Below are 55,390 nucleotides of genomic sequence, written 5' to 3'. Positions count from 1 at the left end.
CGATGTCGTCGATCGTGAAGTCGAGGCGCGCGGCCAGGCCCGCCGTCGTCGTACGCAGCACGGAGGCGTAGGCGCTGTCGGCGGGGAGACGCAGCTCGACGTCGGCCCGGCCGTTGGTGATGCCGCCCTGAGCGGTGCCCGTCTCAGACATGTGTTCGTCCTTCGTTGGTGCGGGTCAGGTCGACCGACCCTACTGCGATGGTTGCGAGCAACGGCCGAGGCCGGCCACCGGTGTGTACCCGGTGACCGGCCTCGACAAACGCTGGTCTAGTGCTCGAGAACGTCAGGCCTTCTTGGTCTCCCAGAAGATCTCGTCGATCTCGTCGATCTTGGCGAGCAGCTCGTCGGCCTTGCCGGCGTCGAGCTCACCCTTGGTGCCCGAGGCGCCGGCGAGCTTGGTCGCCTCGTTGACCAGGGTGTGGAGCTGGGGGTACTTCTCGAAGTGCGGGGGCTTGAAGTAGTCGGTCCACAGCACCCACAGGTGGTGCTTGACCAGCTCGGAGCGCTGCTCCTTGATCAGGATGGCCCGCGTCCGGAAGTCGGGGTCGTCGTTGTCGGCCACCTTGGCGATGATCGCCTTGATCGACTCCGCCTCGATCCGTGCCTGGGCCGGGTCGTAGACACCGCAGGGGAGGTCGCAGTGGGCCGAGACCTCAACAGTGGGGGCGAACAGTCGCGCAAACATGCGTGTCCTCTCGTCGTCGTGTGAGCTTCTCGCTGGGACACTACTCCGCATGCGGGAGGGTGGACGAGGCGCGTTCTGGGGGTGGGCACTCGTGCGCGGTGAGTCCATGGAGCCGGCGCTGTCGGCGGGCGACCGGCTGCTGGTCTCCTACCGCCGCCGACCCGCACCCGGGGACGTCGTGGTCGCGCGCTTCCCCGACGGGACGCTCACCGTCAAGCGCGCCGCGGAGCGTCGTACGACGGGCTGGTGGCTGCTCAGCGACAACGCCAGGGCCGGGGTCGACTCGCGCCACCGCGGGCCGGTCGCCGACGCGGACGTGCTCGCCGTCGTGCTGGCCCGTGCCTGGCCCCGCCCTGCTCGGCGGCTGTGACGGGCCTCATCTGGGACTGGTGCGGGCAACGCATTCGCGTGTGGAAGGATCGACGTTCGTGGCTGCCGCTGACTCTTCCTCGCACCCGCATGCCGGCGACCCCGTCTTCGACCTGCACGTCGGCGGGAAGATGCAGACCGTCTCGACGGTTTCGCTGACCGGTGCCGACGACCTCTCGAAGGCCTACACGCCCGGCGTGGCGCTGGTGTGCGAGGCGATCGCCGCCGACCCGTCGATGACCCAGCACTACACGTGGGTGCCCAACGTGGTCGCGATCGTGAGCGACGGCACCGCCGTGCTCGGCCTCGGCGACATCGGGCCTGCCGCCGCGATGCCGGTGATGGAGGGCAAGGCCGTGCTGTTCAAGCAGTTCGGTGGCGTCGACGCCGTGCCGATCTGTCTCGACACCACCGACGTCGAGGAGATCATCGAGACCGTGGTCCGCCTGGCTCCGAGCTTCGGCGGGATCAACCTCGAGGACATCTCGGCGCCGCGCTGCTTCGAGATCGAGGACCGGCTCAAGGAGCGCCTCGACATCCCCGTCTTCCACGACGACCAGCACGGCACCGCCGTGGTCGCCCTGGCCGCACTGACCAACGCGCTGCGGCTCACCGGGCGCAGCCCCGAGGGCACCCGTGTGGTCATCTCCGGTGCCGGTGCGGCCGGTGTGGCCGTGGCCCGGATCCTGCTCGAGGCCGGCATCAAGGACCTCGCCGTGGTCGACCGCAAGGGCGTGCTGCACTCCGGCCGCGGTGACCTCACCCCCGTCAAGCGGGCGCTCGCCGTCGACACCGCCGACCACTTCGGCCGCACCGGCTCGCTGGCCGACGTGCTCGTCGGCGCCGACGTGTTCATCGGCGTCTCCGGCGGCACCGTGCCCGAGGAGTACGTCGCCACGATGGCGCCCGAGTCGATCGTCTTCGGCCTGGCCAACCCGATGCCCGAGGTCCACCCCGACGTCGCCCACCGGCACGCCCGGGTCGTGGCCACGGGGCGCTCCGACTTCCCCAACCAGATCAACAACGTGCTCGCGTTCCCCGGCATCTTCCGCGGCGCCTTCGACGTACACGCGACCGCGATCACCGAGGGCATGAAGCTCGCCGCCGCCGAGGCGCTCGCCGCCCTGGTGGGCGACGACCTGTCCGAGGACCTCATCATCCCCTCACCGTTCGACCCGCGGGTCGGCCCGGCCGTCGCCGCCGCCGTGTCCGCCGCCGCCCGCAGGGACGGCGTCGCGCGCCGCTAGGGTCGAGACATGTTCGCTGTCTACGCCGACTCCTTCGCCGCCGCCGACTCCGACGACCCGTTCTCCGGCCTCGTGGTCGGCGAGCGGCCCGACCCAGAGGTGCCCGACGGGTGGACCCGGGTGACCGTCAAGGCGGCCTCGCTCAACCACCACGACCTCTGGTCGCTGCAGGGCGTGGGCCTGCGCGAGGAGGCGCTGCCGATGATCCTGGGCTGCGACGCGGCGGGGTACGACGAGGCCGGCAACGAGGTCGTCGTGCACTCCGTGATCTCCGACCCCGCGTGGCGCGGCGACGAGACGTTCGACCCCAAGCGCTCCCTGCTCTCCGAGCGGCACCAGGGCACGTTCGCCGACTCCGTCGTGGTGCCCGCGGTCAACGTCGTGCCCAAGCCGGCGTCGCTGTCGTTCGAGGAGGCCGCCTGCCTGCCGACGGCCTGGCTCACCGCCTACCGGATGCTCTTCAGCCAGGGCGACCTCAAGCCCGGCGAGACCGTGCTGGTCCAGGGCGCCGGCGGCGGAGTCGCCACCGCGCTGATCACGCTGGCCCGCGCGGGCGGGCTCAAGGTGCTCGCCACCTCACGCGACGAGGCCAAGCGGGCCAAGGCGCTCGAGCTCGGCGCCCATGAGGTCTTCGAGTCGGGAGCCCGGCTGCCGGTCAAGGTCGACGCGGTGATGGAGACCGTCGGCCGCGCCACGTGGTCACACTCGATCCGGGCGCTGCGGCCCGGCGGGCGGATCGTCATCAGCGGCACGACGTCGGGTCCCAAGCTCGATGACGCCGAGCTGACCCGCATCTTCTTCCTCCAGCTCAGCGTGATCGGCTCGACCATGGGCACCCGCGCCGAGCTGGCGTCGCTGGTCACGATGCTGGACGCGACCGGGGCGCGGCCGCTGATCGACCGGTCGATCCCCATGGCCGACGCCCGCGAGGGCTTCGCCGCGATGGCCGGCGGCGACATCTTCGGCAAGGTCGTCTTCACGCGATGAGCGGGCCCGCCAGCCACCTGGTCACCGGCGCCGGCTCCGGGATCGGCGCCGCGCTCACCGACCGGCTGCACGCCCGCGGCGACCACCTGGTGCTGCTCGCCCGCTCCGAGGAGCGCGGCGCCGAGCTGGGCGCGCGCTACCCCGGCAGCCAGGTGCTGGTCGCCGACCTGGCCGACCCCGACGCCGTCGCCGCACTGACCGGCCTGCCCGACGAGCTCGACTCCGTGCACCACGTGGCCGGGGTCGTCGACCTCGCGCCGGTCGCCGACCAGTCGCTGGCGCACCTGCGCGCACAGGTCGACGTCAACCTCTTGGCCCCGGCCCTGCTCACGCGCCTGTGCCTCCCCGCCGTACGACGCACGCGGGGGACGATCGTCTTCGTCAACTCCTCAGCCGGGCTCTCGGCGAGCGCCGACTGGTCGGCGTACGCCGCGTCCAAGTTCGGGTTGCGCGGTTTCGCCGACTCGCTGCGGGCCGAGGAGGTCGAGCACGGCGTCCGGGTGACCACGGTCTTCCCCAGCCGGACGGCCACCCCCATGCAGGAGAAGGTGCACGAGCAGGAGGGGCGCACCTACGACGCCTCGCGGTGGATCTCCCCGGAGACCGTCGCCGACACGATCCTCCACGTGCTCGACCTGCCGCGCGACGCCACGATCCCCGAGGTCACGGTCCGTCCGGTCGTCCCGCGCGCCACCTAGGTAGAGGCGGGCTCCAGCACGAAGATCCGGATCCGGCGACCCGTGATCCGGGTGCGGTACTTCTTGTAGCCGCCGTAGATCCCCGCCGACGCAGCCATCACCTCGTCGAACTCCGCCTCCGTCGCGGGCCGGGCCACCACGTCGAGGGTCGTGCCCCGGAAGGCCACGCTGGCGTGCGGGTCGGCCTCGAGGTTGAACACCCAGGCCGGCGTGGAGGCCTGGCCGAAGTTGGTGCCGAGCAGGGCGAGCGTGTCGCCGACCGGGATCGAGATCAGGTGCGTCGTACGACGCAGGCCGGACTTGCGCCCCGTCGTGGTGACGTCGACCACCGGCAGCCCGGCCAGCAGCCCGGGCACGCTCTGTCGCCCGCCGCTGAGCCGTCCGACGGCGTCGTCGAGATGGTGCAGCAGCTTGGAGAAGAGCCAGGCCCCGAATCGGCTCGACGCGAACGCCTGCATCAGGCGCTGGAACGGGTTCGGCCGCTTGAACGCGTAGCCGAGGTCGGCGGCGATGCTCATGGGGCAGTCGACCACGAGGCGTCGGGCGGTGTCGCCCGAATGCGCAACTCAGGTGCGCGAACGCCAGTTGAGCGCGCCGACGAGGACCATCCGCAGCTGGACGCGGGCGTCCTCCACGATCTGCTTCTCGACGTCGGGGCGCCCGGGGGAGCGCAGGATCGCCTCGGCGGTGGCGACCATGGCGGTGACGATCAGGCCGGAGAGGATGCGCAGGTCCTCCGACGACCAGGTAACGGTGCCCGGCAGCCGCGCCAGGTCCGTGGCCAGCTCGTGCTCGAACAGACTGATCTCGCGGTTGATCGCCTCGCGGACCTGCGCCGGACCGGCGGCCCGCTCGCGTGCGATGAACTGGAAGTGCGCCCGTTGGCGATGCACGTGCTCGACCAGGATCCCGATCGAGGAGTCGATGGTGTCGTCGAAGCCCGGGTTGCTGCGCCGTACGTCGAGCAGCATCGCGCGCAGCGACACGAACGACTCGTCGACCAGGGCCAGGCCGAGCGCCTCGATCGAGTCGAAGTGGCGGTAGAACGCCGTCGGCACGATGCCGACCTCCTTGGCCACCTGGCGCAGGGACAGCGCGACCAGGCTGCTCTCCTCGCAGAGGGCCAGCGCGGCGTCGAGGATCGCCCGCCGGGTGCGCTCCTTGCGCTCACCCCGGGTCTCGGTCACAACCCACGACCATATCAGTGCACATGTGTGCACAGTCACGGCTGAGCCGGTTGACCTGCGACGGGAGGCCCTGCCAGGGTTTTCGGTGTACGAACGTACACTCAAACTTCGACGAAGGAGCCCCCCATGAGCATTGGGCAGAGCATCCTCCGCTCACGTGCTGTGGCCGCACTGACCTCGCCCCACGGCGTCGACCGCTACCTCGAGCAGGTCAACCCGATGTGGGCCGCCCACGAGGTGCGCGCCCGCATCGTGAGCGTCGACCGGGAGGTCGACGTCCCCGGCCACCCGCCCGTCGCCACGATCACCCTCCAGCCGACGTCGACCTGGCGCGGCCACCGCGCGGGGCAGCACGTCCAGCTCGGGGTCGAGATCGACGGCGCCCGCCGTACGACGCGGGTCTTCACCGTCTCGAGCCCCGACTCCCGCCGCGGCGACCGGTTCACGATCACGCTGCGCGCCAACCCCGACGGGGTCGTGTCGCGCTACCTGGTGAAGCGGGCCACGCCCGGAACGATGGTCCACCTCTCCGAGGCCGAGGGCGACTTCGTGCTGCCCGACCACGTCCCGGAGCACGTGCTCTTCATCTCCGGGGGCTCCGGCATCACCCCGGTGATGTCGATGCTGCGCTCCCTGCAGCGCCGCACGCACCGCGGCCGGGTGACGTTCGTGCACTACGCGCAGAGCCCCGATCACCAGATCTTCGCCGCCGAGCTCGACGAGATCCGCCGCTCCGGCCACGGCATCGACGTCCACCTGCTCCACCCCGAGCTGGGCGACCCGGCCCTCTCGCCGGCCTGGCTCGAGCGCCTGGTGCCCGGCTACCGCGACGTGCCGACCTGGGCCTGCGGCCCGGCGCCGCTGATCGAGGCCGTCCAGGCGGCGTACGACGGGTCCGACGCCCTCCGTGTCGAGTACTTCAAGGCCCCGCGGCCGGCCGCCTCCAGCGAGGTGGGCGGCGACGTCTCGTTCAGCCGCTCCGGCGAGTCGGCGCCCAACTCCGGGGCCTCGCTCCTGGAGCAGGCCGAGGCACTCGGGCTGCGTCCCGAGTTCGGCTGCCGCATGGGCATCTGCTTCACCTGCACCTCCCGCAAGAGCGAGGGCACCGTCCGCAACGTGCTCACCGGCGAGGAGTCCTCCCTCCCCGACGAAGACATCCGCATCTGCGTCAGCGCCCCTGTCGGCGACTGCACCGTGGAGCTCTGAAAGGACCGCCATGACCGTCACCGCCCAGTCCGCCCCCACCGACACCCACACGATCCCCGGCGACGCGCTGCTGCGCCGCCTCACCCCCGAGCAGATCGAGGCCTTCGGCGCCGAGCTGGACGAGATCCGGCAGCGGGTCATCGGCCGCCTCGGTGAGGAGGACGCGACCTACATCCGCAACGTCGTCAAGGCCCAGCGCGCCTTCGAGGTCGCCGGTCGGGCGCTCTTCTACGTGCCTCCCGCATGGCCGCTCGCCGTGGCCGCGCTGAGCGTCTCCAAGATCCTCGACAACATGGAGATCGGCCACAACGTCATGCACGGCCAGTACGACTGGATGGGTGACCCGGGCCTGAACTCCCGCATGTACGAGTGGGACAACGTCTGCCCGAGCGACCAGTGGAAGTACAGCCACAACTACATCCACCACACCTACACCAACATCCTCGGCAAGGACCGCGACATCGGCTACGGCATCCTGCGCATGGACGAGGAGCAGGAGTGGAAGCCGCACTACCTCGGCAACCCGCTCTACGCGACCCTGCTGATGCTCGGCTTCGAGTGGGGCGTGGCCATGCACGACCTGGAGTTCGAGCGGATCATGGCCGGCGAGAAGACGTGGGCCGAGACCAAGCACCTGCACGCCGGGCTGATCCGCAAGATCCGCAACCAGGCGCTCAAGGACTACCTGCTGTTCCCGGCGCTGACCGGGCCGCTGTTCCCGCTGACCTTCGCGGGCAACGCGACGGCCAACCTGGTCCGCAACATCTGGGCGTTCAACATCATCTTCTGCGGCCACTTCCCGGCGGGGGTCTCGACGTTCTCCCAGGAGGAGTGCGAGGACGAGTCGCGCGGGCACTGGTACTACCGCCAGCTCCTGGGCTCGGCCAACATCACCGGCAGCAAGCTCTTCCACGTGATGACCGGCAACCTGTCGCACCAGATCGAGCACCACCTCTTCCCCGACCTTCCGGCGCGGCGCTACCCGGAGATCGCGGAGGAGGTCCGCGAGATCTGCGAGCGCTACGGGATCGCCTACAACACCGGCCCCCTGGGCAAGCAGCTGGGCAGCGTCGCGCGCAAGATCTGCCGCTTCGCCCTGCCCGACAAGGCGCCCCGCTTCCTGCCCGGCTTCCTCGGCGGCGGCCGCTCCGGGGAGCCGGTGGCCGAGACCCCGTTGGCCGCGTGAGCATCGAGGGCCACAATGGCCGGATGAGCGAGCGTCCCGGCCCCGACCGCCTCTCCAAGCCGGAGATCGGCAAGGACGCCGTGCAGTCCACCGTGGAGGCCGCGGCCTCCACGGTCGGCGAGGTCGCCGGCATCATCACCAAGGCCGTGCAGGACGTGGCGGGCGCGCTGGGTGGCTTCGCCACCGAGCTGTTCGAGATCAAGGACGCCTCTAAGAAGGCCGCCGAGGAGCAGGGCGACTGACCGCCGGGCTCAGCGGCTCACGCGGTCCCAGCGGCGCTGCTTGACTGCCAGGTGCAGCTCCAGCCGGACCCGCCCGTCGCCGAGGTCCATGGTGAGGACCGCGGCCAGCCGCTCCAGCCGGTAGTAGAGGCTGCTGCGGTGCAGGCGCAGCCGTGCGGCCGTCGCCCGGACGTCGCCGGCGAGGTCGAGGTAGGCCTCGAGCGTCTCCAGCAGCATCGGGCCCGAGGGCGACGCGTCGAGCGCCGCCAGCGGGTCCGGGTGGGCCGGGTCGGAGTCGAGCCGCCGGTAGATCCCGAGCGCGGACCAGTGCGCGGGCGAGGGCACGGAGGGGTCGTCGGCGGAGATCCGGGCCGCCAGCTCGGCCTGGCGCACCAGCGCTGCGCCCGCGGCCCGGCCCGGCTCGCCCGGGTCGCTGACCCCGACCGCCGTGCCGGCGGGGGCAGCGGCCACCGCACGTCGCAGCTCGTCCTCGGTGGCGACGACGGCCGGCGGGCGGTCGTCGGCAGTGGCCACCACGCGCAGCCGGGCGCTGCGCCGCTCGCGCCCCGTCAGGAGGCGCGCGAGGTCGCCGGAGGCACGACGTACGGCGTCGAGGTCGGCGTCGGTCAGCGGCGTGCCGTCGTCGAGCAGCCACACCAGCGCCACACACCGGTCCTGGGCGCGGACCACCAGACAGCGGCGAGCGGAGAGCTCCAGCGAGGCGTTGGCCGGCACCCGCTGCAGGGTGCCGATCGTGAGGTCGACGTGGCGAAGCTGCCACGCGTGCACGTCGGGGGCGACGCTGCGGCGCAGGATGCTGCTGACCCGGGCCCGGTCGCTGTCGTCGCCCCGGATGCTGTGGGCGAGCAGGTCCCCCTCGGGGCCGTCGAGCGTGAGGCTGCGGTCCAGGTCGTCCGCGAGCGAGTCGAGCACGTCCTGGACGTCTCCCGCACCCACCCGTGGCCTCCGCTCCGCCGTGCCTGTTCGTACAACTGTAGGAGAGAGTTCCCGTAGGTCCGTGCACGCGTCCGGTGCGCGTGCTCCCCGCCCCGCCCTAGGTTGGCGCCCATGACGCACGCTCTCCAGCACCGGCCCTGGGTCCCCGCCGCCAGCGAGGCCCTGGTCGCCGACCTCGCGGCCCGCGCGGCCGACGCCTCCCCGGCCGAGGCCCTCGCCGAGATCGACCGGCTGGTCGCCGAGAACGACCGGATCCACAACGTCGAGACGCTCAACCTCAACCCGGCCACGAACCTGATGAACCCCCGCGCCGAGGCCCTGCTCTCGGCCCGGCTCGGGTCACGCGCGTCGCTGGGCTACCCGGGGGAGAAGTACGAGACCGGGCTCGAGGCGATCGAGCGGATCGAGGTCCTGGCCGCCGAGCTCGCCGCCGAGGTCTTCGGGGCGTCGTACGCCGAGATCCGGGTGCCGTCGGGTGCCGTCGCCAACCTCTACGCGTTCCTGGTGACCTGCGAGCCGGGCGACACGATCATCGCGCCGCCGCCCTCCATCGGCGGACACGTGACCCACCACGCGGGAGGCTCGGCGGGGATGTACCGACTCCGCACCGTTGAGGCGCCCGTGGACCCGCAGGCGTTCACCGTCGACCTGCCCCGGCTCCGGGACCTGGCTCACGAGGTCCGGCCGCGGCTGATCACGCTGGGCGCGAGCCTCAACCTCTACCCGCACCCGGTGTCCGCCGTGCGCGAGATCGCCGACGAGGTCGGGGCCAAGGTGCTCTTCGACGCGGCCCACGTGTGCGGCCTGGTCGCCGGGGGCGCCTGGCCCAACCCGCTCGACGAGGGCGCGCACCTGATGACGATGAGCACGTACAAGAGCCTCGGCGGCCCGCCCAGCGGACTCATCGTCACCAACGACGCCGAGTTGGCACAGCGCCTGGACGCCGTGGCCTACCCCGGCCTCACGGCCAACTTCGACGCCGCCAAGGCCGCCGCGCTCGCGGTCACGATGGTGGACTGGAAGGTCGCCGGGGCGGCGTACGCCGCCAGGATGGTCGAGACCGCCGCCGCGCTAGCCGAGGGCCTGGAACGACGGGACGTCGCGCTCTACCGCGGGGCACACGGGCCCACGCGCTCGCACCAGCTCGCGGCGCTCGCCGAGCCGTTCGGTGGCGGGCAGCGGGCCTCGCAGCGGCTGCGCCGGGCCAACCTGCTCACCTGCGGCATCGGCCTGCCGGTCGCGGAGGTCCCGGGCGACAACAACGGGCTGCGGCTGGGCACGCCCGAGGTGGCGCGCCTCGGCATGACCGCCGCCGACATGGACGACCTGGCGGGCTTCGTCGCGGCCGGCCTCGACCCCGCCACCGACCCGGCGAGCGTCGGCCCTAAGGTCACGCAGTGGCGCGCGCAGTTCAGCGGAGTCCATTTCACCGCCGACCTGCCTGGCTGACCCAGCCGCGCTTCACGTGCCTGGGCAGGCTGGTGGACCGTCGGGTCGCGCGGAGGGGGTGGCGTGGTCAGGTTCGCCGGTGAGTGGTTCGGTGCCGGCGCGGTCACGGCCGAGCAGATGTTCGCGGGGGCCACAGGTAGGCGCCGAGTCGGGGACGTCGTAAGCCTCGAGCTGAAGTGCCTCGACACAGCGGGGCAAGGTTGCAGGAACAGGTAGGTCCGCCACGGTTGTGCGGAACGACGTGGTCGATGTCGCAGCGGGCCGCTGGTCTGCTGCACCACGGGAACACGCAGTGGTGGTCCACGAGAGTGTCTTGCTCGACCAGGCGCTCGGGGACCTCGTAGGCGCCGACGTGGATGTGGTCGGCGAGGTCGCGGACGGGTTTCACGATGATCGTGGCGTCGGGGTTGCCGCACCAGGCGCGAATGCTCTCGGCGAGGATCGGTGTCCGGGTGTTGTCGCACCGACCGACGTTGTCGGCCCCGGGGCTGGCGCCGTTGGGGTTGCCGAACACGGTGTCGCCGTGGAGGTGGACCACGATCTGGCGGTGGGGTCTGTCGTAGGCGAGGGTGGCGTGGCCGCGGGCGAGGTCTCCGACCGCCAACGCCCGGCGGACGTCGAGCGACTCGTCGCAGCCGAGGTCCTTGAGCTCGGCGGCCCGTGTGGACAGGGCGAGGTCGAGGTCGAGTGCATCGGGGAGGTCGAGGACGCCGTCGACGGAGACGGTCCCGGCGGGGGTGACCTGGTCCTTGTGGATGTCGAAGCAGCGGCCGTCAGCGTCCCGGCGGCGGGCCTTCTCTGCGGCTTCGGGGTCGAACCGGAGCCTGGCTGCGTCGACCTGGCGCAGGACTTCGGCGAACGAGACCTTGTGCGCGACGAACGCGACGCGTTGGTCCACGAACGCCGCACCCTGCCCCGGCAACGACATGGTGTGCTCCGCGATGAGCCTGGCCCGCCAGAACGGAAGGACGCCTGAGGCGACGCGCTCCCACAGCCTGGGGAGGCGGTAGCGCACTTCGAGGGCTGCTCCGACGTACCTCTTGGCGGAGTCGGTCGACTGGCCCAGGGCGGCGCCGAGCTCCATGACCGCGAACTCCGAAACCCAGGGTGCCCCGTCGCCGGCCAACGGGATCCCGTGGTCGCCGAACGCGGCGTCGCCTTCGTCGTCGGTCTCGTGGATCACGCACCACTCGAGTAGGGCGTTGAGGGTGCGTAGCTCTGCTCGGGTCTGAGCTGCTTTGCCCGAGCGGACCTGATCCAGCACGGAGCTGGCGTCGGGTCCGGTCGGGGTGGTCATGGGGGCAAGTCAAGCAGCGAGCACCGACAGTGAGGGGCCTCAGAAGCCTTGTTCCACAGGGGTTTCGAGAAATTTCTAACATTTTACTATGGTGGTTTCGAGGCTCGTCGCTGGCGCTCCTCGCACCTCAACCACCGTCGGAATCGGGCCCCAGTTCCCCGAGGACACAGTCACCCTCACGAGGGTCTCGACGCGGGCTCGCTGGCGCTCGCCCGGCTCGACCAACGAGAAAAGGCGAGCGGCTCAGCCGAAGGTCATCCGGAACGCCGACATCCGGGCCGAGGCCAGGGGGCGGGCGCCGCGCAGCCAGGCCAGGGGCCCGTCGGCGGCGAACTCCCAGTGGCCGCGGCACGGCAGCGCCTTGGACGAGCCCTGCAGGGTGGCGGTCTTCTCGTCACCGCCCTCCGGGAGCTCGGGCTGCCAGGTGCCGCCCTTGAACGGCAGCCGCAGCGCGGCCCGCGAGACGTCGGTGAAGCGGGCGGAGGCGATCGGTCGCCGCCCGGCGGTGGCGGACCACTGCGTGCGCGAGAGCGGACCGGTGTGGCTGGTCTCGAGGGTGAAGTCGCACAGCCCCTTCGGGATCGCCCACAGCTCACGGCCACCGGCGACGGACGCGGGGGAGTCGACCCAGATGTCGGTGATCGTCACGCGGCGGCCGTGCTCGTCGGACTTGACCGGCCGGGCGACCAGGAGCTCGGAGTAGGTCAGCGGGCTGCCCTCCTCGTAGCTGACGAAGGCGGCGCCGTAGACGCCCGCGGGCCGGGTCTCGTCGACCTGCTCCTTCACCTTGAACAGGGAGAGCCACAGCGAGCCCACCATGCTCCACGGGGCGGCGGGGTAGGACGTCGTCTCGGGGGTCGTGTCGGCGTTCGTCTTGGGGGTCTGTTCAACCATGCCCGGAACCCTAGCGGGGTTCGGGGGTCAGTCGTCCGGGTCGTCCAGCCGCGCGAGCCAGGTCGCGAACCGCTCGACGGCGGTCTCGAACTCCGGGTGGATGTCGGTGAACTCCTGGAGGCGCTCGGACAGCCACGCCAGGGTGACCTCCTCGTCACCCCGGCGCTTCTCGAGCTCCTCGATCCCGCGGTCGGTGAAGTACATGCCAGTCCTTAGGAGAAGGCCCGGTCCAGCAGGTCCTTCTGCTCGGCAGCGTGCCGCTTGACGGTGCCCACGGACGGCGAGCTGGACGCCTCGCGGGTCACGGGCTCCACCTGCGCGTCGACCTCGGGCCACACGTTCAGCGCGTAGTTGGGCCACGGACCCATGTTGACCGGCTCGTCCTGCACCCAGCGCACCTGCTTGAGGTTGGGGTAGCGCGCGATCTCGGACCGGATGTCGTCGAGCGGGTGCGGGTAGAGCTGCTCGACCCGGGCGATCGCGAAGCGCTCGCCGTTCTCCCGCTTGGCGCGGTCGACCATCAGGTCCCAGGTCACGCGACCCGAGCACACCAGCAGCGTGTCGACCTTGCTGGGGTCGGCGGACTCGTCACCGATGAACGGGCGGAACGCGCCGCTCGTGAAGTCGGCCGGCTGGGAGGCCGCCTCCTTGCGCTTGAGCATCGACTTCGGGGTGAAGACGATGAGCGGGCGGTGCTTCTCGCCGAGCGAGTGGCGCCGCAGCAGGTGGAAGTACGACGCCGGGGTCGACGGCTGCGCGACCACGAAGGCCTCGTCGGCGGCCATCGTCATGAAGCGCTCGATCCGCGCGGACGAGTGGTCGGGGCCCTGGCCCTCGTAGCCGTGGGGGAGCAGCAGCACGACGCCCGACTCCTGGCGCCACTTGGTCTCGCCGGAGCTGATGAACTCGTCGATCACGGTCTGGGCGCCGTTGACGAAGTCGCCGAACTGCGCCTCCCACAGCACCAGGGCCTCGGGGCGGGCCACGGAGTAGCCGTACTCGAAGCCGAGGGCGGCGTACTCGGACAGCAGCGAGTCGTAGACGTAGAACTTGCCCTGGTCCTCGGTGAGCGAGGACAGCGGCGTCCACTCGTCGGCGTTCTTGCGGTCGATGATCGTCGCGAAGCGGGAGACGAACGTGCCGCGGCGGGAGTCCTGGCCGGCCAGGCGCACCGGGCGGCCGTCCATCAGCAGGGCGCCGAAGGCGAGGATCTCGCCGGTGCCCCAGTCGATCGGTCCCTCGGTGATCGCGGTCGCCCGGCGCTGCAGCTGCGGCATCACCTTGGGGTGGACCGTGAAGCCGTCGGGCGGGGTGACGTAGGCGTCGGCGATCCGCTTAAGGGCCTCCATCGGGATGGCGGTCTCGGTGTCGCCGGCCGGCTTGTCCGGGTAGTCCGGCACGGTGGTCCACTCGGACGGCTGGCTGCTCGCCTCGCGCACCTCGGTGAAGACCCGCTCCAGCTGCTGCTGGTAGTCGCGCAGGACCTGCTCGGCCTCCTCGATCGTGATGTCGCCACGACCGATCAGGGACTCGGTGTAGAGCTTGCGGACCGAGCGCTTCTGCTCGATCAGGTCGTACATCAGCGGCTGGGTGTACGACGGGTCGTCGCCCTCGTTGTGCCCGCGACGTCGGTAGCAGACCAGGTCGATCACGACGTCCTTCTTGAACGCCTGGCGGTACTCGAACGCGAGCCGGGCGACCCGGATGCACGCCTCGGGGTCGTCGCCGTTGACGTGGAAGATCGGCGCCTGCACCATCCGGGCGACGTCGGTGCAGTAGAGCGAGGAGCGCGACGAGCCCGGCGAGGTGGTGAAGCCCACCTGGTTGTTGACGACCAGGTGGATGGTGCCGCCGGTGCGGTAGCCGCGCAGCTGGCTGAGGTTGAGCGTCTCGGCCACGACACCCTGGCCCGCGAAGGCCGCGTCGCCGTGCACGAGCAGCGGGAGCACGGGGTACTCGGCGCCGCGGTTGAGGACGTCCTGCTTGGCGCGGGCGATGCCCTCGAGCACCGGGTCGACCGCCTCGAGGTGCGAGGGGTTGGCCGCGACGGACACCTTGATCTTGTGCCCGGAGCCGGCCTCGAACTCGCCCTCGGCGCCCAGGTGGTACTTCACGTCGCCGGAGCCCTGCACCGTGCGCGGGTCGATGTTGCCCTCGAACTCACGGAAGATCTGGGAGTACTTCTTGCCGACGATGTTGGCCAGCACGTTGAGCCGGCCGCGGTGGGCCATGCCGATCGTGACCTCGTCGAGGTTGGCCTCGGCGGCCGCCTCGCAGATCTCGTCGAGCACCGGGACCGTGGTCTCGCCGCCCTCGAGGCTGAACCGCTTCTGCCCGACGAACTTGGTCTGGAGGAACGTCTCGAAGGCCTCGGCCTGGTTGAGCTTGAGCAGGATCCGCAGCTGCTCCTCGCGGGGCGGCTTGGTGTGGGGCTGCTCGACCCGCTCCTGGATCCACCGGCGCTGCTCGGGGTCCATGATGTGCATGTACTCGATGCCGGTGGTGCGGCAGTAGGAGTCGCGCAGGATGCCGAGGATCTGGCGCAGCTTCATGAAGCGCCGGCCCTCGCCGCCGAACGAGCCGGTCGCGAACTCCCGGTCGAGGTCCCACAGGGTGAGCGCGTGCGACTCGACCTCGAGGTCGGGGTGGCTGCGCTGGCGGTATTCGAGCGGGTCGGTGTCGGCCATCATGTGGCCGCGCACGCGGTAGGCGTGGATCAGCTCGAGGATGCGCGCCTGCTTGCTGATCTCGTCGTCGTGGGACGTCGAGATGTCGTTGCTCCAGCGGATCGGCTCGTAGGGGATGCGCAGCGAGCGGAAGATCTCGTCGTAGAAGTCGTCCTCGCCGAGCAGCAGCTGGTGCATGCGCTTGAGGAACTCGCCCGACTGGGCGCCCTGGATGACGCGGTGGTCGTAGGTGGAGGTGAGCGTCATGACCTTGCTGATCGCGTTGCGCGCGATCGCCTCGGCCGAGGCGCCCTGCCACTCAGGGGGGTACTCCATGGCGCCGACGCCGATGATCGCGCCCTGCCCGGCCATGAGGCGCGGCACGGAGTGGACGGTGCCGATGCCGCCGGGGTTGGTCAGCGAGATCGAGGTGCCCTGGAAGTCGGTGACCGCGAGCTTGTTGTCGCGCGCCTTGCGGACGATGTCCTCGTAGGCGGTCCAGAACCCGGCGAAGTCCATGGTCTCGGCGGCCTTGATGCTCGGCACCAGGAGCTGCCGGCCGCCGTCGGGCTTCTGGACGTCGATGGCCAGGCCGAGGTTGATGTGGGCCGGGGTGATCAGGGTGGGCTTGCCGTCGCGGGTCTCGAAGCCGTTGTTCATCTCCGGCATCGAGCGCACCGCCTTGACCAGCGCGTAGCCGATCAGGTGGGTGAAGGAGACCTTGCCGCCGCGGGCGCGGGCCAGGTGGTTGTTGATGACCGTCCGGTTGTCCCAGAGCAGCTTGACCGGCACCGACCGCACCGAGGTGGCGGTGGGCACGGTCAGGGAGGCGTCCATGTTGTGCGCCGTGCGGGCGGGGGCGCCACGCAGCACGGTGTACGTCGGCTCGTCGCTGGCCGCGGCCGGCTCGGCCGGGCGCGACTCCTTGGGCATGGGGTCGCTGGTGCCCTTGGCAGGCTCGGCGGCCTTGGTCTGCGGGCGCGGCTTGGCGACCGGAGCCGGCTTCGCCTCGCTCTTGGTCTCACCCTCGGCTTCGGGCGCAGCCTCGCTCTTGGCCGGCGCGTCGGCGTTCGCCTCAGGCTCGGCCTTGGGCTCGGTCTTCGACTCGGCCTTGGCCGGCGTGGCCCCGTTGGTCGAGGAGCCGTTGGTCGATGCTGCACCCCCGCCGCTCTTGAAGTAGTCGACCCACGTAGCGTCGACACTGCCCGGGTCCGCGGTGTAGCGCTCCCGCATCTCCTCTACGAGCCACTCGTTGGCTCCCAGTGACGAGGAGGGTTGGGGGGAACTGGCGGACGGGTTGCCTGACGACTGCGGCACGACTTGCTTCGCCTCTTTCGATGAGCGCGCGGGGATGAGGGTGTGTGTCGTCAAGGCTAGACCCACGGGCCAGCAAATACCGACCCGAGCCCAGCCTTTGGGGCAGGGTGTTGCCGAACCCACCAGTCAGGGCTGCCGACACGGCCCGAGAGGACGAAACTCGACCATGGTCAGACTCCCACTCCGAGCAGGCCGGCCGACGCGGGCGGTGCCGGCCACGGCCGTCTGCCTGGCCCTGGCTCTCTCGCTCACGGCGTGCTCGGGCGACGACGAGCCCGAGGACGGCGATCCGCCGAGCACGAGCGCGTCTCCCTCCGGGCCTCCTCCGATCGAGACCGTGGCCCGCCTCGGCGAGGTGGTCGGCGACCTGGACAAGCAGAAGAAGGCCCGGCTGAAGACCAAGGTCGCGGAGGTCGTGGACGCCTGGATCGACGCGGCCTACCTCGGCGACTTCCCACGCACCGACTTCTCCGACGCCTTCCCCGGCTTCACCAAGGGCGCCGCCGCCGACGCGACCACGGACGCCGCCCTGATGACCAACAAGCGCTTCGCCGCCGACCTCGAGCAGGTCGTCGCGACCAGGCGCGAGGTCGTCGTCGACGCCCTGGCCGTGCGCAAGCACGCCGTCGCCGCCACCGCTCGCTTCGTGCTCGCGATGACGCTCGATGGCGGCGTACACCGCCGGGAGCGCGTCCGAGGCCGGCTCTTCCTGACCTACGACGACGGCGCCTGGCGGGTCTTCGGCTACGACGTGAACAGGGGGCGTGGCCGATGAGGCGCGCACAGCATCCGGCCCGGCTCGCCCGCACCCTCCGGACGGTGGCCCTCGGCTGCGTCCTCGCGGTCTCGGCCCTGGTCATCCCGGACTCCACCGTGGCCTCGACGGAGGTGACGCTCGTCAAGATCGAGAGCGCCCAGGGCATCGACCTCGAGCCCGACGTCGTCTGGATCCTCGCGGTCGGCTCCGACGCCCGTCCCGGCGAGGACATGCTGCGCACCCGCGGCGACGCCCTCCAGCTGATCGGGATCAACACCAGGACGGGAGCGGCCACCACGATCGGGGTGCCGCGCGACTCCTACGTGTCGATCCCGGGCGCCGGCTCCGACCGGATCAACGCCGCCCTCTACTACGGCGGTCCCGAGCTGCTCGGCCGGGCGATCGGGGAGCTGATCGGGGTGCAGCCGGAGTATGTCTTCGTGACCCGGTTCCCGTTCTTCGAGGACATGGTCGACGACATCGGAGGGATCGACGTACGCAACCCGTCGTACTTCTCCGACTCGAACCTCAAGCCCAACGGCTTCAAGACCGGGCGCCTGCACCTCAACGGCTACTCCGCGATGGCGTTCGCCCGCATCCGCAAGACCCTGCCCGGCGGCGACTTCGACCGCTCGGCCAACCAGCAGCGGGTCCTGCGCGGCATCCAGTCGACGGTGCGCAACAAGGCGGACCAGCCGGGCTTCATGGAGCGCGGCGTGCTCACGGTGATGAAGCACCTCCACACCGACCTGCCCCCCGGTGAGCTCTTCAAGCTCGCCCAGGCGATCGCCCAGGTCGACCCCACCAAGGTGACCGGCTGCGTGGTCCAGGGCGGGATCGGCAACATCGGGGGCGCCAGCGTGGTGCTGCCCTACGTCGAGCAGGCCCGCAGCTACGGCGACCAGGCCCGCAAGGACGCCACCATCGAGCGCTGCTGAGCCGGATGGACCGAAATGCGACGTCGGGGCGGACCTTGCGGTCCGCCCCGACGTCGTTGGTGCTAGCGGGTCACTTGGTCAGGAACCGTGCCGAGACCTGGCCGAGGTTGATCGCGGTGTCCAGCGCGGTCAGCTGGATCACGAGGCCGCTGACCTTGGTGCCGTAGTAGTTGCGGTCCTGCTGGACGAGCATCTGCACGACGCCGTTGTCGAACGTGTAGCCGGGGCCCGGCCGCAGCGAGTCGGTGATGTCCACGCCGTTCACGAGGATCTGGGCGAACGTCGTCGACACCTTCTTGCGGACCTCCTGGCCCTTGCCCGGGGCGTAGACGTCCACGCGGGAGGAGAGGCCCTTGATCAGGATGTCGAGGCTGTTGGGGACCGCGACCCGGACCTCGTCGACCTGCGCCGAGCTGAAGCCACGCCCGACGGCGCCCTTCTGGAGGCCCTGGTAGGTGTACTTCATGCCCTTGAGGCTCACACCCAGCTGCTCGTGGACGAGGCTGGCGGTGGGGGTGCTGATGGTGCGGACCTTGCCGAAGGTGCCCTCGCAGGGGATCGAGCGCTGGGCGATGCCACCGAGGGAGACGATGTCGTTGAGGGCGGTCAGCTCGAGCGCCGACATCGTGGAGCGGAAGACGCCGGCCGGGACCGGGCGGCTGATCCGGCTGCTGGCGCGGCCGAGCTGGAGCACGGTGTCCTCACCGGTCGCGTCGACCAGGATCCGCAGGGCGTAGGCCTCGGCGGCGGCGAAGTTGGGGCCGGTCTTGCCCGACGACGTGCCGAGGCTGATGCTGCCCAGGCCCGGGATCTCGAGAGGTGCGGCCAGCTCCGTGAGCAGCTGGACGACCTGGTTGACGATCTGCGTGACGGGGGCGGTCACCTGGCTGAGGATGTCGAGCAGCTGCTGGACCTCGGCCGGGACCGGCGAGTTCTCCGGCATCGTGAGCTTCATGCCCTGGAACCCGAAGGAGTGGGTCTCGCGGAAGGCTCCGGCGCCGTTGTTGGCCTGGGCGTCGTAGAAGGAGTCGGCCACCGAGCGGAGACCCTCGATCGTCAGGACGGGGGTGGCCACGCCGGCCACCTCGCCACCGAGCTCGATGTCGGCGACGGTGCTGATCGCGCGGACGCCGTTGATGCCCTTCGCGGCGTCACGGTAGGTCTTGCTCTCGCTGCTGGTGGCGGCGACCTTGATCAGGTCGTTCTCGATCGGGAGCGTGGCCAGCGAGGGCTGGGCCTTGCGAACGCCGGCGATCCGCGTGCACGGCAGCTGAAGGTCGGCGTCACGCAGGGTGCGTACCTCGACGTTGTTCACGAGGAGCTTGGTGCCGTAGACGCTGGCCTTGTAGCCGAAGCGGGTCACGGCGCCCTTCTCGGAGGCCGCGGGGGCGGAGGCGACGGCAGGCGTGACGGTGAGGCTGGCGGACAGGCCGGCGGCGCAGGCAACCGCGACGGCGATCGAGCGAGCGAGCGAACTTCTCATGCGAGTGACTCCTATGGGGTGACGAGGCAGACGACCGGCCGAGTCCGATGTTGTGACAACGGCTCAACGTGACGGACGTTATAGAGACGACTAGACCAGTGGTTCGGAGCGTGACGGGTCGGCACTTGAGGACCGGGCATCGGGCCGAGCTGCTGGCTTTTGGGCGGACTGTCGCCGGTGGGTAAGGTCCCGCTGCGTGCAGGCGCATTTTCGGCAGGACATCCAGGGGCTACGTGCCGTTGCGGTGACCCTGGTGGCGCTGGACCACGCGGCGGTCGGCCCGTTCCACGGCGGCTTCATCGGCGTCGACGTCTTCTTCGTGATCTCGGGCTACCTGATCACGTCGCTGCTGCTGCGCGAGGCCGACAAGACCGGGCACATCTCGCTGTCGAGCTTCTACGCCCGCCGAGCGCGCCGGATCCTGCCGGCGGCCCTGCTGGTCACCCTCGCCACGATCCTGCTCGCGGTGCTCTTCCTCGACGGTGCACGGGCGCTGTCGGTGGGGGAGCAGGCCATCTGGGTGACGTTCTTCGCCGCGAACATCAAGTTCGCCGCCGAGGAGACCGACTACTTCGCCGAGGGTGCGCCGGCCTCGCCCCTCCAGCACTACTGGTCGCTGGCCGTCGAGGAGCAGTACTACCTCTTCTGGCCGCTGATCCTGATCGGGGCCATCGCGCTGCTCGCCGGCTGGCTGAAGGGCCCCCGCCGGGCCGCGATCGCAGTGCTCGTGGTGATCATCACGGCCTCCTTCGCGTGGTCGGTCCACCAGACCGCCCAGGACCCGACCGCGGCCTACTTCTCCACCCCGGCGCGTGCCTACGAGCTGGCGATCGGAGCGCTCGCCGCCGCCGTCACGCCGTACCTCGCCCGGTTCTGGCGCAGCTATCTTCCGTTCCTGCTCGCCCTCGCGTCGTGGGTCGGCGTGGCGATGATCGGCTACTCCGCCCTGGTCTACACGCCGCAGACGCCGTTCCCGGGGTCGGCCGCGGCCGTGCCCGTCGTGGGGACCGCGCTGCTGCTGCTCGGCGGACGCGAGCGGGTCGCTGCCTGGGGACCCCAGCGCGCCCTCTCGGTGCTGCCGATGCGCCTGGTGGGGGACTGGTCCTACTCGTTCTACCTGTGGCACTGGCCGGTGATCATCGTCGCCCGCTACCAGTTCGGGGGGATCTCGGGCTGGCGCGGCCTGGCCGTGCTGGGCGTCGCCCTGGCGCTGTCGGCGGCGACGTACTACTGGGTCGAGACGCCGTTCCGCACCCGCAAGGTGTGGAGCAAGGGCCACACCCGGGCGCTGCTGCTCTACCCCGCGACGATCGCGATCGTGCTGCCGTCGGTGGCGGTCGCCAACCATGTGGTCCGGGCCGGGTCGAACGATGGCGGGGCGGCGATCACGGTCACCAACTACGGCCAGGACGACTCGGACAAGCCGCGCCGGTTCAGCGACGACCCCTACGTCGCGCTCGTCCAGGCCTCGGTGCTCGCCGCAGAGAACGAGATGGAGGTCCCGGGCGGGCTGCGACCCAGCCCCCTCGACCTCGTCGACAGCGTCGCGTCGACGGACGACTGCCCCTACTTCGACCTCAAGACCAAGGACCTCGAGCTCTGCCCCCGAGGTGACACCGAGGGCGACAAGCAGATGGTGCTCATCGGCGACTCGCACGCCCGACAGTGGATCCCGGCGCTCGAGCAGATCGCCGAGGACCACGGCTACGTCGCCTACTTCCTGGTGCGCGAGGGCTGCCCGGCGGCCGACGTGGTCCCGTGGAAGAAGACCGGCGGTGGGTCGGTCGGGTGCCCGGAGTTCCAGGACTGGGCGGTCGAGCAGGTCCAGGACCTCGAGCCCGACCTGACCGTGCTCGCCACGGACGCCAACGAGCGGGGCTTCACCGACGACGAGGGCAACCAGGTCGGTGACGAGGCCGGGATCGAGGCGTTCCTCGAGTCGGGACTGGTGGACACGATCGAGCAGGTGAAGCCCTCCAGCGGCAAGACCGTGGTGATCGGTGACCCGCCGATCCACACGGTCGGCCCCGTGGAGTGCATCACCCGGGACGACCCGACCCTGCTCGGCTGCCTCGGGCCGCCCCAGGAGAGATCGATCCGCATGATGCGGGCCACCGAGCGGGCCGCCGAGACCGCCGGTGCCGACTTCGTCTACACCGCCGACTGGTTCTGCGCCCGCGACCTGTGCCCGACGGTGATCGGGCAGTTCATCACGCACCGCGACGACGAGCACATCACCGTGGAGTACGCGGAGTACCTGGCGCCCGAGCTGGCGCGGTTGATGGGCTTCCCGCCGGCCGACTGACCCGGGGGCAGGTCACCTCATGTGACCCGACCAGGACGCGTCGAACCAGTCGCGCAGCCACTGCGTCATCACGACGATCTCGCGCTGCTGCTCGTCGCGGATCGTGCCGGCCAGTTCGGCGACCTCCGGGTGGACGTCGGTGGACATCAGCAGGTGCTGCGACATCATCACCGCCATCATGTGGTGGCCGACCATGTCCTCGAGGAAGGTGCGGTCGAGCTCGTCGCCCTCGAGGCCGTCGAGGTCGCGCATCATGGGCTCGTAGTCCGCCGGCCCGGCGTCGGGATACCACTCGTTGAGCCAGCCGCGCATCAGCTCGATCTGGGCGGTCTGGCTCTCCACGATCGACGCACCGAGGTCCCGCATCTCCGGCCGGTCGGACCGGCCCAGCTCCCGCGCCGTGGTGACGGCCTCCTCGTGGTGAGCGACCATCTCCACGAGGTACGCCGGCTCGCTGGTGGACGCCGAGCCGTGCCTCCCGCCGCCCATCCGGTCGCCCATCCGGTCGCCGGTCCGGTCGCCGGTCCGGTCGTCGTCGCCCATCATCGACATCCCCGAGCCGTCGCGGCCCATCATCGGGTGGCGGTCGTCGTCGTTCGCGAGCGTGACTGCGGCTGTGGCCAGGGCGATGACGAGGGCGACGGCACCGGCCGCCGCGAGGAGCACGCGCTTGGTCATGACTGCCTCCAGGGAGCAACTCCAGGATGGCGTGGGTCATGCCGGCAGCCCAGGGTCCGGGGGCGTCGGTGGCCGGGACCTTCGTCCCGCCGTGGTGATGGGTACCCCCGGCAGGATTCGAACCTGCGCTTCCGCCTCCGGAGGGCGGCGCTCTATCCCCTGAGCTACGGGGGCTCTTGGGTGCGGCACGACCTTACAGGCGCGGTCGGGCTGGGGTGAAACCGGTTCGGAGTCCCGCACCCCACGCCGATAGTCTTGGCCGGTGACCCCAGAGCAGCTCTCCACCGCGATCGTCGATGTCCTGACGACCCTGTCCGACGAGGGTGCCATCACCCTGCCCGACGGTGTCCCGACGACGGTGACGGTGGAGCGACCCCGGCAGAAGGGTCACGGCGACTACGCCACCAACATCGCGATGCAGCTCGGCAAGCGCGCCGGGATGAACCCGCGCGCCTTCGCCGAGCTCGTGCAGGGCGGCCTGGCCGCCATCGACGGCGTCGCCGGCGTCGATATCGCCGGTCCGGGGTTCCTCAACATCACCGTCGAGGCCGGCGCCCAGGGCATCGTCGCGCAGCAGATCGTCGCCGCCGGTGCGTCGTACGGCACCTCCGACGCGTTCGCAGGCGAGAAGATCAACCTGGAGTTCGTCTCCGCCAACCCCACGGGCCCGCTCCACATCGGTGGCGTGCGCTGGGCGGCCGTCGGCGACGCCCTCGGTCGGGTCTTCTCCATGACCGGGGCCGAGGTGACGCGGGAGTACTACTTCAACGACCACGGCGCCCAGATCGATCGGTTCAGCCGGTCGCTGCTGGCGAGCGCCAAGGGCGAGCCGGCCCCGGACGACGGCTACGGCGGGCAGTACATCCACGACATCGCGCGCGCCGTCATCGAGAAGCGGCCGGACGCTCTCGACCTGCCGCCGGAGGAGTCGCTGGAGGCGTTCCGCGCAGGGGGCGTCGACATGATGTTCGCCGAGATCAAGCAGAGCCTGCACGACTTCGGCGTCGACTTCGACGTCTACTTCCATGAGGACGAGCTGCACAAGAGCGGTGCGGTCGAGCGGGCGGTGGCGCGGCTCACCGAGCTGGGCAACACCTACGAGCAGGACGGCGCCCTGTGGCTCTCCACCGAGAAGTACGGCGACGACAAGGACCGGGTGGTCATCAAGTCGGACGGCGAGGGCTCCTACCTCTCCGGTGACCTCGCCTACTACCTCGACAAGCGTGAGCGGGGCTTCGACCGCTGTTTCATCATGCTGGGCGCCGACCATCACGGCTATGTCGGTCGGATGATGGCGATGTGCGCCGCGTTCGGCGACACCCCGCACGAGAACCTCGAGATCCTGATCGGCCAGATGGTCAACCTGGTCCAGGACGGCGAGCCGCTGCGGATGTCGAAGCGGGCCGGCACGGTCGTGACGATCGACGACCTCGTCGACGCGATCGGGGTCGACGCGTCGCGCTACGCCCTGGCGCGCTACAGCTCCGACTCGACCATCGACATCGACCTGGGGCTGTGGACCAAGCAGTCCAGCGACAACCCGGTGTTCTACGTCCAGTACGCGCACGCCCGGGTCGCCTCGATCCTGCGCAACGGCGCCCAGCTGGGTCTCGAGCCCGCAGGCAGCGAGTTCGACCCGGCGCTGCTCTCCGACGAGAAGGAGGGCGAGCTGCTCCGGGCGCTCGCGGAGTTCCCTCGCGTCATCACGGCGGCCGCCCAGCTGCGCGAGCCGCACCGCGTGGCCCGCTACCTCGAGTCGCTCGCCGGGCACTACCACCGCTTCTACGACAACTGCCGGGTGCTGCCCATGGGCGACGAGGAGCCGTCAGACCTGCACCGTGCCCGGCTACTGCTGGTCGCCGCCACGCGCACCGTGCTCGCCAACGGTCTCGCGCTCCTGGGTGTCTCCGCGCCCGAGAGAATGTGACCGGGTGACCCACGAAGCCGGCTGGGCCCACGCTCCGGGCGCCCTGCGCGGGCCGTCCTGGTTGCGCGAGCCCGCCGACCCCAACGCGCTGGTGCCGCTGCTGTGGTCCAGCACCGCCCACAAGGTCGACGGCGAGCTGACCGTCGGGGGAGTGGCGGTGGCCGACGTGGTCGCGGAGTTCAACACCCCGGCGTACGTCCTCGACGAGGACGACTTCCGCGCCCGGGCCCGCGCGTTCCGCGACGCGTTCGCGGCCTATGACGTCTTCTACGCCGGCAAGGCGTTCCTGTGCACCACGGTCGCGAGGTGGGTGGCTGAGGAGGGCCTCAACCTCGACGTGTGCTCGTCGGGCGAGCTCACGGTCGCGCTCAAGGCGGGCTTCGACCCGGCCCGGATCGGCTATCACGGCAACAACAAGACCTACCCCGAGCTGCGCCGGGCCGTCGCCGCCGGTGTCGGCCGGATCATCGTCGACAGCTTCATCGAGATCGAGCGGCTGGGCCAGGTCGCCGCCGACCTCGGCACCACCACGCGCGTGATGGTGCGGGTGACGGCCGGGGTCGAGGCCCACACCCACGAGTACATCGCCACCGCGCACGAGGACCAGAAGTTCGGTTTCTCGATCACCTCCGGCGACGCCCTCGAGGCCGTACGCCGCGTCGTCGCGGCCGACGGGCTCGAGCTGCTGGGCCTCCACTCCCACATCGGCAGCCAGATCTTCGACTCCTCCGGGTTCGAGGTGGCCGCCCGCCGGGTGCTGGCGCTGCACGCCACCGTGTCGACCGAGGTCGGGGTGACGATGCCGGAGATGGACCTCGGCGGCGGCTTCGGCATCGCCTACACGACCCAGGACGACCCGTCCGACCCTGCACAGCTCGCCACCGAGATGAGCAAGATCGTCGAGCACGAGTGCCGCGCGCTGGGCATCGCCGAGCCGCGCCTGTCGATCGAGCCCGGCCGCGCGATCGTCGGGCCCGCGATGTGCACCGTCTACACGATCGGGACCGTCAAGCCGGTCGCGCTCGACGGCGGCGCCGTGCGCACCTACGTCTCCGTCGACGGCGGGATGAGCGACAACATCCGCACCGCCCTCTACGACGCCGACTACTCCTGCACCCTCGCGTCGCGCGAGTCCCAGGCGCCGCCGATGCTGACCCGGGTCGTCGGCAAGCACTGCGAGGCGGGCGACATCGTGGTCAAGGACGAGTTCCTGCCCTCCGACCTCGCTCCTGGTGATCTACTGGCGGTCCCGGGCACCGGCGCCTACTGCCGGTCGATGGCGTCCAACTACAACCACGCGCTGCGACCCCCGGTGATCGCGGTGCGGGACGGCGTCGCACGAGTGATCGTGCGGCGCGAGACTGAGGACGACTTGTTGGCAACGGATGTTGGTGCGTGATGTGTGAGGGTCAGAAGCCGCTCAAGGTGGCAGTTCTCGGCTGTGGCTCCGTCGGTTCGCAGGTCGTGCGGCTGCTCACCGAGCAGGCCGGCGACCTCGCAGCGCGGGTCGGGACGCGGGTCGAGCTCGCCGGGGTCGCCGTGCGCCGGATCGACGCCCCGCGCGAGGTCGACGTACCCGAGGGGCTGCTGACCACCGACGCCGCCGGGCTGGTCAGCCGCGACGACGTCGACCTGGTCATCGAGGTGATCGGGGGCATCGAGCCGGCCCGGTCGCTGATCCTCTCCGCTCTCGAGCACGGCGCCTCCGTGGTCACCGCCAACAAGGCGTTGCTCGCCGAGGACGGGCCGACCCTCTTCGAGGCGGCCGAGAAGGCCGGCCGCGACCTCTACTACGAGGCCGCGGTGGCCGGCGCCATCCCGATCCTGCGACCGCTGCGCGAGTCGCTCGCCGGCGACAAGGTGACCCGGGTCCTGGGCATCGTCAACGGCACCACCAACTTCATCCTGGACAAGATGGACAGCTCGGGCGCCGGCTTCGCCGAGGCGCTCGAGGAGGCCCAGGAGCTCGGCTACGCCGAGGCTGACCCGACCGCCGACGTCGAGGGTTTCGACGCCGCAGCCAAGGCCGCCATCCTGGCGTCGCTGGCGTTCCACAGCCGGGTGACCGCCGCCGACGTGCACCGTGAGGGCATCTCGGAGGTCACCGCGGCCGACGTCCAGTCCGCCCGCGAGATGAACAGCGTGGTCAAGCTGCTCGCGATCGCCGAGCTCCGGCCGGGCCCCGACGGCGACGCCGTGTCGGTCCGCGTGCACCCCGCGATGATCCCGCGATCCCACCCGCTCGCCAGCGTGCGCGAGGCCTACAACGCGGTGTTCGTCGAGTCCGAGGCCGCCGGTCAGCTGATGTTCTACGGCCCCGGCGCCGGTGGCGCCCCGACCGCCTCGGCGGTCCTCGGTGACCTGGTCACGGTGGCCCGCAACCACCTTGCCGGCACCCGCGGGCCCGGCGAGTCGGCGTACGCCGACCGGGCGGTGCTGCCGATGGGGGAGACCCGCACCCGCTATCACGTGGCCATCGACGTCGACGACCGCGCCGGCGTCCTGGCCTCGGTCGCGCAGGCCTTCGCCGAGCACGACGTGTCGATCCAGACGGTGCGCCAGGAAGGGCGCGGCGACGACGCCCAGCTCGTCGTGGTCTCCCACGAGGCCACCGACGCCCAGCTCAGCGCCACCGTCGAGCACCTGCGAGGCATGGATATCGTCCGCGAGGTCACCTCGGTGATGCGGGTCGAAGGAGACACCGAATGAACGGCGAACGGACCGCGACCCGCACCCACCAGTGGCGCGGCGTCATCGAGGAGTACCGCGAGCTGCTCGAGATCCCCGAGGGAATCCCCGCGGTCACCCTGCGCGAGGGCGGCACCCCGCTCGTCTTCTCCGAGTGGCTCTCCGGGCTGACCGGCGCGGAGGTGTGGCTCAAGGTCGAGGGCAACAACCCGACCGGCTCCTTCAAGGACCGCGGCATGACCACGGCGATCTCGGTCGCCAAGGCCGACGGCGCCCAGGCCGTGGTCTGCGCGTCGACCGGCAACACGTCCGCGTCGATGGCCGCCTACGCCGCCAAGGCCGGTCTCAAGCCGCTCGTGCTGGTGCCCGAGGGCAAGATCGCCGCAGGCAAGATGGCGCAGGCGATCCTGCACGGCGCCCAGGTGCTCATGGTCCGCGGCAACTTCGACCACTGCCTCGCTCTCGCCCGGCAGATGGCCTGGGAGTACCCCGTCGCGCTGGTCAACTCGGTCAACCCCGCGCGCCTCGAGGGCCAGAAGACCGCCGCCTTCGAGATCGTCGACTTCCTGGGCGACGCCCCCGACTACCACCTGCTCCCGGTGGGCAACGCCGGCAACATCGCGGCCTACTGGCTCGGCTACACGCAGTACCACCGGATCGGCGAGGCCTCGAAGACCCCGGTCATGCGCGGCTTCCAGGCCGAGGGAGCCGCGCCGCTGGTGACCGGCGAGCCGTTCCCCGACCCCGAGACCAAGGCCACGGCCATCCGGATCGGCAACCCCGCGTCGTGGAAGCTGGCCGAGACCGCCCGCAACGAGTCGGGCGGGCGCTTCGCGGCGGTCTCCGACGACCAGATCCTCTCCGCCCAGCGCGAGCTGGCGTCCCGCGACGGCGTCTTCGTGGAGCCGGCCTCAGCCGCCGGCATCGCCGGTCTCCTGCAGGAGCTCGCTCAGGGCGAGTCCTACGCCGGCAAGACCGTGGCGGTCACGGTCACCGGTCACGGGCTCAAGGACACCGTCACCGCGCTCGAGGGCTTCACCAGCTCCGGGCAGAGCATCGTCGACACCGTCATCGACGCGGACGTCACCGAGGCGGCCCGCGCTGCCGGCCTCATCTGATGGTGCGCTTCGTCGAGGGGCCGGTCCGAGTCTCGGTCCCGGCCACCTCGGCCAACCTCGGGCCGGGCTTCGACTCGCTCGGGCTGGCCCTCGACCTGCGCGACCGGCTCGAGGCGCAGGTGCTGCCCGACGGCCTTGACGTCGAGGTGCAGGGCGCCGGGGCGGACGCCGTACCTCTCGACGAGTCGCACCTCGTCGTGAAGGCGATGCGCGCCGGCTTCGAGGAGCTGGGCGGCCAGCCGACCGGGCTGCGCCTGTCATGCACCAACGTCATCCCTCACGCGCGTGGCCTCGGCTCGTCGTCGGCGGCCATCGTGGGCGGCCTGGTCCTGGCGCGCGCGCTCGTCGTCGACGGTGACGCGCTGCTCGGCGACGACGCTCTCTTCAGGGTCGCCGCCCGGCTCGAGGGACACCCCGACAACGTCGCCCCGGCGCTCTACGGCGGCTTCGTCGTCTCCGGCAGCGACGACGGTGAGTTCTACGCCGTGGAGTCGCCGGTCGACCCGCAGGTCACCGCGGTGGTGTTCGTGCCACCCACCGGCGTCTCCACCGAGCTGGCCCGCGGGCTGCTGCCGGCCACCGTGCCGCACGCGGACGCCGCCGCCGACGCTGGGCGTACGGCGCTGCTGGTCGCGGCGCTCGCCGGACGCCCCGACCAGCTGTGGCGCGGGACCCGCGACTACCTCCACCAGGACTACCGCCGCGCGGCCATGCCGGAGTCGCTGGCGCTGGTCGACCGGTTGCGCGCCGAGGGCGTCGCGGCCGTGGTCTCGGGGGCCGGGCCGACCGTGCTCGCCTTCTGCGGCTGGCCCGAGGCGGCGAGCGCGGACGCGCTGCTCGCTCACGCACCGGAGGGCTGGGCCGCCCACCACCTCACCGTCGACCACGACGGCGCCGGTCTCGCGTGACGGTGTGCTGCCGGGACCAGTGAGACGAGTGATACATTGACGCGGCGCCAGAATCTTAGGCGTTGCGCCCTTGTGTGACCACTGTCTTCGACAGTCAATCCCTGTGGTGCGAAACCCCATCCTTGGACCATGCGGAGCATCTCCGTACCCGCCAGCCCTCCCGAGGGCGCGTGCTGGCGTCGAGGCGGGGCATTGACCAGGCGGCCGGCGGTGGACTCACCGCTTCGGCCTGAGCGTGGGAAGGACCTCACGTGACCGAAACATCCGAATCCACCAGTGACGCACCCGAGGCCGTTGCGGCCCCGAAGAAGCGCGGCGGCGGACTCAACTCCATGCTGCTCGCCGACCTCAAGTCGATGGCCGGCGGCATGGGCATCTCGGGCGCAGGCGCCATGAAGAAGGCGCAGCTCGTCGAGGCGATCAAGGCCGCCCAGGGCGGCAAGTCGAACGCCTCCGAGGCCAAGGCCAAGGCACCGCGCGAGGAGAAGGCTCCCCGCGAGGAGAAGGCTCCCCGCGAGGAGAAGGCTCCCCGCGAGGAGAAGGCTCCCCGCGAGGAGAAGGCTCCCCGCGAGGACAGGCCCGCCGCGAAGCGCGAGGCTGAGCCCGCCGTACAGGAGAGCCAGGGCGAGGCGCGGGACGACAGCGCCCAGCGCGACGGCAACCGCGACCACCAGCGCAACGCGCCGTCCGGCTCCCAGGGCGAGCGCACCCGCACCCGCAACCGTGACCACCAGGACGCCAACCAGCGCAGCCAGGGCAACCAGGGCAACCAGGGCAACCAGGGCGGCAGCGACCGCGCCCAGCAGGACCGGGCCAACCAGGACCGCGCCAACCAGGACCGCGCCCAGCAGGACCGGGCGAACCAGGACCGGGCGAACCAGGACCGGGCGAACCAGGACAGGGCGAACCAGGACAGGGCGAACCAGGACAGGGCGAACCAGGACCGGGCCAACCAGGACCGCAACCAGGGCGGCACCGAGGAGGGCGGCGGGCGCAACCGTCGCCGCCGCGGACGTGACCGCGCCAACCGCCCCGGCGCCCCCACGGGCGGCGGGACCGGGAGCCAGCGCCACGAGCCCGACACCACGATCCTCGAGGACGACGTGCTGGTGCCCGCCGCCGGCATCCTCGACGTGCTCGACAACTACGCCTTCGTGCGCACCAGCGGCTACCTCCCCGGCCCCGAGGACGTCTACGTCTCGTTGTCGATGGTCCGCAAGTACGGTCTGCGCCGCGGTGACGCGATCGTCGGCGAGGTCCGCCAGCCGCGCGAGGGCGAGAGCAAGGCGAAGTTCAACCCGATGGTGCGCATCGAGAGCGTCAACGGCGGCGACCCCGAGACCGCCAAGCACCGCGTCGAGTTCCAGAAGCTCACCCCGCTCTACGCCTCGGAGCGCCTGCGCCTCGAGACCGAGCCGGGCAACCTGATCGGGCGGGTCATCGACATCGCCGCCCCGATCGGGAAGGGCCAGCGCGGCCTGATCGTGTCGCCCTCCAAGGCCGGCAAGACGATGATCATGCAGTCGATCGCCAACTCGATCACGACCAACAACCCTGAGTGCCACCTGATGGTGGTCCTGGTCGACGAGCGCCCCGAGGAGGTCACCGACTTCGAGCGCTCGGTCAAGGGCGAGGTCATCTCCTCGACCTTCGACCGTCCGGCCTCCGACCACACGATGGTCGCGGAGCTGGCCATCGAGCGCGCCAAGCGGCTGGTCGAGCTCGGCCACGACGTGGTCGTGCTGCTCGACGGCATCACCCGCCTCGGGCGCGCCTACAACCTCGCCGCCCCGCCGAGCGGCCGGATCCTGTCCGGCGGCGTCGACTCCGCGGCGCTCTACCCGCCGAAGAAGTTCTTCGGCGCCGCGCGCAACATCGAGAACGGCGGCTCGCTCACCATCCTCGCGACCGCGCTGATCGAGAGCGGCTCGAAGATGGACGAGGTGATCTTCGAGGAGTTCAAGGGCACCGGAAACATGGAGATCCGGCTACGCCGCGACTTCGCCGACAAGCGCATCTTCCCCGCGATCGACGCCGTCCAGTCCGGCACCCGGCGCGAGGAGCTCCTGATGAGCAAGGAGGAGCTGGCGATCATCTGGAAGCTGCGCCGGGTCCTCTCCGGACTCGACAGCCAGCAGGCCCTCGAGCTGTTGCTCGAGCGGCTGAAGAAGTCGCAGAGCAACCTGGAGTTCCTCATGCAGGTGCAGAAGACCACGCCGACTCCCGGAGGTCAGGACGACTGACGTCCGGCAGGGCTAGTCTGACCAAGCAGTCTTCAAACAGGGGGAAGAGGTACGCCGTGGCTCGCATCGTGGTCGCCGACGACGACGTGGACATCCGCGAGCTCGTCGAGTTCAAGCTGTCCACGCTCGGTCACGAGATCGTGGCCGTCGGAGACGGCGCCGCGGCCATCGCGGCGTGCCAGGCCCAGCGGCCCGACCTGGCGGTGCTCGACGTGATGATGCCCGGCACCTCGGGTCTCGACGCGATCCGGGCGATCCGGGCCGACCCCAACCTCGTCGGCCTGCCGGTGATCCTCCTGACCGCCCGCGCCCAGGAGTCCGACGTCGAGACCGGGTTCGACTCCGGCGCCGACGACTACATCACCAAGCCCTTCAGCCCGCGCGAGCTCGCCTCGCGGGTCGAGGCACTCCTGTCGCGCTCCGCCGAGGGCTCCTCCTAGAAGCCTCTCTCGTGTCCTGACGTTGTGGTCCGGCCAGCCCGGACTCGCGGTAATGTGTAGGCCGACGGTTGGGGGATCGTCACACACCGGAAGGGGGGACCGTGGACAGAGCTGTGTCCAAAACCCCTGTTCCCAGCAAGCGCACGCCCAAGACCGACCCCGGGCGGCCCGTCGCCCGCCTGGTGACCCCCGTCCTCTTCCGCTTCGGCGCCCTGGTGGTCGTGATGGCGCTGGTCGCCATCGCCGGGATGGTGCTCTCGTTCCGCGCCGTCTCCTACCTCTCCGACGAGGTCCAGCCCGCGGCCGACGCCAACGCCGCGGTCCTCCAGGACCTGACCGAGATGAACGCCGCGGTCAGCACGTGGGCGCTGAGCGGGCGGAGCTCGGCCGTCGACGACTACGGCCAGGCCGAGCGCCGGCTCCCCGCCGACCAGCAGAAGGTCCGCCAGTTCGCCGCGGACGACGCCGAGCTGGACCTGCTGGTGGCCCGCCTCGAGGAGCGCACCCAGGCGTGGGTCGACTCGTACGCGGAGCCGAGGATCGTCGCCAAGGGCGGCCCGGGCACCTTCAACCCGCAGCGCTTCCGCGTCGGCCAGGACCTGTACAGCAAGCTCGAGGCCGCCCACCAGGAGACCCAGTCGGCCTTCGACGCCCGGGTCCGTGACGGTCGCAGCGAGGCGACGCTGCTCTTCCGCGGCACGATCGTCGCGGTCGCCCTGCTGGCGCTGGCCGCGTGGTACCTCGTCGGCCGCTTCCGGAACCGGCTGCTCAACGAGATCTCGGAGCCGCTGCGATCGCTCGAGTCCGCGGTGCAGAAGATGACCAGGACCGACCTCGACGCCCGGGCCGAGGCCCGGGGTCCCAAGGAGGTCCGCTCGGTCGCCACCGCGCTCAACGACTACGCCGACGCGCAGGGGCGCGCCCGCGCGGTCGAGGGCCGCATCCAGAACGAGCTACGGGTGCTCGACACCGCCAAGGACGACTTCGTCAGCAACGTCTCGCACGAGCTCCGTACGCCGCTCACGACGATCAGCGGCTACCTCGAGATGGTCGCCGAGGAGTTCGACGGCCAGCTCCAGCCCCGCCACGAGCGGATGCTCGAGGCGACCCGGCGCAACGTGACCCGGCTCAAGGCGCTCATCGACGACCTGCTCGCGCTGTCCAAGGCGGAGAGCCGGGCCACCGACCTCGAGGCCGCCGACGTGACCACGCTGGTGCGCGACGGCGTGACCGACGTACGCATCACCGGGGCGCGGCGGGGGATCCGGATCGAGGTGACCGCCCCGGCCGAGCCGATGACGGTCCTCTGCGACCGCGCGATGCTTCAGCGGGCCCTGATCAACGTGCTCTCCAACGCGGTCAAGTTCAGCCACGACAACGGTCAGGTCGACGTGACCGTCCAGAAGCTCGAGCCGCACCAGGTCGAGATCGCGGTCCAGGACCACGGCATCGGCATCCCCCGGATCGAGCTCGACCGGCTCGGCACCCGCTTCTTCCGTGCCTCCAACGCGGTGACCAACGAGATCGCGGGCACCGGCCTGGGCCTGCGCATCGTGCAGACCATCATCGACAAGCACGCCGGTGATGTGATGATCGAGTCGACCGAGGGCAAGGGCACCACCGTGTTCATCCGGCTGCGCCTCCACGGGTACGGCGGCCTACGCGTCGCCGAGGACCCGGCGGGGGACTAGCGGGGAATTAGGCCCGGCCCCTCGGCGTTCTCTATCATTGCTCGTTGGTTCCGGTTCACGCCTCCGCACTCCGCGGAGACGACCCGGCGGCCCTCCCAGAGATGGGAAAAGAGAGGAAAACATGAAGAAGGACATCCACCCGGACTACGTCGACACCCAGGTGACCTGCACCTGCGGCGCGCAGTTCGTCACTCGCAGCACGATGTCGAGCGGCACGATCAAGTCCGACGTGTGCTCGCAGTGCCACCCGTTCTACACCGGCAAGCAGAAGATCCTCGACACCGGCGGTCGCGTCGCCCGCTTCGAGGCCCGCTACGCCAAGAAGGCCGAGACCAAGGCCGACAGCAAGTAGCTGCACTCACAGCGCCGACCCTCTGCCTCCATGCAGACGGGTCGGCGCTCGTGATTTGTCCGCAGTCCGAAGCCACCCAGGAGTACGCATGTTCGAGGCCGTCGAGAGCTACGTCGCCGAGCACTCCGAGCTCGAGTCGCGCCTCAGCGCGCCCGAGACGCACGCGGACCCGCGCCTGGCCAAGACGCTCAACCAGCGCTACGCCCAGCTCAGCTCGATCATCGCGGCGTACCGTGCCTGGCAGGTGGCCGGCGACGACCTCGGCGCGGCCCGCGAGCTGGCGGCCGAGGACTCCTCGTTCGCCGAGGAGGCCGAGAGCCTCGTGGGGCGCCAGACGGAGGCGGCGGAGCGGCTGCGCTACCTGCTGATCCCGCGCGACCCCGCCGACGACAAGGACACCCTGCTCGAGGTCAAGTCCGGGGAGGGCGGCGAGGAGTCGGCCCTGTTCGCCGCCGACCTGCTGCGCATGTACACCCGCTACGCGGAGCAGCGGGGGTGGCGCACCGAGATCCTCGATGCCACCGAGTCCGACCTCGGTGGCTACAAGTCGGTCACCCTGGCCGTGAAGGCCAAGGGCACGCCGGCTCCGGGCGAGGGCCCGTTCGCCCAGCTCAAGTTCGAGGGCGGGGTGCACCGGGTCCAGCGGGTTCCCATCACCGAGTCGCAGGGCCGCGTCCACACCAGCGCCGCCGGGGTGCTGGTGCTGCCGGAGGCGGAGACCGTCGACGTGACCATCGACGACAACGACCTGCGCATCGACGTCTACCGCAGCAGCGGGCCGGGCGGCCAGAGCGTCAACACCACCGACTCGGCCGTGCGGATCACGCACGTCCCCACCGGCATCGTCGCGAGCTGCCAGAACGAGAAGAGCCAGCTCCAGAACAAGGAGCAGGCGATGCGCATCCTGCGCGCCCGGCTCCTGGCCGCGGCGCAGGAGGAGGCGGACGCCGAGGCGAGCGACATCCGTCGCAGCCAGGTCCGGACCGTTGACCGCTCCGAGCGGATCCGCACGTACAACTACCCCGAGAACCGGATCTCCGACCACCGCACGGGCTACAAGTCCTACAACCTCGACCAGGTGCTCGACGGCGACCTCCAGCCGGTGCTCGACTCCTGCATCCAGGCCGACCTCGACGCGCGTCTCGCGACCCTCGAGAACTGATGGCCGGCCAGCGACGAGAGCTGGTCACCCAGGCGGTGGCGCAGCTCGCCGAGGCCGGGGTGGCCAGCCCCGAGCACGATGCGGCCGAGCTGCTGGCCCACGTGCTCGGCACGACCCGCAGCCGCCTCGTCCTCGTCGACGAGGTCGGCGACGACGCGGCCCGGCAGTTCGCCGACCTGGTGGCCCGCCGCGCGGTCCGTGAGCCCCTGCAGCACCTCACCGGTACGGCGTACTTCCGCCACGTGGAGCTGCAGGTCGGCCCCGGCGTCTTCGTGCCGCGGCCCGAGACCGAGCTGCTGGCCGGCTGGGCGATCGAGCAGGCCGGCGCCCTGGAGGCGCCGGTGGTGCTGGACCTGTGCACCGGGTCGGGTGCGATCGCGAAGGCCATCGCCGACGAGCTGCCGCACGCCCGCGTCCACGCCGTGGAGCTGGACCCCGATGCCCACGCGTGGGCCGAGCGCAACCTGGCCGGCACCGACGTGGAGCTGCGCCTCGGTGACCTGGCCACCGCGTTCGACGACCTGGCCGGCACCGTCGACGTGATCGTGTGCAACCCGCCCTACATCCCGCTCGAGGCCTGGGAGTCGGTCGCTGCCGAGGCGCGCGACCACGACCCGCACCTGGCGCTCTTCTCCGGGGCCGACGGGCTCGACGCGATCCGGGTCCTCGAGGCGCGGGCCGCACTGCTCCTGCGGAGCGGCGGCGTCGTGGGCGCGGAGCACGCCGACGCCCAGGGAGAGGCCGCGCCGGCGGTGTTCGCCGCCACCGGGCGCTGGACCGACGTACGCGACCACCGCGATCTGGCCGACCGTCCGCGCTTCGTGACGGCGCGACTGGCACGATGAGGCCGTGAGCGAGCGCTACCCGACCGAGACCCCGGACGAGCTGGAGACCGCGGTCGAGGCCGCGAGCCTGGCCATCCAGCGTGGTGAGCTCGTGGTCCTGCCCACCGACACCGTCTACGGCGTCGCGGCCGACGCCTTCGACCCGGCCGCGGTTCGGGCGCTGCTCGAGGCCAAGGGCCGGGGCCGCGAGATGCCTCCGCCGGTGCTGGTCAGCTCGGCCACGACCATCGACGCGCTGGCGGTGCGGGTGCCGGGCTACGCGCGGGCCCTGGTGGAGGCCTTCTGGCCCGGCCCGCTCACGCTCGTGTGCCACCAGCAGCAGTCGCTCCAGTGGGACCTCGGGGACACCCGCGGCACGGTCGCGGTCCGGATGCCCGACCACGACGTCGCGCGCGAGGTCCTGGAGCGCACCGGCCCGTTGGCCGTGAGCTCGGCCAACCGCACCGGCATGCCGGCCGCCACCGACGCCGACCAGGCCGAGGAGATGCTCGGCGACGACGTCGCGGTCATCATCGACGCGGGGGAGTCGCCCGGGGGCGAGGCCTCGACCATCGTCGACGTGACCGGCAGCCAGGGCCGGATCCTGCGCCGAGGTGCGCTCACGCTCGAGCAGCTCAACGAGGTGCTCGAGCCGCTCGGGGCGACGCTGACGGACGAGGGCTGAGCCGGTGCGCGAGTACCTCCTGGTCTTCCTGGTCGCGGCGGCGGTGACCTATCTGCTGACCGTGGTGGCTCGTGAGATCGCGCTGCGTACCGGGGCCGTGGCCAAGGTCCGCGACCGTGACGTCCACGCCGAGCCGATCCCTTACCTCGGCGGGATCGCGATGTTGGGCGGGCTCGTGGCGGCGTACGTCGTGGCGCGCGAGCTCCCGTTCCTCTCCAACGGCGGGCCGTTCGTGTTCGTGGACGCCAAGTACGTGCTCATCGCGGGGGCGATGGTGTGCGGCATCGGGGTGCTCGACGACATCTTCGACCTCGACGCGCTGACCAAGTTCGGTGGCCAGGTGCTGGCCGTGGGCCTGCTGATCTACTCCGGCCTTCAGTTCAACTTCTTCCCGCGACCCGACGGCTACCAGTTCGTGCTCGACCCCGCCCAAGGGGCGCTGCTGACCCTCGTCGTCGTCGTCGCGACCGTCAACGCGGTCAACTTCGTCGACGGCCTCGACGGGCTCGCCGCCGGCGTGGTGGGCGTCGGCGCGGCGGCGTTCTTCCTCTTCAGCTACCAGCTGGCCAACCTCAACGGCGCGTCCCTGGCGACGACGGCGGCGTTGCTCTCCGCCTCCCTGGCCGGTGCCTGCACCGGATTCCTCGCCCACAACTTCCACCCGGCGCGGCTGTTCATGGGCGACAGCGGGTCGATGCTGATCGGCCTGGTGCTGTCCACGACGGCGCTGACCATCACCACCCAGTTCCGCGGCAACGAGCTCACCCAGGGCGCCGACGGCTCCCAGGCCAGCCTGCTGCCGTTCCTGCTGCCGCTCGCGCTCCCGGTGCTGATCCTGATCGTCCCGCTCGCCGACCTCGTCCTCGCCGTCGTACGTCGGACCCGTGCGGGACGCTCGCCGTTCGCCCCCGACAAGCAGCATCTGCACCACCGGCTCCTCGAGATCGGCCACTCGCACCGCCGCGCTGTCGTGATCATGTGGCTGTGGGCGGCGCTGATCGCGTTCGGCACCGTGCTCGCCAGCCTCTACACCGGCCCGCGGATGTGGGGAGCCCTGGGAGCCATGGCCACCGTGACCCTGCTCCTGACGTTCATCCTGCCGGTGGTCCACCGACCGCAGCTGCTGGCCGACCTGGTCGAACCGGCCGACCCGGGGTCCGCGGAAGGGGAGCCGGCGGCCGATTCGGGCGCTACCGAGACTTTGTGATAGTTTTCACGAGCACCCGATCGACCCCCACAGAACGGCCGCCGACATGACGACCGACGCTCCCCGCACCGGGCAGGCTGACCGCGACAGCGGCGCCAGCGTGCTCCTCGGAGCAGGTGGCGCGGCGCTGCTCCTGGGTCTCGCAGCCACGGTCGTCGGCGCCCTCGTGAGCGGCTCCGAAGCCGCCCTCGGCGCCTTGGTCGGCACCCTCCTCGTGGTCGGTGTGCTGGGCTTCGGCTCCTTTGTGGTCAACGTGGTCGCCGGGCTGATGCCCGCCGCGGCGCTGATGGTCGCGATGCTCACCTACACGCTCCAGGTCGTCCTGATGGGCCTGGTCTTCGCGATCCTGTCCGGCTCCGGCCTGCTCGACTCCACCGTCGACCGGGGCTGGCTCGCCGGCGTCGTCATCGGCGGGACCGCGATCTGGCTCGTGAGCCAGGTTGTGCTCACCACGCGGCGCCGGATCCCGGTCTACGAGCTGCCCTCGCAGGTCACCACCCAGCCCGCACAGGGGGGTGAACGATGAGTCCTCACGGCTGCTATCGTCCTGTCCGCGATGGCTCAGGAGATTCCCCCTGGGGAGCACGACGACGAACCTCGCGGAGATCCCTGGATGGCTTTTGGCTATCTGGTCTCCGGCGTACTGCTCTACGGGTTGATCGGATGGCTCTTCGACCGATGGCTGGGCACCTCGTTCCTGGTCGCGGTGGGGATCTTGCTGGGCGCTGTCCTGGGTACCTACCAGACCTGGATGCGCTTCCGGCCGAGCGAGACGGACGAGCAGAGCTGAACCAAGCACGAGTGCACAAGACGGCAGCAACGACACAGGAGACACGTTGAGCGGCATCGGCAGCGCACTTCTCCCCCAGGGGAGCATCCGAACCGAGGGCTTCACGCCCCCGGGACCGGCTGACTTCGACCTGCCTCCGATCGGCGGCGACTTCGGGACCTTCCACGCTTTCGGCCAGGAGTTCGTCCTCGGCGTCACCAAGCCGATGCTGCAGCTGGTGCTCTCCGCGGTCCTGATCTTCGGCTTCTTCTACCTGGCGTCGCGCAAGCGCGCGATGGTGCCGGGCAAGCTGCAGTTCGTCGGCGAGGAGGCCTACGGCTTCGTCCGCAACTCCCTGGGCCGCGACATCATCGGCACCCACGACTACCAGCGGTTCGTGCCCTACCTGTTCACGCTGTTCACGTTCATCCTGCTCAACAACCTGTTCGCGTCGATCCCCTTCATCCAGTTCCCGACGTTCTCGCGCTCGGGCATGGTCTACGGCCTGGCGCTGATGAGCTGGATCATCTACAACGTCGTCGGCATGAAGAAGCACGGCATCGGGGGCTACTTCAAGCTCCAGTCGGTGCCTGCCGGCATCACCGGACCGATCCTGCTGCTCCTGGTGCCGCTCGAGTTCATGTCCAACATCATCGTCCGGCCGGTCACGCTGGCGCTGCGACTCTTCGCCAACATGTTCGCGGGCCACCTGCTGCTGATCCTGTTCGCCCTCGGCGGCGAGTACCTCATCGTCGAGATGAGCCTGGCCTACGCCCCGGTCGGTGTCCTCGCCTGGGTGCTCTTCCTGGCCGTTGCCTTCCTGGAGATCCTGATCCAGTTCCTCCAGGCCTACGTGTTCGTCCTCCTCAACGCCATGTACATCCAGGGCGCCCTGGCCGACGAGCACTGACCAAGCACCACCCCCACAGCTGTACAACCTGAGATAGAAACAACCGAAAGGAAATCGCCGTGGACGGCAACCTCAACATGATCGGGTACGGCCTGGCGGCCATCGGGCCCGGTGTCGGCATCGGTCTGATCTTCGCCGCGTACATCAGCGGTGTCGCTCGCCAGCCGGAGGCACAGTCCCGCCTCCAGTCCATCGCGATCCTCGGGTTCGCGCTCGCCGAGGCGCTCGCGATCATCGGTATCGCCCTCGCGTTCGTCCTCTGACCGACGTCCCACCGACGTAGGCCGACCGAACACAAAGGACTGCCATGCAGACACTCATCCTCCCGCTCGTCGTGAGGGCCCAAGGCGAAGAGGGCGAGGAGCCCGCGCTCAACCCGCTGCTTCCGCACCTGGCTGAGATCGCGCTCTCGCTCGTCGTCTTCGGGATCCTGTTCTTCCTCGTGAGGAAGTTCGTGGTCCCGGCGTTCGAGGCGACGTACGCCGAGCGCACGACGGCGATCGAGGGTGGCCTCGCGGCCGCGGAGACCAAGCAGGCCGAGGCCGACGCCAAGCTCGCCGAGCTCGAGAAGCAGCTCGCCGACGCTCGGCACGAGGCTGCGCGCATCCGTGAGGAGGCGCGCGAGCAGGGCGCCCAGATCATCGCCGAGATGCGGGAACAGGCCCAGGCCGAGTCCACCCGCATCACCGAGCACGGCAAGGCTCAGATCGAGGCGGAGCGCCAGCAGGCGGTCACTTCGCTCCGTACCGAGGTGGGCGCGCTCGCGACGACCCTCGCCGGCCGCATCGTCGGCGAGAGCCTGGACGACGACGAGCGCTCCTCGCGCGTGGTCGACCGCTTCCTCGCCGACCTCGAGGCCATCGAGTCCACTGGTGCCGGCACGTCCGGCAGTGGAGTGAGCTGATGTCCGTGCGTGGCGCCTCCGCAGAGGCCGGGGCTGGTCTTCGCGACCAGCTCGGCCAGGTCAAGAACCCCGGCACCAGCCTGGGCCAGGACCTGTTCGGCGTGGCCGCCGTGCTCCGTTCGGAGCCGGCGCTGCGACGGCTGGCGACGGACGTCTCAACGGACTCTTCGGCCAAGTCGGGCCTGATGCGCTCGATCTTCGAGGGCAAGATCGAGGAGGCGGCGCTCGACCTGGTCGCCGACGCGGTCTCCCGACGGTGGACCGCCACGCGTGACCTGGCCGACACCCTCGAGCAACTCGGCGTCATCGCCGTGGTCCGCTCGGTGGGCACGAAGGCCGCCGACACGACCCGACTCTCCGACGAGCTGTTCGTGATCGGACAGACGATCAACGACAACCCCGAGCTCCGCACGGCCCTGGGCGACCCCGCCCGGTCCGTCGAGGACAAGCGGACGCTGCTGCGCTCGCTGCTCGAGGGCAAGGTCCTCCCGGAGGCGCTGGCTCTCGCCGAGCAGGCGCTCTCGGGTGCCTACCGCACGGTGGGCCTGGCGATCGCCGACTACCAGAAGATCGCGGCGTCGGTGCACGAGGAGAGCGTGGCCAAGGTGCGTGTGGCCCAGGGGCTCTCCGATGCCGACCGCACCCGCCTCCAGCGGGCGCTCAGCAAGCAGTACGGCCGCGAGGTCCACCTCAACGTCACCGTCGACCCCGCCCTCCTCGGAGGCATGCGGGTCGAGATCGGTGACGACGTCATCGACGGCACCGTGGCGGCCCGCATCGACGAAGCACGACGGAAGCTCGCCGGCTGACGCCGGCAACCCAGACCAACAAGTTCACCTGAGTCAGAGAGTAGGCAGACATGACGGAGCTTTCGATCCGTCCGGACGAGATCCGCGACGCGCTCCAGAAGTTCGTTTCCGACTACAAGCCGGAAGCGGCCGGCAAGGAAGAGGTCGGCACGGTCGCCGAGGCCGGTGACGGCATCGCGCGGATCAGTGGTCTGCCCTCCGCCATGGCCAACGAGCTGCTGGAGTTCGAGGACGGCACGCTGGGCCTGGCCCTCAACCTCGACACCCGCGAGATCGGCGCCGTCGTCCTCGGTGACTTCGACAAGATCGAGGAGGGCCAGACCGTGCGTCGCACGGGCGAGGTCCTCTCGGTCCCCGTCGGCGAGGGCTACCTCGGCCGCGTGGTCGACCCGCTGGGCACCCCGATCGACGGGCTCGGCGAGATCGAGACCGACGGCCGCCGTGCGCTCGAGCTCCAGGCCCCCTCGGTGATGCACCGCAAGTCGGTGCACGAGCCGCTCGCCACCGGGATCAAGGCGATCGACGCCCTGACCCCGATCGGCCGCGGCCAGCGCCAGCTCATCATCGGCGACCGCGCCACGGGCAAGACCACGGTCGCGATCGACACGATCATCAACCAGAAGCAGTACTGGGAGACCGGCGACCCGAGCAAGCAGGTCCGCTGCATCTACGTCGCCATCGGTCAGAAGGGCTCGACCATCGCCTCCGTGCGTGGTGCCCTCGAGGAGGCCGGCGCGCTGGAGTACACCACCATCGTCGCCGCCCCCGCGTCCGACAGCGCCGGCTTCAAGTACCTCGCCCCCTACACCGGCTCGGCCATCGGCCAGCACTGGATGTACGCCGGCAAGCACGTCCTCATCGTGTTCGACGACCTGACCAAGCAGGCCGAGGCCTACCGCGCCGTGTCGCTGCTGCTGCGCCGCCCGCCGGGCCGCGAGGCCTACCCGGGTGACGTCTTCTACCTGCACAGCCGTCTGCTCGAGCGGTGCGCCAAGCTCTCCGACGACCTGGGCGCCGGCTCCATGACCGGCCTACCGATCGTGGAGACGAAGGCCAACGACGTCTCGGCGTTCATCCCGACCAACGTCATCTCGATCACCGACGGGCAGATCTTCCTGCAGTCCGACCTGTTCGCGGCCAACCAGCGCCCGGCCATCGACGTCGGTGTGTCGGTGTCGCGAGTGGGTGGTTCGGCGATGACCAAGGCGATGAAGCAGGTCACCGGGTCGCTCAAGGTCGACCTGGCCCAGTTCCGCGCCATGGAGGCGTTCGCGATGTTCGCCTCCGACCTCGACGCGGCCTCCCGCCAGCAGCTCGACCGCGGCGGCCGCCTGATGGCGCTGCTCAAGCAGCCGGCCTACTCGCCCTACCCCCTCGACGAGATGACCATCTCGCTGTGGCTGGGCACCTCGGGTCGCCTGGACCGGGTCCCGGTCGAGGACGTCCTCCGCTTCGAGCGCGAGTTCCTCGACTACCTGCGCCGCTCGCACGAGGGCATCCTCTCCGCGATCCGCGAGTCCCTGAAGTTCGAGGACGAGACCGAGTCCTCTGCCTCTGACGCCTACGACTCCTTCCTCAACGAGTTCGAGACCTCCGAAGGTGGCTCGATCAAGGTCGGCCACGAGGCCCCGGCCGAGGCACTGGAGGACGAGGACCAGGAGCAGATCGTCAAGCAGAAGCGAGGCTGAGATGGCCCTCTCGCTGCGCGAGTACCGCGCGCGGATCAAGTCGACGGAGTCGATGAAGAAGATCACGCGCGCCATGGAGCTCATCGCTGCGTCCCGGATCATCAAGGCGCAGCAGCGGGCACAGGCGGCAGCGCCGTACGCCCGTGAGCTGACGCGTGCGGTATCGGCCGTCGCGACGTTCTCCAACGTCGACCACCCGCTGACGCGGGAGGAGGAGGACCCCAAGCGGGCCGCCGTCCTCATCGTGACCAGCGACCGTGGACTCGCCGGTGCCTACTCCTCGAGCGTGCTCAAGGAGGCCGAGCGGCTCGCCGAGAAGCTGCGCGGCGAGGGCAAGGAGATCGACTGGTACATCGCCGGTCGCAAGGGCGAGGCCTACTTCAGGTTCCGCCAGCGCCCGATCATCCAGGCCTGGACCGGCGCCTCCGACCAGCCGTCGTACGACACGGCCGCCGACATCGGTCGCGTGCTGATCGAGTCGTTCCTCAAGCAGCAGGGCGAGGACGGCGACGTCGACGAGGTGCACCTGGTCTACACGCGCTTCCGCTCGATGCTCGTCCAGGAGCCCACCGCGGTCCGCCTGCTTCCCCTCGAGGTGATCGAGGCCGAGGAGGGTACGGGCGACGAGCACTCGAGCGGTGAGGTTCTGCCGCTCTACGAGTTCGAGCCGTCGGCCGAGGCCGTGCTCGACGGGCTGCTGCCGCAGTACGTCCAGAGCCGGATCTTCTTCGCACTGCTCCAGGCGGCCGCCTCCGAGCTGGCCGCACGCCAGAAGGCCATGAAGTCGGCCACCGACAACGCCGACGAGCTCATCAAGAAGTACACCCGTGTTGCCAACCAGGCCCGCCAGGCCGGCATCACCCAGGAAATCAGCGAGATCGTTGGTGGCGTCAACGCGCTGGCCGACGCCAACTCAGGGAATGAGTGAGAGACCATGACTGCCACTGTTGAAGAGACCAAGACCGGATCGGGCGCCGCCGGCACCGGTCGCGTCGCGCGAGTGACCGGACCGGTCGTCGACGTCGAGTTCCCCGCGGACTCGATGCCCGAGATGTACAACAAGCTCGAGGTCGACCTCGAGCTCAACGGCGAGACCAAGACGCTGATCCTCGAGGTCGCGCTGCACATCGGCGACGGCATGGTCCGCGCCATCTCGATGCAGTCGACCGACGGCCTGGTGCGCGGCGCCACGGTGACCGACACCGGCGGCCCGATCACGGTTCCCGTGGGTGACATCACCAAGGGTCACGTGTTCAACGCGACCGGTGACGTCCTCAACCTCGAGGAGGGTGAGGAGTACGAGGTCAAGGAGCGGTGGGGCATCCACCGCAAGGCTCCGGCCTTCGACCAGCTCGAGGCCAAGACCACGATGTTCGAGACCGGCATCAAGGTCATCGACCTGCTGACGCCGTACGTCAACGGCGGCAAGATCGGTCTGTTCGGTGGTGCCGGTGTCGGCAAGACCGTGCTGATCCAGGAGATGATCGCCCGAGTCGCCAAGGACCACGGTGGTGTGTCGGTGTTCGCCGGTGTCGGCGAGCGCACCCGTGAGGGCAACGACCTCATCGCGGAGATGACCGAGGCCGGCGTCATCGGCCAGACGGCCCTCGTGTTCGGCCAGATGGACGAGCCGCCGGGCACGCGTCTGCGCGTCGCCCTCTCGGCGCTGACGATGGCGGAGTACTTCCGCGACGTGCAGAACCAGGACGTGCTGCTCTTCATCGACAACATCTTCCGGTTCACCCAGGCCGGCTCCGAGGTCTCGACCCTGCTGGGCCGCATGCCTTCCGCCGTGGGCTACCAGCCCAACCTGGCCGATGAGATGGGTCAGCTCCAGGAGCGGATCACCTCGACCCGAGGCAACTCGATCACCTCGCTGCAGGCGATCTACGTGCCCGCCGACGACTACACCGACCCGGCGCCGGCCACGACGTTCGCCCACCTCGACGCCACCACCGAGCTGTCGCGTGAGATCGCGTCGCTCGGCATCTACCCCGCGGTGGACCCGCTGACGTCGACCTCGCGGATCCTCGACGCCCAGTACATCGGGCAGGCGCACTACGACTGCGCGATCCGGATCAAGCAGATCCTGCAGCGCAACAAGGAGCTCCAGGACATCATCGCGATCCTCGGTGTCGACGAGCTGTCCGAAGAGGACAAGATCATCGTGTCCCGCGCTCGCCGGATCCAGCGGTTCCTGTCGCAGAACACCTACGTCGCCAAGCAGTTCACCGGCATCGAGGGTTCGACGGTACCGGTCAAGGACACCATCGAGGCGTTCAACAAGATCGCCGACGGCGACTACGACCACGTGGCCGAGCAGGCCTTCTTCATGTGCGGCGGTCTGGACGACGTCGAGGCGAAGTGGGCCGAGATCCAGAAGAGCCTCTGATGGCTTCCGAGATGGACACCGGCCTCCGGGTCGAGCTCGTCGCCGCCGACCGGACCGTCTGGTCCGGCGAGGCGTCGATGGTCATCGCCCGGACGGTCGAGGGTGACGTCGGCGTGCTGCGCGGCCACGCGCCGATGCTGTCGCTGCTCACCGAGGCCACCGTCGAGATCACGACGCCTGACGGCGGCGTGGTGGCTGCGGTCGAAGGCGGTTTCCTCTCGGTCGCGGGCGACCGGGTCTCGATCCTCTCCGAGCGGGTCCTGCTCGCCGAGGAGATCCAGATCGACGAGGCCAAGGCCGAGCTCGACGCCGCGCACGGCATGCCCACCAGCGACGAGCGCGAGCTGCGCATCCGTCGTGCCGAGGCCCGGATCAGGGCGGTCGAGAAGGCCTCCTGACCCCGCTTCTCGGGCGGCCCCTCGTGGAGGGACCGCGGCTCCCTGCCGATAGGGTGGGACGTCCGAGGGGAAGGGGGACCGGATGCCGGTGTGGCAGTGGCTGATCGACGTTGCCGCTGTCCTGCTGCTGCTCGTCCTCAGTTGGGGTTTCGCCCTCGTAGTGCGCCGCCGGATGCTCTCGCGTCACGGCGGCACCTTCGAGCTCAGCCATCGCGTCCGGTCCGACAGGCCCGGGCGCGGTTGGGTTCTCGGACTCGGTCGCTACTCCGGTCAGCACCTCGAGTGGTTCCGGATCTTCACGCTGCGACCGACCCCGACCCGCATCTGGGCCCGTGACGACCTGAGCTACGACGGCCGCCGGGAGGCGATCGGCGCGGAGCAGATGTCGCTCTACCCCGACCACGTCGTGATCCACTGCCAGACCGCTGCGGGTGAGGTCGAGCTGGCCATGAGCCCGGCCTCCCTCACCGGCTTCCAGTCCTGGCTGGAGGCCCGCCCGCCCGGCACCGACTGGGCACGGTGAGTCCCACCCTCCCCAGCTCGAAGCGCGCGGTCGCCGCTGCGTTCGTGCTCAACGGGGTGCTCATGGCGAGCCTGATCTCGCGCATCCCGGACCTGCGGGCCGAGCTCGACCTGGACAACGGCGCGCTCGGGCTGCTGCTGCTCGCCATCGCGGCCGGCTCGATCCTGTCGTTGCCGACCAGTGGCCGCCTGATCGTCTGGACGAGCGCCGCGACCGTCGTACGACTCGGTGCGACGGTCACGGCGGTCGGCCTGGTGACCTGCGCGGTAGGCGCGTTCACGGCCGCGTCGGTGCCGGCGGCCGCCGTCGGGCTCTTCCTGTTCGGGGTCGGCAGCGGGGTGTGGGACGTCGCCATGAACGTGGAGGGCGCCGAGGTCGAGCGGCTGCTCGGGCGCACCGTGATGCCGCGCTTTCACGCCGGCTGGTCCTTCGGCAACATCGGCGGCGCCGGGGTCGGGGTCGCCATGGCGGCCTGGCACGCGCCCGTCCTGGCGCACTTCGGCGGTGTGGCGGTGCTGGCCCTGCTGGCGGCGTTCGTCGCGGTCCGTGAGTTCCTGCCGGTACGCCCGGAGGTGCACCCGGAGTCGGGGCCGCCCCGGTCGGCGTGGACCGAGCCACGCACCCTCGCCATCGGCCTCATGGTGCTGACCTTCGCCGTGGCCGAGGGGTCGGCGAACGACTGGCTCTCGCTGGCGATCATCGACGGCTACGACGAGCGGCACTGGGTCGGCGTCAGCGGCTACGCGCTGTTCGTGACGGCCATGACGTCCGGCCGCTTGCTCGGGCCGGTCGCCCTCGACCGTTTCGGGCGCCGGGCCGTGCTGTGGGCGACGGCCGCGGCCGTGGCTGCGGGCACCCTGCTCACGGTGCTGGGAGGGAGCCTGGCGCTGGCCGCGGTCGGCATCGTCGTCTGGGGACTGGGTGCCTCGCTCGGCTTCCCCGTCGGCATGAGCGCCGCGGCCGACGACCCGCTGAGAGCTGCGGCGCGGGTCAGCGTCGTCTCGACGGTGGGCTACGCGGCGTTCCTGACCGGTCCGCCCCTCCTGGGCGCCTTGGGCGACCGGGTCGGCACCCTGGACGCGCTGCTCGCAGTCACGGTGCTCATGGCCCCGGCCGCGGCGGCGGTCCTCGCCGTACGCTCGCCCTAGGTCACTTCCCGCGCTCGCCTCCGGGCACCCACAGGACGTCGCCGGCCTCGCGGTTGGCGTGGCGGGCGAGGATGAAGAGCAGGTCCGAGAGCCGGTTGAGGTAGGTGATGGCGAGCTTGTTCATCGACTCGCCGTGCTGCTCGAAGGCCGCCCAGGCCGACCGCTCGGCACGTCGTACGACGGTCCGTGCGACGTGGAGGTGGGCGCCGCCGGGGGTGCCGCCGTTGAGGATGAACGAGCGCAGGTTGGGGAGGGTCTCGTTGTAGTGGTCGCACCACTGCTCGAGCCGGTCGACGTAGTCCTGCTCGATACGCAGCGGCGGATACTCCGGGTCGGGCACGACCGGCGTGCAGAAGTCGGCGCCGACGTCGAACAGGTCGTTCTGGATGTGGGTCAGCACGCTCACGACGTCCGGCTCGAGGTCGCCCACGGCCAGCGCGAGCCCCAGGTTGGCGTTGGCCTCGTCGACGTCGGCGTAGGCGTGCAGCCGCAGGTCGTTCTTGGACGTGAGGCTCATGTCGCCCAGGCGGGTCTCGCCGCCGTCGCCTGTGCGGGTGTAGATCCGGGTGAGGTTGACCATGCCGTCGAGACTAGTGCGCCACGACTCGCCCAAAAGTCTCACCCGTCCGGGTGCAACCTTCGGGGTGTGTGCCGCGTCATAGTGGGTGACAGGTCTTTACCTTTTGCAGGAGACGAGGCTGGCAGATGGACATCGTCACCGATGGTCCGACGCTCGTGCTGAGCGGCGACTTCGACGTGCGCAGCACGTGGGAGGTCCGCAACGCCATCTACGACCAGCTCCACACCCACGACGACGTCGTCGTCGACCTCACCGACGTGACGACGGTGGACGTGACGGCGCTCAAGGTGCTCGCGTTCGCGACCCGGCAGGCGGTGCGCGAGGGCCATCACCTCACCCTGCGCGGGTGCGGGCCGGCCGTGCGCCGGATGCTCCACATCTCCCGGCTGATCCGTGTGGTCGAGATCGAGCGCGCGGCGGCCTCGGCCTGAGCGTGTCGGATAACCCACACGTCCGTCCGGTTACCAACAGGTAGGTCACGTCCTACCCTCGGGGGATGACCGAGAAGGACCGTCCCCAGAAGGACAAGCCCTGGGTGATGCGCACCTACGCCGGGCACTCGACCGCCACGGCGTCCAACGCGCTCTACCGCACCAACCTGGCGAAGGGTCAGACCGGACTGTCGGTCGCCTTCGACCTGCCGACCCAGACCGGCTACGACCCCGACTCCCCGCTGGCGCGGGGCGAGGTCGGCAAGGTGGGCGTCCCGGTGCCGCACCTCGGTGAGATGCGCAAGCTGTTCGACCAGATCCCGCTCACCGAGATGAACACCTCGATGACGATCAACGCGACCGCCATGTGGCTGCTGGCGATGTACCAGGTCGCCGCCGAGGAGCAGAACCCCGATCTGTCGCCCGAGGAGGTGGCCGGCCTGCTGGCCGGGACCACCCAGAACGACATCATCAAGGAGTACCTCTCGCGCGGGACCTACGTGTTCCCGCCGGAGCACTCGTTGCGCCTGATCGGCGACATGATCAGCTACACCGTCCACCAGATCCCGAAGTGGAACCCGATCAACATCTGCAGCTACCACCTGCAGGAGGCCGGCGCGACGCCGACGCAGGAGCTCGCCTACGCCCTCTGTACGGCGATCGCGGTGCTCGACCAGGTCAAGGCGTCGGGGCAGGTCTCCGAGGACGACTTCGAGAAGGTCGTCGGCCGGATCTCGTTCTTCGTCAACGCCGGCGTGCGGTTCATCGAGGAGACGTGCAAGATGCGCGCCTTCGTAGAGCTGTGGGACGAGATCACCCGCGAGCGCTACGGCGTGCAGGACCCCAAGATGCGCCGGTTCCGGTACGGCGTCCAGGTCAACTCGCTCGGCCTGACCGAGGCGCAGCCCGAGAACAACGTGCAGCGGATCGTTCTCGAGATGCTCGGGGTGACGCTCTCCAAGAACGCCCGCGCCCGCGCCGTGCAGCTGCCGGCCTGGAACGAGGCGCTCGGCCTGCCCCGCCCGTGGGACCAGCAGTGGTCGCTGCGGCTGCAGCAGGTGCTGGCCTTCGAGTCCGACCTCCTGGAGTACGACGACATCTTCGACGGCTCCCACGTGATCGAGGCCAAGGTCCGCGAGCTCGTCGACGGCGCCCGCGCCGAGATCGACCGCGTGCAGGCGATGGGGGGCGCGATCGCGGCCGTCGAGTCCGGCTACATGAAGCAGGAGCTGGTCTCGGCCCACGCCGCCCGGCGCGGCCGGATCGAGAGCGGCGAGGAGAAGGTCGTCGGGGTCAACGTCTACGAGACCACCGAGCCGTCGCCGCTGACCGCCGACCTCGACGGGGCGATCATGTCCGCCGACCCGCAGGCCGAGCAGCAGGCCAAGCAGTCGGTCACCGAGTGGAAGGCCACGCGCGACGAGGCGGAGGTCGCCGCGGCGCTCACCGCTCTCGCGGAGGCCGCCAAGACCACCGAGAACCTCATGGCAGCGACCCTGGTGGCGGCCCGTGCCGGCGCCACCACGGGGGAGTGGGCTGGGACCCTGCGCGAGGTGTTCGGCGAGTTCCGTGCACCCACGGGTGTCAGCGGCGCCGTCGGGGTCGCCGAGGCCGGCGCCGAGCTGACCGCCGTACGCGAGAAGGTGCGGGCCACCGGCGAGGAGCTGGGCGGGCGGCTGCGGCTGCTGGTCGGCAAGCCCGGGCTCGACGGGCACTCCAACGGCGCCGAGCAGGTCGCCGTACGGGCCCGTGACGCCGGCTTCGAGGTGATCTACCAGGGCATCCGGCTGACGCCCGAGCAGATCGTCTCGGCCGCCGTCGCCGAGGACGTGCACTGCGTCGGGATCTCGATCCTGTCGGGCTCCCACATGGAGCTGGTGCCGTCGGTCCTCGACGGGCTGCGCGAGGCCGGGCTGGCCGACGTGCCGGTGATCGTGGGCGGGATCATCCCCGACTCCGACGGCAAGCGGCTCAAGGAGCTCGGCGTGGCCGCGGTCTACACGCCCAAGGACTTCGGGCTGACCGAGATCATGGGCGGGATCGTGGACGTGATCCGCGAGGCCAACGGACTCGACTGACGCCCGACCGACGTGGCGCGGACCACTCTGTAGGTGAGGCTAGCCTCTGTTAGGGTTGCCTACATGCCCAAGCAGAAAGCCTCCGCGATGTCGTCGGTGAGGAAGCTCCCGAAGACCGAGTGCTGTGTCTCCAAGTCCAAGTGCGGGCGCTGCCCGCTGCGGATGCTGAAGGAAGGCACCCTGCCCTCCGGGTATACCGTGAAGAAGCGCAAGCTCGTGACGGTGGATGGCAAGAAGGTCACCAAGAAGAAGCTCGCCAAGGCCGCCTGACCTTCTGGCGGTCCATCGACGAAAGCCGAGGATCCCCTTGCCCGCACCGCGTTTCGCCGAGCAGCTCAACGTGCAGATCGGCAACGAGCTCGCCGCGCACAACCAGTACCTCGCCTGCGCCGTCTACTACGACGACAAGACGATGCCGCAGATGGCCGCCTTCTTCTACGCCCAGGCGCTCGAGGAGCGCGACCACGCGATGATGATGGTGCAGTACCTCCTCGACACCGACTCCGAGGTGCTGATCCCCGGCGTCGACGCCCCCAAGGCGGCGTTCGCCGACGTCGTCGCGCCGGTGGCGCTCGCCCTCGACCAGGAGAAGCGGGTCACCGAGCAGATCAACGGGCTGCTGCGGATCGCGCGCGAGGAGGGCGACTTCGCCTCCGAGCAGTTCATGCAGTGGTTCATCAAGGAGCAGGTCGAGGAGGTCGCGACGATGAGTGACCTGCTGGCCGTGACCACCCGCAACCGTGACGACATCGAGGACATCGAGGAGTACGTCGCCCGCGAGCAGAAGAGCGGCGACGCCGACCCGACGGCCCCGAGGATCGCCGGCGCCTGAGGCTGGCTCAGCCCTGGGGCCGCGAGGTCGCGGTCGAGTTGGGGCAGAACGCCTCGCGGGGAGATCCGGTATGGACCTCCTCGGGCAGCGCGAGCACGACGACGTCCTCGAACAGCCCCGCCTGCTGGGTGCGCACGGCGATCGTGCTCACGAACGACCCCGAGCGCGACGACAGCGTCTCGCAGCCGCCCATCGACATCGCGAGCGTCAGGTCGGCCGACTCGCCCGCGCCGATCGTCTGCTCGGTCAGCCCGACGAACGTGAACAGCCGCGGGTCGGCCTGCTCCTCGTCGAGGCCGAGCACGGTGACGGGCAGCGGGCCGTCGTTCTCGAGGCGGAACGTGTAGCGCAGCGTCCCGCCGTCGTCGTACCGGATCTGGCGGACGGTACGGTCACCGACCTCGAAGACCGCCGTCGCCTCGGTGCCGGAGACCGAGGTCGGCCCGACCGCCTCGAGACTGGGGGTGCTGCGGGCGATGGCGACGCCGGCGCCGCCCGCCACGAGGACGAGCACGCCGGCAGCGACCAGTGCGCTACGCCGTCCGCGCACGACGCTTGCGCCCCAGGCTGAGGAGCAGGATCAGCCCGCCGGTGGCAGCGAAGAGCGGGGCACCGCTCACCGCACGCTCCCGGTCGGCGCCGGGTACGTCGGACGCCGCGCGGTTGGCGGACGGCTTGGTCGGGCTGTCGAACCACTCACATCCCGGCGGGTGACGAAGCGTCGGGTCGGACCGGTCGTACTCGCTGCAGCTCAGGAAGCCGGCGTCCTTGACCGGTGCGCCCGGAAGGAACACCGAGCCACCGTCGGTGCAGGAGAGCGGCAGGACGAAGTTGTCGTCCTGGGTGCCGTCGGCATATATGTTGCCCTGCCAGCAGTTGCCCACGCCCTGGTCGTCCCACCAGTGGTCCATGCCGTTCTCGAGGACCTTGCCCTCGGGGGTGCTGCCCATGTGGTTGTCGGTGGTGTGGTTGTGATTGGACGTGTCGTAGAGCTTGGCCGGGTCCATCTCGTCACGCAGCGGCGCGGGCACCCAGAACTGCATGGTGCCGACCCGCCAGTTGTCGTAGATCCAGTTGTGGTCGGTGGAGTTGTAGTTGCCGCCGGCGATCAGCACGCCGGTACCGACCGGGGTGGGGACGACCGGGCACACCGTGCCGTTGATGTAGCCGCGCTGCGGCATCGGCAGGTCGCAGACACCCTGGTCGACGAACTTCGTGTACCAGTTGGTGTTGTTGCGGTAGACCTCGTTGTGGTCCCACCGGGCGTGGTCCTGTGGCAGGCCGGGGTGGCCCGGGAACAGCGAGTCGGTGGCGATGCCCGTGGCGTTGTCGTAGAAGTCGTTGTGGTGGGCCCAGATCGAGTTGCCCGCGGTGCCGGAGTAGCCCAGAGTGTTGTGGTGGCTGCGGTTGTTGCGGATCTCGATGGCGTAGCGGGTGACCTCGAACTCGGGGTTGTCGCCGTTGAGGTCGGAGCCCGAGCCGGGGTAGATGCCCGAGTCGCCGTTGTAGTAGGCGTTGGAGCGCTGGATCAGGCCGTGGTCGCTGGCGAACGCGAGGATGCCGTACTCGTCGTTGCCGCGCGTGATCAGCCGGTCGAGCACGAACCCGTCGGTCTCCAGCACGTACACGGCGTTGAACTCCGCCTGCTGGAAGGTCATGTTGGAGACGTAGGAGCCGCCGGCGCGGTCGAGCCGGATGGCGTTGAGCTTCTGGAAGTCGTTGTCGACGACCACGTCGGTCATCCGGCGGCCGGTGCCGACGATCTGGGTGCCGCAGAAGCGGCTGTCGCAGGCGATCGAGCCGTTGCCCGGCGTCTGGTCGCCGAAGATCGAGATCAGGTTGAGGTTGTAGGGGCAGCGGCGCTGGTCGGCGTACGACAGCGCGATCGGGTCGGTCTCGGCCTCCGCCTCGGCCGCGAGGCCGTCGGGCGCCGGCGTCTCGGGGGAGGAGATGCTGCCGATGTAGTTGGACCCGAGCAGCGGCTCGTCGGACTGCGTGCCGAGGTGGGAGCAGTAGTCACTGCGCTTGCGCTGGCCCCACTTGCGCTCCTCGTAGACGCCCGGCAGGACGTAGATCGACGTACGGCGCTTGGTGATCGAGCGCACGGCGTCCTGGATCGAGCTGAACTCGCAGCGCTCGAGGAGCCGCAGGCTCCGCTGCTTCGCCGCCCCCGCGGGCATCGCCTTGATCCGGCGCTCGCTGTCGGCTCCCTTGCAGACCACGCGGCTGCGGGGGTTGTCGTAGCCGAGGAACTTCGGCACCGCGCCTAGTCCCTTCGGGAACTCCGCGGGACGCTCCTCGTGGGCGGATGCGGCGGTCTGGCCCCCCAGGACCAGACCGGACGCGGACAGGGCGGGAATCACGAACAGACTGAGGACGAGCCGGCGGAACCGAGACATGGACGATCCTTTCGTTGCCCGCCCAACGAGCGCGATGTGACCCGGGTTACGCGCCAGTAGGGGAGACTTGGGGCGTGAGTCGCGTGATCGTGGTCGGCGCCGGTGTCGTGGGCCTGTCCTGCGCGGTCCGGCTGCTCGAGGCCGGGCACCGCGTCGACGTCGTCGCCCGGGACCTGCCGCTGGAGACCACGTCGTCGGTGGCGGCCGCGCTCTGGTACCCCTATCGCGCGCTGCCGCAGGACCGCGTGACCGCCTGGGCGGCCACGTCGTACGGCGCCTTCGAGGGGCTTGCGGCGTCGTCGCCGGACGCCGGGGTGCGGATGATGGCCGGGACGAACGTCGTGGCGTCCACTGCGTCGTCGCCGTGGTGGGCCGACGCTGTGCCGTCCCTCTCGAGGGTCGCCGACGGCTGGTCCTTCGTCGCGCCGGTCGCCGACATGACGCTCTACCTGCCGTGGCTGGCCGGCCGGGTCGAGGCCCTCGGCGGGACGCTCAGCCGGCTGAACCTCGCTGCCCTCCCTGGGGGAGCCGACGTCGTCGTCAACTGCTCCGGCATCGGGTCGCGGCTGCTCGCGTCCGACTCCTCGGTCGTGCCGGTGCGCGGCCAGGTCGTCGTGGTCGAGCAGGTCGGGCTGGAGCACTGGTGGCTGGAGAGCTCCGGCCCGCTGTACGTCGTCCCGCGCGCACACGACATCGTGCTCGGCGGCACCGACGAGGAGGGCGACTGGAGCCGTACGCCGTCCCCCGGGACCTCAGCCCGGATCATCGCGCGCGCCTCCGCGCTGGTGCCGTCGCTCGCATCGGCCAGGGTGCTGCGGCACAAGGTCGGCCTGCGGCCCGCACGGCCCGTCGTACGGCTGGAGCGGGAGGGTCGCGTCGTCCACTGCTACGGCCACGGCGGCGCCGGCGTCACGCTCAGCTGGGGCTGCGCCGACGAGGTCACCGCGCTGGTGTCCGCTGGGTGACTGTGGCCCGGGATGCTATGCGCGCGGATCACAGTCCCCCGCGTGGACGTGGCCCTCAGCGGCGCCGGCGGTGGACGACGATCGCGAACAGGACGCCGACGGCCAGGCCGATGAGGAGGCCAACGGACGGGCCGAGGTCGGGCTCGACGACGGCGCCGACAAGCGCGCCGACGACGGCGGTGATCATGGCGATGATGGCGAGGACGACGCGGTGGAACACCTCGCCCATGAAGAGCTGGGAGAACGACGCGTCGGTGGTGGGGGCTTGGCGGCCGTCGAGGGGGATCGTCTGCACGACAGCCGAGGGGTTGATCGGGCCGTAGACGTGAGGGAAGGTCTCGCCACTCTCGTCCGCCGCCTCTTCGACGACCGGCGACGACAACCGCTCGGTGTCTATGACGAGCAGCACGAGCGGCTCGGTGACGTCGGCGTAGAAGCGGGAGCGCACGCCCTGCCACTGGTCGGCGCGGCTGGCGTGGATGAAGCCCTCCTCGACGAGGGTGCGTCCGATCGTGGAGGTCGTGTAGCCGCCAGAGGTCTGAGCTGCGGCCCAGTCGGCCACGGTCGCGATGTGGAAAATCTGGACCATCAGGGGATTCGCTGGCGTGGCTCGTCGAGCCGGCTCACGGCAGCTCGGGAAGGCGCCGGACGACCTCGTTGAGTGTGTTTTCGATCTGGTCGAAGCGGCCTGCGTGGTTGCCCTGCGCGGACTTGACCTCGTTGAGTGTGTTTTCGATCTGGTCGAAGCGGCCTGCGTGGTTGCCCTGCGCGGACTTGACCTCGTTGAGTGTG

The 55,390-nt window shown here is 70.3% G+C and carries 56 protein-coding genes and 1 tRNA gene (1 of these 57 running past the window's edge); 41 read left to right on the top strand and 16 right to left on the bottom strand.

The genetic code is table 11. From position 1 onward, the window contains the following. Together BLR90_RS16910 and sodN are read right to left on the bottom strand one after the other, a co-directional pair. Nucleotides 1-151 carry the 5' portion of an anti-sigma factor gene (locus tag BLR90_RS16910; RefSeq protein ID WP_091026394.1) on the bottom strand. Its footprint begins 272 nt before the window's first position, so only the first 151 of its 423 coding nucleotides appear in the window; it begins with the start codon at nt 149-151; its stop codon lies beyond the left edge, outside the window. 132 nt (nt 152-283) lie between these two features. Next, nucleotides 284-685 (bottom strand): superoxide dismutase, Ni, encoded by a 402-nt coding sequence (gene sodN, locus BLR90_RS16905; protein WP_091026393.1) that lies wholly within the window; start codon nt 683-685, stop codon nt 284-286. 49 nt (nt 686-734) lie between these two features. On the opposite strand from sodN, the gene BLR90_RS16900 reads away from it, so the two are divergent. From BLR90_RS16900 to BLR90_RS16885, 4 genes are read left to right on the top strand one after another with little or no spacing between them, the layout of a single operon-like run. Then, the gene (locus BLR90_RS16900; RefSeq protein WP_091026392.1) at nt 735-1,055 is read left to right on the top strand and encodes a S24/S26 family peptidase; all 321 of its coding nucleotides are present in this window, start codon (nt 735-737) and stop codon (nt 1,053-1,055) included. A gap of 58 nt (nt 1,056-1,113) precedes the next feature. After that, complete coding sequence (locus BLR90_RS16895) at nt 1,114-2,301, top strand: NAD(P)-dependent malic enzyme (RefSeq protein ID WP_425433646.1); 1,188 nt, start codon at nt 1,114-1,116, stop codon at nt 2,299-2,301. Between the two features lie 9 nt (nt 2,302-2,310). Next, nucleotides 2,311-3,288 (top strand): zinc-binding dehydrogenase, encoded by a 978-nt coding sequence (locus BLR90_RS16890; protein ID WP_091026391.1) that lies wholly within the window; start codon nt 2,311-2,313, stop codon nt 3,286-3,288. Beyond that, nucleotides 3,285-3,986 (top strand): SDR family oxidoreductase, encoded by a 702-nt coding sequence (locus tag BLR90_RS16885; RefSeq protein WP_091026390.1) that lies wholly within the window; start codon nt 3,285-3,287, stop codon nt 3,984-3,986. The genes BLR90_RS16890 and BLR90_RS16885 overlap by 4 nt, the downstream gene beginning before the upstream one ends. Here BLR90_RS16885 and BLR90_RS16880 read toward each other — a convergent pair. Then, nucleotides 3,983-4,504 (bottom strand): nitroreductase family deazaflavin-dependent oxidoreductase, encoded by a 522-nt coding sequence (locus BLR90_RS16880; RefSeq protein WP_091026389.1) that lies wholly within the window; start codon nt 4,502-4,504, stop codon nt 3,983-3,985. The two genes, BLR90_RS16885 and BLR90_RS16880, sit on opposite strands and share 4 nt — an antisense overlap. Before the next feature lie 48 nt (nt 4,505-4,552). Next, nucleotides 4,553-5,173 (bottom strand): TetR family transcriptional regulator, encoded by a 621-nt coding sequence (locus tag BLR90_RS16875; protein WP_091026388.1) that lies wholly within the window; start codon nt 5,171-5,173, stop codon nt 4,553-4,555. Nucleotides 5,174-5,299: 126 nt separating this feature from the next. Here BLR90_RS16875 and BLR90_RS16870 point away from each other — a divergent pair, with 126 nt between their 5' ends. Genes BLR90_RS16870 through BLR90_RS16860 form a run of 3 tightly spaced genes read left to right on the top strand, consistent with a single transcriptional unit; the run spans nt 5,300 to nt 7,807 of the window. Then, complete coding sequence (locus tag BLR90_RS16870; RefSeq protein WP_091026387.1) at nt 5,300-6,379, top strand: ferredoxin reductase; 1,080 nt, start codon at nt 5,300-5,302, stop codon at nt 6,377-6,379. Nucleotides 6,380-6,389: 10 nt separating this feature from the next. After that, nucleotides 6,390-7,565 (top strand): fatty acid desaturase family protein, encoded by a 1,176-nt coding sequence (locus tag BLR90_RS16865; protein ID WP_091026386.1) that lies wholly within the window; start codon nt 6,390-6,392, stop codon nt 7,563-7,565. A gap of 23 nt (nt 7,566-7,588) precedes the next feature. Further along, nucleotides 7,589-7,807: a hypothetical protein gene (locus BLR90_RS16860; protein ID WP_091026447.1), complete on the top strand. Its 219-nt coding sequence runs from the start codon at nt 7,589-7,591 to the stop codon at nt 7,805-7,807. A gap of 9 nt (nt 7,808-7,816) precedes the next feature. On the opposite strand, the gene BLR90_RS16855 is transcribed toward BLR90_RS16860, so the two are convergent. Beyond that, nucleotides 7,817-8,743: a helix-turn-helix domain-containing protein gene (locus tag BLR90_RS16855; protein ID WP_091026385.1), complete on the bottom strand. Its 927-nt coding sequence runs from the start codon at nt 8,741-8,743 to the stop codon at nt 7,817-7,819. A gap of 111 nt (nt 8,744-8,854) precedes the next feature. Between BLR90_RS16855 and BLR90_RS16850 the strand changes: the two genes are divergently transcribed. Continuing rightward, a complete protein-coding gene (locus tag BLR90_RS16850; protein ID WP_091026384.1) occupies nt 8,855-10,192 on the top strand; it encodes a serine hydroxymethyltransferase in 1,338 nt (445 codons plus the stop codon). A 103-nt stretch (nt 10,193-10,295) separates the two neighbouring features. On the opposite strand, the gene BLR90_RS16845 is transcribed toward BLR90_RS16850, so the two are convergent. The 4 genes from BLR90_RS16845 to BLR90_RS16830 form a co-directional block, all read right to left on the bottom strand. Next, a complete protein-coding gene (locus BLR90_RS16845; RefSeq protein WP_091026383.1) occupies nt 10,296-11,489 on the bottom strand; it encodes an HNH endonuclease signature motif containing protein in 1,194 nt (397 codons plus the stop codon). A 243-nt stretch (nt 11,490-11,732) separates the two neighbouring features. Continuing rightward, nucleotides 11,733-12,383 carry an acetoacetate decarboxylase family protein gene (locus BLR90_RS16840; protein WP_091026382.1) on the bottom strand — a complete coding sequence of 217 codons (651 nt, stop codon included), beginning with the start codon at nt 12,381-12,383 and terminating at the stop codon, nt 11,733-11,735. Between the two features lie 27 nt (nt 12,384-12,410). Then, nucleotides 12,411-12,587: a DUF6104 family protein gene (locus tag BLR90_RS21125; protein ID WP_091026381.1), complete on the bottom strand. Its 177-nt coding sequence runs from the start codon at nt 12,585-12,587 to the stop codon at nt 12,411-12,413. 8 nt (nt 12,588-12,595) lie between these two features. Beyond that, entirely contained in the window at nt 12,596-16,282 is a 3,687-nt protein-coding gene (locus BLR90_RS16830; protein ID WP_245715368.1) for a multifunctional oxoglutarate decarboxylase/oxoglutarate dehydrogenase thiamine pyrophosphate-binding subunit/dihydrolipoyllysine-residue succinyltransferase subunit, read from the bottom strand. A 250-nt stretch (nt 16,283-16,532) separates the two neighbouring features. On the opposite strand from BLR90_RS16830, the gene BLR90_RS16825 reads away from it, so the two are divergent. Further along, on the top strand, nt 16,533-17,141 hold the full coding sequence (locus tag BLR90_RS16825) for a hypothetical protein (RefSeq protein ID WP_143016245.1): 609 nt from the start codon (nt 16,533-16,535) through the stop codon (nt 17,139-17,141). Further along, nucleotides 17,138-18,061, top strand: a complete 924-nt coding sequence (locus BLR90_RS16820) for an LCP family protein (protein WP_091026378.1) — start codon at nt 17,138-17,140, stop codon at nt 18,059-18,061. The genes BLR90_RS16825 and BLR90_RS16820 overlap by 4 nt, the downstream gene beginning before the upstream one ends. 70 nt (nt 18,062-18,131) lie before the next feature. Here BLR90_RS16820 and BLR90_RS16815 read toward each other — a convergent pair whose 3' ends face one another. Further along, the gene (locus tag BLR90_RS16815) at nt 18,132-19,544 is read right to left on the bottom strand and encodes a hypothetical protein (protein ID WP_091026377.1); all 1,413 of its coding nucleotides are present in this window, start codon (nt 19,542-19,544) and stop codon (nt 18,132-18,134) included. Nucleotides 19,545-19,740: 196 nt separating this feature from the next. Here BLR90_RS16815 and BLR90_RS16810 point away from each other — a divergent pair, with 196 nt between their 5' ends. Then, a complete protein-coding gene (locus BLR90_RS16810) occupies nt 19,741-21,849 on the top strand; it encodes an acyltransferase family protein (protein ID WP_091026376.1) in 2,109 nt (702 codons plus the stop codon). 12 nt (nt 21,850-21,861) lie between these two features. On the opposite strand, the gene BLR90_RS16805 is transcribed toward BLR90_RS16810, so the two are convergent. Next, complete coding sequence (locus BLR90_RS16805; RefSeq protein WP_091026375.1) at nt 21,862-22,527, bottom strand: DUF305 domain-containing protein; 666 nt, start codon at nt 22,525-22,527, stop codon at nt 21,862-21,864. Between the two features lie 102 nt (nt 22,528-22,629). Then, nucleotides 22,630-22,701 (bottom strand) — tRNA-Arg (locus BLR90_RS16800). 88 nt (nt 22,702-22,789) lie between these two features. On the opposite strand from BLR90_RS16800, the gene argS reads away from it, so the two are divergent. From argS to BLR90_RS16675, 25 genes are all read left to right on the top strand, one after another. After that, nucleotides 22,790-24,454 carry an arginine--tRNA ligase gene (gene argS, locus BLR90_RS16795; protein WP_091026374.1) on the top strand — a complete coding sequence of 555 codons (1,665 nt, stop codon included), beginning with the start codon at nt 22,790-22,792 and terminating at the stop codon, nt 24,452-24,454. A gap of 4 nt (nt 24,455-24,458) precedes the next feature. Further along, nucleotides 24,459-25,853 (top strand): diaminopimelate decarboxylase, encoded by a 1,395-nt coding sequence (lysA, locus tag BLR90_RS16790; protein ID WP_091026373.1) that lies wholly within the window; start codon nt 24,459-24,461, stop codon nt 25,851-25,853. After that, entirely contained in the window at nt 25,853-27,163 is a 1,311-nt protein-coding gene (locus BLR90_RS16785; RefSeq protein WP_091026372.1) for a homoserine dehydrogenase, read from the top strand. Before lysA ends, BLR90_RS16785 begins: the two co-directional genes overlap by 1 nt. Further along, on the top strand, nt 27,160-28,260 hold the full coding sequence (gene thrC, locus BLR90_RS16780; RefSeq protein WP_091026371.1) for a threonine synthase: 1,101 nt from the start codon (nt 27,160-27,162) through the stop codon (nt 28,258-28,260). The genes BLR90_RS16785 and thrC overlap by 4 nt, the downstream gene beginning before the upstream one ends. Continuing rightward, on the top strand, nt 28,260-29,168 hold the full coding sequence (gene thrB, locus BLR90_RS16775) for a homoserine kinase (RefSeq protein ID WP_091026370.1): 909 nt from the start codon (nt 28,260-28,262) through the stop codon (nt 29,166-29,168). Before thrC ends, thrB begins: the two co-directional genes overlap by 1 nt. Nucleotides 29,169-29,419: 251 nt before the next feature. Further along, on the top strand, nt 29,420-31,411 hold the full coding sequence (rho, locus tag BLR90_RS16770; protein ID WP_091026369.1) for a transcription termination factor Rho: 1,992 nt from the start codon (nt 29,420-29,422) through the stop codon (nt 31,409-31,411). Between the two features lie 56 nt (nt 31,412-31,467). Further along, on the top strand, nt 31,468-31,851 hold the full coding sequence (locus BLR90_RS16765; RefSeq protein WP_091026368.1) for a response regulator transcription factor: 384 nt from the start codon (nt 31,468-31,470) through the stop codon (nt 31,849-31,851). A gap of 113 nt (nt 31,852-31,964) precedes the next feature. Next, nucleotides 31,965-33,542, top strand: a complete 1,578-nt coding sequence (locus tag BLR90_RS16760) for a sensor histidine kinase (RefSeq protein ID WP_143016244.1) — start codon at nt 31,965-31,967, stop codon at nt 33,540-33,542. Nucleotides 33,543-33,663: 121 nt separating this feature from the next. After that, nucleotides 33,664-33,894, top strand: coding sequence for a 50S ribosomal protein L31 (rpmE, locus tag BLR90_RS16755; RefSeq protein WP_091026366.1), 231 nt, complete (start codon nt 33,664-33,666; stop codon nt 33,892-33,894). An 88-nt stretch (nt 33,895-33,982) separates the two neighbouring features. Continuing rightward, nucleotides 33,983-35,056, top strand: a complete 1,074-nt coding sequence (prfA, locus tag BLR90_RS16750) for a peptide chain release factor 1 (RefSeq protein WP_091026365.1) — start codon at nt 33,983-33,985, stop codon at nt 35,054-35,056. Next, nucleotides 35,056-35,901, top strand: a complete 846-nt coding sequence (prmC, locus tag BLR90_RS16745; RefSeq protein WP_091026364.1) for a peptide chain release factor N(5)-glutamine methyltransferase — start codon at nt 35,056-35,058, stop codon at nt 35,899-35,901. Before prfA ends, prmC begins: the two co-directional genes overlap by 1 nt. 4 nt (nt 35,902-35,905) lie before the next feature. Next, a complete protein-coding gene (locus BLR90_RS16740; protein ID WP_091026363.1) occupies nt 35,906-36,565 on the top strand; it encodes an L-threonylcarbamoyladenylate synthase in 660 nt (219 codons plus the stop codon). 4 nt (nt 36,566-36,569) lie between these two features. Next, entirely contained in the window at nt 36,570-37,772 is a 1,203-nt protein-coding gene (locus BLR90_RS16735; RefSeq protein ID WP_091026362.1) for a glycosyltransferase family 4 protein, read from the top strand. A gap of 46 nt (nt 37,773-37,818) precedes the next feature. After that, nucleotides 37,819-38,298, top strand: a complete 480-nt coding sequence (locus BLR90_RS16730) for a hypothetical protein (RefSeq protein ID WP_091026361.1) — start codon at nt 37,819-37,821, stop codon at nt 38,296-38,298. A gap of 87 nt (nt 38,299-38,385) precedes the next feature. After that, nucleotides 38,386-38,562 (top strand): AtpZ/AtpI family protein, encoded by a 177-nt coding sequence (locus BLR90_RS21120; protein WP_170254317.1) that lies wholly within the window; start codon nt 38,386-38,388, stop codon nt 38,560-38,562. 46 nt (nt 38,563-38,608) lie between these two features. Beyond that, on the top strand, nt 38,609-39,451 hold the full coding sequence (gene atpB, locus BLR90_RS16720; protein WP_245715367.1) for a F0F1 ATP synthase subunit A: 843 nt from the start codon (nt 38,609-38,611) through the stop codon (nt 39,449-39,451). Nucleotides 39,452-39,510: 59 nt separating this feature from the next. After that, entirely contained in the window at nt 39,511-39,714 is a 204-nt protein-coding gene (gene atpE / locus BLR90_RS16715; RefSeq protein WP_056908071.1) for an ATP synthase F0 subunit C, read from the top strand. A gap of 44 nt (nt 39,715-39,758) precedes the next feature. Then, nucleotides 39,759-40,355: a F0F1 ATP synthase subunit B gene (locus BLR90_RS16710; protein WP_091026359.1), complete on the top strand. Its 597-nt coding sequence runs from the start codon at nt 39,759-39,761 to the stop codon at nt 40,353-40,355. Continuing rightward, nucleotides 40,355-41,164 (top strand): F0F1 ATP synthase subunit delta, encoded by an 810-nt coding sequence (locus BLR90_RS16705; protein WP_091026358.1) that lies wholly within the window; start codon nt 40,355-40,357, stop codon nt 41,162-41,164. The genes BLR90_RS16710 and BLR90_RS16705 overlap by 1 nt, the downstream gene beginning before the upstream one ends. A 50-nt stretch (nt 41,165-41,214) precedes the next feature. Beyond that, nucleotides 41,215-42,852, top strand: a complete 1,638-nt coding sequence (gene atpA, locus BLR90_RS16700) for a F0F1 ATP synthase subunit alpha (RefSeq protein ID WP_091026357.1) — start codon at nt 41,215-41,217, stop codon at nt 42,850-42,852. 1 nt (nt 42,853) lies between these two features. Continuing rightward, nucleotides 42,854-43,780, top strand: coding sequence for a F0F1 ATP synthase subunit gamma (locus tag BLR90_RS16695; protein WP_091026356.1), 927 nt, complete (start codon nt 42,854-42,856; stop codon nt 43,778-43,780). A gap of 6 nt (nt 43,781-43,786) precedes the next feature. Continuing rightward, complete coding sequence (gene atpD / locus BLR90_RS16690; RefSeq protein ID WP_091026355.1) at nt 43,787-45,244, top strand: F0F1 ATP synthase subunit beta; 1,458 nt, start codon at nt 43,787-43,789, stop codon at nt 45,242-45,244. Next, entirely contained in the window at nt 45,244-45,642 is a 399-nt protein-coding gene (locus BLR90_RS16685) for a F0F1 ATP synthase subunit epsilon (RefSeq protein ID WP_245715366.1), read from the top strand. The genes atpD and BLR90_RS16685 overlap by 1 nt, the downstream gene beginning before the upstream one ends. Nucleotides 45,643-45,724: 82 nt before the next feature. After that, a complete protein-coding gene (locus tag BLR90_RS16680; RefSeq protein WP_091026354.1) occupies nt 45,725-46,165 on the top strand; it encodes a DUF2550 domain-containing protein in 441 nt (146 codons plus the stop codon). Then, a complete protein-coding gene (locus tag BLR90_RS16675) occupies nt 46,162-47,313 on the top strand; it encodes an MFS transporter (protein WP_091026353.1) in 1,152 nt (383 codons plus the stop codon). The genes BLR90_RS16680 and BLR90_RS16675 overlap by 4 nt, the downstream gene beginning before the upstream one ends. Before the next feature lies 1 nt (nt 47,314). Here BLR90_RS16675 and BLR90_RS16670 read toward each other — a convergent pair whose 3' ends face one another. Next, nucleotides 47,315-47,893 (bottom strand): cob(I)yrinic acid a,c-diamide adenosyltransferase, encoded by a 579-nt coding sequence (locus BLR90_RS16670; RefSeq protein ID WP_091026352.1) that lies wholly within the window; start codon nt 47,891-47,893, stop codon nt 47,315-47,317. A 125-nt stretch (nt 47,894-48,018) separates the two neighbouring features. On the opposite strand from BLR90_RS16670, the gene BLR90_RS16665 reads away from it, so the two are divergent. The 4 genes from BLR90_RS16665 to BLR90_RS16650 all read left to right on the top strand — a co-directional run bounded on the left by BLR90_RS16665 (nt 48,019) and on the right by BLR90_RS16650 (nt 51,234). Then, a complete protein-coding gene (locus tag BLR90_RS16665) occupies nt 48,019-48,324 on the top strand; it encodes an STAS domain-containing protein (protein ID WP_091026351.1) in 306 nt (101 codons plus the stop codon). A 65-nt stretch (nt 48,325-48,389) separates the two neighbouring features. Then, nucleotides 48,390-50,402 carry a protein meaA gene (locus BLR90_RS16660; RefSeq protein ID WP_091026350.1) on the top strand — a complete coding sequence of 671 codons (2,013 nt, stop codon included), beginning with the start codon at nt 48,390-48,392 and terminating at the stop codon, nt 50,400-50,402. A gap of 63 nt (nt 50,403-50,465) precedes the next feature. Further along, nucleotides 50,466-50,672, top strand: coding sequence for a hypothetical protein (locus BLR90_RS16655; protein ID WP_245715365.1), 207 nt, complete (start codon nt 50,466-50,468; stop codon nt 50,670-50,672). Nucleotides 50,673-50,709: 37 nt separating this feature from the next. Then, nucleotides 50,710-51,234, top strand: a complete 525-nt coding sequence (locus BLR90_RS16650; protein WP_091026349.1) for a ferritin — start codon at nt 50,710-50,712, stop codon at nt 51,232-51,234. Nucleotides 51,235-51,241: 7 nt separating this feature from the next. Here BLR90_RS16650 and BLR90_RS16645 read toward each other — a convergent pair whose 3' ends face one another. Continuing rightward, nucleotides 51,242-51,784 (bottom strand): hypothetical protein, encoded by a 543-nt coding sequence (locus tag BLR90_RS16645; RefSeq protein ID WP_091026348.1) that lies wholly within the window; start codon nt 51,782-51,784, stop codon nt 51,242-51,244. Then, on the bottom strand, nt 51,768-53,633 hold the full coding sequence (locus BLR90_RS16640; protein ID WP_091026347.1) for a right-handed parallel beta-helix repeat-containing protein: 1,866 nt from the start codon (nt 53,631-53,633) through the stop codon (nt 51,768-51,770). Before BLR90_RS16640 ends, BLR90_RS16645 begins: the two co-directional genes overlap by 17 nt. 74 nt (nt 53,634-53,707) lie before the next feature. Here BLR90_RS16640 and BLR90_RS16635 point away from each other — a divergent pair, with 74 nt between their 5' ends. After that, nucleotides 53,708-54,598 (top strand): FAD-dependent oxidoreductase, encoded by an 891-nt coding sequence (locus tag BLR90_RS16635; protein WP_091026346.1) that lies wholly within the window; start codon nt 53,708-53,710, stop codon nt 54,596-54,598. Nucleotides 54,599-54,653: 55 nt separating this feature from the next. On the opposite strand, the gene BLR90_RS21325 is transcribed toward BLR90_RS16635, so the two are convergent. Beyond that, nucleotides 54,654-55,187 (bottom strand): DUF952 domain-containing protein, encoded by a 534-nt coding sequence (locus tag BLR90_RS21325; protein ID WP_091026345.1) that lies wholly within the window; start codon nt 55,185-55,187, stop codon nt 54,654-54,656. Nucleotides 55,188-55,390: the final 203 nt, after the last annotated feature.

Source organism: Nocardioides szechwanensis, assembly GCF_900103935.1.
Classification (GTDB): Bacteria; Actinomycetota; Actinomycetes; order Propionibacteriales; family Nocardioidaceae; genus Nocardioides; species Nocardioides szechwanensis.
The sequence above is the reverse complement of the archived record's forward strand: the minus strand, read 5'-3'. Positions and strand labels throughout refer to the sequence as shown.

Excerpts from the sequence above, each read along its gene's own strand:
- BLR90_RS21325 (WP_091026345.1), bottom strand. The coding sequence starts at position 55,187 with ATGGTCCAGATTTTCCACATCGCGACCGTGGCCGACTGGGCCGCAGCT.
- BLR90_RS16815 (WP_091026377.1), bottom strand. The coding sequence starts at position 19,544 with ATGAGAAGTTCGCTCGCTCGCTCGATCGCCGTCGCGGTTGCCTGCGCC.
- BLR90_RS16805 (WP_091026375.1), bottom strand. The coding sequence starts at position 22,527 with ATGACCAAGCGCGTGCTCCTCGCGGCGGCCGGTGCCGTCGCCCTCGTC.
- BLR90_RS16685 (WP_245715366.1), top strand. The coding sequence starts at position 45,244 with ATGGCTTCCGAGATGGACACCGGCCTCCGGGTCGAGCTCGTCGCCGCC.
- BLR90_RS16710 (WP_091026359.1), top strand. The coding sequence starts at position 39,759 with ATGCAGACACTCATCCTCCCGCTCGTCGTGAGGGCCCAAGGCGAAGAG.
- BLR90_RS16885 (WP_091026390.1), top strand. The coding sequence starts at position 3,285 with ATGAGCGGGCCCGCCAGCCACCTGGTCACCGGCGCCGGCTCCGGGATC.
- BLR90_RS16880 (WP_091026389.1), bottom strand. The coding sequence starts at position 4,504 with ATGAGCATCGCCGCCGACCTCGGCTACGCGTTCAAGCGGCCGAACCCG.
- BLR90_RS16640 (WP_091026347.1), bottom strand. The coding sequence starts at position 53,633 with ATGTCTCGGTTCCGCCGGCTCGTCCTCAGTCTGTTCGTGATTCCCGCC.
- rpmE (WP_091026366.1), top strand. The coding sequence starts at position 33,664 with ATGAAGAAGGACATCCACCCGGACTACGTCGACACCCAGGTGACCTGC.
- BLR90_RS16830 (WP_245715368.1), bottom strand. The coding sequence starts at position 16,282 with ATGCGGGAGCGCTACACCGCGGACCCGGGCAGTGTCGACGCTACGTGG.
- BLR90_RS16660 (WP_091026350.1), top strand. The coding sequence starts at position 48,390 with ATGACCGAGAAGGACCGTCCCCAGAAGGACAAGCCCTGGGTGATGCGC.
- prfA (WP_091026365.1), top strand. The coding sequence starts at position 33,983 with ATGTTCGAGGCCGTCGAGAGCTACGTCGCCGAGCACTCCGAGCTCGAG.
- sodN (WP_091026393.1), bottom strand. The coding sequence starts at position 685 with ATGTTTGCGCGACTGTTCGCCCCCACTGTTGAGGTCTCGGCCCACTGC.
- BLR90_RS16730 (WP_091026361.1), top strand. The coding sequence starts at position 37,819 with ATGACGACCGACGCTCCCCGCACCGGGCAGGCTGACCGCGACAGCGGC.
- BLR90_RS16860 (WP_091026447.1), top strand. The coding sequence starts at position 7,589 with ATGAGCGAGCGTCCCGGCCCCGACCGCCTCTCCAAGCCGGAGATCGGC.
- BLR90_RS16900 (WP_091026392.1), top strand. The coding sequence starts at position 735 with ATGCGGGAGGGTGGACGAGGCGCGTTCTGGGGGTGGGCACTCGTGCGC.
- BLR90_RS16705 (WP_091026358.1), top strand. The coding sequence starts at position 40,355 with ATGTCCGTGCGTGGCGCCTCCGCAGAGGCCGGGGCTGGTCTTCGCGAC.
- atpD (WP_091026355.1), top strand. The coding sequence starts at position 43,787 with ATGACTGCCACTGTTGAAGAGACCAAGACCGGATCGGGCGCCGCCGGC.
- BLR90_RS16890 (WP_091026391.1), top strand. The coding sequence starts at position 2,311 with ATGTTCGCTGTCTACGCCGACTCCTTCGCCGCCGCCGACTCCGACGAC.
- BLR90_RS16655 (WP_245715365.1), top strand. The coding sequence starts at position 50,466 with ATGCCCAAGCAGAAAGCCTCCGCGATGTCGTCGGTGAGGAAGCTCCCG.
- BLR90_RS16785 (WP_091026372.1), top strand. The coding sequence starts at position 25,853 with ATGTGTGAGGGTCAGAAGCCGCTCAAGGTGGCAGTTCTCGGCTGTGGC.
- BLR90_RS16865 (WP_091026386.1), top strand. The coding sequence starts at position 6,390 with ATGACCGTCACCGCCCAGTCCGCCCCCACCGACACCCACACGATCCCC.
- BLR90_RS21125 (WP_091026381.1), bottom strand. The coding sequence starts at position 12,587 with ATGTACTTCACCGACCGCGGGATCGAGGAGCTCGAGAAGCGCCGGGGT.
- BLR90_RS16845 (WP_091026383.1), bottom strand. The coding sequence starts at position 11,489 with ATGACCACCCCGACCGGACCCGACGCCAGCTCCGTGCTGGATCAGGTC.
- prmC (WP_091026364.1), top strand. The coding sequence starts at position 35,056 with ATGGCCGGCCAGCGACGAGAGCTGGTCACCCAGGCGGTGGCGCAGCTC.
- BLR90_RS16665 (WP_091026351.1), top strand. The coding sequence starts at position 48,019 with ATGGACATCGTCACCGATGGTCCGACGCTCGTGCTGAGCGGCGACTTC.
- BLR90_RS16820 (WP_091026378.1), top strand. The coding sequence starts at position 17,138 with ATGAGGCGCGCACAGCATCCGGCCCGGCTCGCCCGCACCCTCCGGACG.
- BLR90_RS16670 (WP_091026352.1), bottom strand. The coding sequence starts at position 47,893 with ATGGTCAACCTCACCCGGATCTACACCCGCACAGGCGACGGCGGCGAG.
- BLR90_RS16680 (WP_091026354.1), top strand. The coding sequence starts at position 45,725 with ATGCCGGTGTGGCAGTGGCTGATCGACGTTGCCGCTGTCCTGCTGCTG.
- BLR90_RS16870 (WP_091026387.1), top strand. The coding sequence starts at position 5,300 with ATGAGCATTGGGCAGAGCATCCTCCGCTCACGTGCTGTGGCCGCACTG.
- BLR90_RS16825 (WP_143016245.1), top strand. The coding sequence starts at position 16,533 with ATGGTCAGACTCCCACTCCGAGCAGGCCGGCCGACGCGGGCGGTGCCG.
- BLR90_RS16695 (WP_091026356.1), top strand. The coding sequence starts at position 42,854 with ATGGCCCTCTCGCTGCGCGAGTACCGCGCGCGGATCAAGTCGACGGAG.
- thrB (WP_091026370.1), top strand. The coding sequence starts at position 28,260 with ATGGTGCGCTTCGTCGAGGGGCCGGTCCGAGTCTCGGTCCCGGCCACC.
- BLR90_RS21120 (WP_170254317.1), top strand. The coding sequence starts at position 38,386 with ATGGCTTTTGGCTATCTGGTCTCCGGCGTACTGCTCTACGGGTTGATC.
- BLR90_RS16840 (WP_091026382.1), bottom strand. The coding sequence starts at position 12,383 with ATGGTTGAACAGACCCCCAAGACGAACGCCGACACGACCCCCGAGACG.
- atpA (WP_091026357.1), top strand. The coding sequence starts at position 41,215 with ATGACGGAGCTTTCGATCCGTCCGGACGAGATCCGCGACGCGCTCCAG.
- thrC (WP_091026371.1), top strand. The coding sequence starts at position 27,160 with ATGAACGGCGAACGGACCGCGACCCGCACCCACCAGTGGCGCGGCGTC.
- BLR90_RS16850 (WP_091026384.1), top strand. The coding sequence starts at position 8,855 with ATGACGCACGCTCTCCAGCACCGGCCCTGGGTCCCCGCCGCCAGCGAG.